Genomic DNA, 57,671 nt, shown 5'->3' with positions numbered 1-57,671 from the left:
GATTCCTGGGTACGCTGCGACAGGGTACGTACCTCGTCCGCTACCACAGCAAAACCACGACCTGCCTCACCGGCACGGGCCGCTTCAATTGCCGCGTTGAGTGCCAGTAGGTTAGTTTGCTCGGCGATACCGCGAATCACTTCCAGTACGGTATCGACGTTACGACTATCTTCCGCCAGACGGGAGATCACTTCACCGGCCTGGTTAATATCACGGGATAACATCTGAGCTTCGGTGATATTTCGTTTAATGATCTGCTGGCTTTGTTCAGACTCTTTAGCCGCCTGAACGGTCGATTCAGTCGCCTGAACCGTTTGACTGGTCACTTCATCAACGCTGGCCATTACCTGCAACATGGCACTGGCCAGCTGTTCCGCATCCTGCTTCTGCTGATGCAGGCTATCATCTACTGCAGCAGTAGAAGCAGCCATCTGTGAAGAAGAACTGGCCAGACGGTGGGCGGACTCACTGACGCCACGCATAATATCCTGAATAGAGGAAACAAACTGATTGAAGTAACGGGCCAGACTAACCAGCTCGATACTACCCTCTTCTTTCAGACGCTGCGTCAGATCACCTTGCCCCATGGATAGGTCTTTCATCGCTTGTACAGTCTTATTAATAGGCCCTGTGATACTGCGAATAAAGAACAGCATCAATACACACAACACAGCCAAAATAATTGCCCCATGAGTCATAGATAAGGCTTCGGAACGGCGTACATCAGCCTGTAAAGCATCCATATTCAGGCCTGTACCTAACACCCACTGCCAAGGCCCAAACTCTTCTGCGTAGCTGGTCTTAGGGTCCAGCTGCTCTTTGTTTTTGCTGTTAGGCCACTGGTAATCCACAAAGCCACCTCCTGCACGGGCCTCGCGGTATAGCTCTTGTACAAAAGGCTTACCCATAGGGTCTTTCAGCCCCATAATATTTTTTCCGATTAACGCTTTTACGCCACTGGCCAACTGCACGCCATCTTTATCACCGATAAAGATGTAGTTAAATTTTCCGGTGTCAAAACGCATGGCGGATACTGCGGCTAACGCCTGCTTTTGTGCTTCCGCTTCGCTCAATATACCTTGTTGACTCTGTTGATAATAATGCTCAACAATGCCCTGAGCACTTTGCACCAGCAGTACTACTCCTTTCTCATAACTCTCTCTCAGGTGGTCACGGGTTTTGGCCGCATCCAGCAAGGTATTGGTCACCAGGCCCAATGCAAATAAACCTAAAATCATCCATACCCGTGCAGCAATGGATATTTTTGAAAAACCGGTTGCCATATTGAATTCTCATTTAACGTCAACCTAAGCCAGTACGGCAGCGCTACTACGGTGCATCCACTGGCCTGATATAGAAAACAACCTCTAGCCCAGAGGGCCGGTGATACGCTGCTTGGCTAAAATAGCCTTATGCTGTTCATGCACTTGTTTCAGACGCTGAGTGACATCTTCTTTCTGCCCTTCAGCAGCACTCTCAACCTCAGCAATCAGCTCTTGCACTTCATGTAACAAAACTTGCGATTCGACATCCGACAATACTTCAGTTGGCTGCTGCTGAACGTTTTTTTTATGCTTCAAACGCTTGCTTGCCGCACGTTTAAATACACTCACCATAATTCACCTGCCTGCTTGATTTGTCTTGGTTAGGAGTAGTCAAAGTGATATACATTGACCCGGTTTAATGCACAATCCGGCAGATAAACCTTGCCCTCACGCACATGCAGCAGGTAAGGCATCCACAATTGACCTTTATTTTCATCAGCACCAAAACCAAAGAAACTATCGACAATCCTGCCATCGGTATCGAACACCTTAATGGCACGGTTCACCAGATCAGAAATAAAAAGATGGCCATTTTCATACTCGATACTGGTAGGCAGTAAGAAGTTGGCATTATCCACACCATAACCTTCCTGACCAAAGCTCCTGAGCCACTGTCCTTTACCATCAAATACCTGAATACGGTTGTTAAACTGGTCGGTAACGTAACACAGCCCCTGTTGATCCACCGCTACATCGGATGGTGTATGAAACTCACCGGGTAAGTCACCCAGCTCACCAAAAGTATCCACCAAACCAGCAATACCTCCGGCGGTTAAGCGCCAACGTGAAATGCGATTATTGCCTGAATCGGCAATCAAAATATCATTATTGGTAGGATCGATAGCGATGCCCTGGGGCTTATTCAGCTGCCAGGAAGCAGCCCCCTGCGAGCCAAAAACAGTATAAGGAATCAACTGACCTAACATAGGGCTGTATTGATAGACAGTCACAATGCTACTCAGAAAGTTACTGACAACCAGAAGAGGCACTGAATGATCCAGTTGACCCGGCAATGGCTCATCAGGTGTTAATGTCGCCACACCTAAAGAGCCCGGTAACATAGGAATACTGGCGGGGCGCAAGCTGTCTTCACCACTGTTTTCTGTCGCCTGCAGCTGATAATTACCCGCATCAACCATCCACAGCAGCTCATCAGGTTCTTTAAAACGCTCCCCCAGGAACATTCTCAGCCAGGTTTCCTGCCAACGCTGATACCATTCGGCCTGAAAGTTGATTCCCATACTGAGCCAGGAAGGTGCGCCGGATAACTGCATGGCCCTAATAATCTGCTCCTGCATCTCCTGCTGCTGATCCAGCATTTGCTCCAGATAATGAGTGCCTTTACAGCTACTTTGCACCGGATTACCGGGCGCAATATCACCCGTGACCGAAGTGACAAAATGCAGCTGCCCCGGATTATCCCTTTCATCACCCACAAAAGTCAGTACTTCGGTGGGGCGCGCATTATTGCGCTGTACGGATTTCAGGTTAATCTTATGTAACTGCAGATTAGCCAGGATAGGCTCGGTGATCAGCAGCTTGTGCAGATCGGGGTGATCTGTAATTTGAATCGGGGCAAAAAATCCTTCCAACTTCCCCTGCTTACGACCATTCATGGCGTAAACCGAGATTGCGTTAGCTTCACCACCCGGAATCAGAATTTTACCTTGCACGCAGGACACATCCCGGGCCAACTCCAAACCATCGATATAAGACTTTTTAGTCCCTGAGAATGGAACACCTCTGCCATCCCAGTCACAACGCACAACGGTGTTAAAGCCCGTATTTGCAATATATATATTACCCATTGAGTCCAGACTCAAGCCCTGGGGCCACAGCAGATGCAAAGGGTCTTCACTGCGACTACAGTCGATCTGATGAATACTTTTAACGAACCGCCCTTCATCGGTGAAAATCACCAGTCGACTCTGCCCGTCTTCACCTTCATAAAACTCATCAGCGACACATAACTTGTTTTGATAATAAACAATACCGTTTGGACCTTTCAGATCCACTTCCGGCTCATTACCAAAACAGGTGACGTGTGAAATATTCAGTGCTTCATCGTATTCCAGAATATGTACGCGATAATTACCGATATCCGTGACATAGATCCAGTTCTTCTGTGGATGAGCCAGCAAGCGGAATGGCATATTAAACTGATCCGGGCCGGAGCCAGTTGAACCATATGCACCTAAAATATGATCCAGATCCTGATCAAAAATCACCAGACGATTATGGGCCGTATCCGCTAACCAAATCCGCTTATAGCGATCAACACAGCTGCCTACTGGTGTGTTAAGTGAGATATTACCCGCACTACGAGCGGGTAACTCCGGCAACTCATCAACTGTTCTACCGATAAATGATTGAAAAGAAATTCCCATATGCCAATCCTTGTATCCTTATGGCTCATATAACTTGATATCGGATGATTCTTTAAGCTTTGCACCGCAACAACACAGCAATGTAGCAGCTAAAAGTTATCATTCAAGCACTTTTATTTTACGGCAATGTGTATTTCTTACACTATTCTGTCGCGAAACAGCCTTACGCGTACTTACATCAAGTACTTACTGCCCTGACAATATAATTCCAATCAAAAGAACAGAAAAACCTAATACAGAAAGAATATTATTAGAGAAACAGAACAATAGAATACTATTGCTAATAAATTCTTTTACTTTCCTAACGACAAAAAAAAGCCACCGTACAAGACGGTGGCTTTTCGATTCAGATTGAATCAGAGACTAAGAAGTAATCTTAGTTCTGTTCCATCTGCTGCTTGATCAGGTCACCAATAGTGGTTGGACCTGCAGCTTCAACTTCCTGTGAACGCACTTTAGCCAGAGCCGCTTTCTCGTCAGCAGCATCTTTCGCTTTCACAGACAGGCTGATTACGCGGTTCTTACGGTCAATGCTAACGATCTTAGCTTCAACTTCATCACCTTCGTTCAGCACGTTGCGTGCATCTTCAACCTTGTCGCGGCTGATTTCAGACGCTTTCAGGGTAGCAGTCACGTCGCCAGCCAGCTCGATAGTCGCTTCTTTAGCGTCTACAGCGATAACTTTACCAGTTACCAGAGTGCCTTTGTCGTTCTCAGCTACGTATTCCTGGAATGGATCGCTATCCAGCTGCTTGATACCCAGGGAGATACGCTCACGCTCTGGGTCGATAGACAGGATGATAGTTTCGATCTCGTCGCCTTTCTTGTACTTACGTACTGCTTCTTCGCCTGCTTCGTTCCAGGAGATGTCAGACAGGTGAACCAGACCGTCGATGCCGCCGTCCAGACCGATGAAGATACCGAAGTCAGTAATAGACTTGATAGAACCGGTAACTTTGTCGTTCTTGTTGAACTTGCCAGAGAACTCTTCCCATGGGTTTGGAGTGCACTGTTTGATACCCAGAGAAATACGACGACGCTCTTCGTCGATATCCAGTACCATAACTTCCACTTCGTCGCCCACTTGAACAACTTTAGATGGGTGGATGTTCTTGTTAGTCCAGTCCATTTCAGACACGTGTACCAGACCTTCAACACCTTCTTCCAGCTCTGCGAAGCAGCCGTAGTCAGTCAGGTTAGTTACACGAGCCTTAACTTTAGTACCTTCTGGGTAACGATTGATGATGTTCACCCATGGATCTTCACCCAGTTGCTTCAGACCCAGAGAAACACGGTTACGCTCACGGTCGAACTTCAGTACTTTAACCAGGATTTCGTCACCAACGTTTACGATCTCGCTTGGGTGCTTAATGCGCTTCCAAGCCATGTCAGTGATGTGCAGCAGGCCATCAACACCACCCAGATCAACGAATGCACCGTAGTCAGTCAGGTTCTTAACGATACCTTTAACTTCTTGACCTTCCTGCAGGTTAGCCAGCAGCTGCTCGCGCTCTGCAGAGTTTTCAGCTTCCAGAACCGAACGACGGGAAACAACAACGTTGTTACGCTTAGGATCCAGCTTGATTACGCGGAAGTCCAGCTCTTTACCTTCCAGGTGAGTGGTGTCACGTACAGGACGTACGTCAACCAGAGAACCAGGCAGGAACGCACGGATGTTATGTACGTCAACAGTGAAGCCACCTTTAACTTTACCGTTGATGATACCTTTAACAATTTCGTTCTCTTCGAAGGCTTTTTCCAGACCTTTCCAAGACTCAGCGCGTTTCGCTTTTTCACGAGACAGACGCGTCTCACCGAAACCGTCTTCAACAGCTTCCAGAGCTACTTGAACTTCGTCACCGATGCTCAGAGTAAACTCTTCACCTTCGTTAACAAACTGAGAGCGTGGGATAACGCCTTCAGATTTCAGGCCCGCGTGTACGGTTACCCAGTCACCATCGATATCAACTACAGTTGCAGCTACGATCGAACCTGGCTCCATGTTAACTTCTTGAAGGCTCTGTTCGAACAGTTCAGCAAAGCTTAATTCGCTCATTATTTTTCCTGTGTAATCATCAGTTAGGGATAACAAAACCGGCATCACAAAAGTGTGCACGATGGCTTTGCTTCTCCGCAGTCTCCGTATCACCAGTAAATACGGGCTTCATTCAAAATATGTACCGGGCAGCGTTAACACTGGTTCAGACAAGGATCGTTTATCAGATTAAGGACGATCATTCCCTATGACGCTCAGCCCGACACAGTACCGAAAAAAGAAAAAACACCATCAGACCAGAGAGCGTTCTCTAGCCAAATCGATGATGTGGTTTACCACTTCCGGGATCGACATATCGGTAGTATCCAGCGTGATTCCATCGTCTGCCGGCTTTAAAGGCGCCACAGCACGGTTCATATCACGCTCGTCGCGAGTTTGTATCTCGCTTAAAATGGCTTGGAATTTAACATCAATGCCTTTATCTTGCAACTGTTTTACTCTTCGATTAGCCCGTTCTTCGGCGCTGGCTGTCAGGTAGATCTTCAGCGGTGCTTCGGTAAATACCACAGTACCCATATCACGACCATCAGCGACCACACCCGGTGCCTGCTTAAAATCTCTCTGACGTTGCAACAGGGCATCACGTACAGCATTCAGAGCCGCCACTTTAGAAGCATTATTACCACAGCTTTCGGTACGAATTTCTTTGGAAACTTCTTCACCTTCCAACATAACACGTACCGGCTCATTCTCTTCGCCAGGCAGAAACGCCACATCCAGCTGACGCGCCACATCCGCTAATGCCGCTTCATCATCAAACGCCACGCCATGACGCTCAGCCGCCAATGCGGTCAGTCGATACAGGGCACCGCTATCCAGCAGATGCCAGCCCAAACGACCGGCAATAATTTGACTGATTGTTCCCTTACCGGCACCACCCGGCCCATCCAGTGTAATAACAGGAATCACAATAAAATCTCATCCAAGACAGAGCAAAACAAAAGTCTGTCGATATTTTTACAAGGCATCAAAACATGATGTCACATGTTCGGAAAACTTTTGTTTTGCTGCTTATTTTATAGTTTGAAGATTAGCGCCGATTAGGAAAAAGCCTTTGCCCACTATTTGGACAAAGGCTTTTATTGAATCTAATGCACTGCAATGAAACCGTTTCTTGGCAGTTTAACAGCCAAAACCTAGTCCCACTGTATAGAGGTTACTCTTCTTCCACACTCAGGCTGAAGCCCGCACCATTGGCCAGTTCAACAAAGCCTGGGAAAGAAGTCGCGACATTGGCGCAATCTTCGATAAAGATTTCGCCCTCGGCGCGCAGGGAAGCCACGGCAAAAGACATAGCGATACGGTGATCATCACGGCTATGCACAGAACCACCTTTGATGACGCCACCGACAATATCAATACCGTCTTCCACTACAGTGCAATCCACACCTAACGCCAGCAGACCATCGGCCATCACCTGGATACGGTCACTCTCTTTAACACGCAGCTCTTCTGCACCACGCAGACGGGTCGTGCCTTCAGCACAAGCAGCTGCCACAAACAGTACAGGGAATTCATCAATGGCCAGAGGCACCTGATCCAGAGGAATATCGATCCCCTTCAGCTGAGCAGAACGCACACGAATATCCGCAACCGGCTCACCACCCACTTCCGCTTCGTTTTCCAGCGTGATATCCGCACCCATCAGCTTCAGGATATTGATCACCCCTACGCGGGTCGGATTCAGGCCTACATGCTCAATTACAATCTCGGAATCCGGTGCGATAGAACCCGCCACCATAAAGAAGGCAGCAGAAGAGATATCCGACGGTACATCAATATCACTCGCTGTCAGCTTACCACCACCTTGCAAAGAAGCCTTGGCACCATCACGAGCCACAGGATAACCAAAGCCAGTCAACATACGCTCGGTATGATCACGGGTAGGAGCCGGTTCAGTGGTCTGAGTTACGCCGTCGGCATACAGGCCCGCCAGCAACACACAGGATTTCACCTGAGCACTGGCCATAGGCATCACATAGTCGATCCCCTTCAGCGGCTGACCGCCCTTGATCAGCATCGGCGGGCGACCGCCTTCAGCGGTTTCAACCACAGCCCCCATATCACGCAGCGGCTTAGCAACACGCTCCATAGGACGCTTGGTCAGAGAGGCATCACCGGTCAGCTCAACGTCAAAGTCCTGCCCCGCCATCAGACCTGCCAGCAGACGCATAGAAGTACCTGAGTTCCCCAGATACAGAGGACCAGCCGGTTTCTGTAAGCCGTGCAGACCAACACCATGCACCGTCACCTCACCCTGGTGCGGGCCTTCAATCACCACGCCCATATCGCGGAACGCCTGCAGCGTCGCCAGACTGTCCTCACCTTCCAGGAAGCCTTTAATATGAGTGGTACCTTCCGCCAGGGAGCCCAACATAATGGACCGATGAGAGATAGATTTATCACCCGGTACACGTAAACGACCAGAAAGAGCACCCGCCGGTGCCGCACGGTAATGAATTAATTTGTTTTCCATAGGGATATAAGCCGAGTTTTCCAGAATTCTTGAAAAATGTTCCCGCGCCGATTTGGCCCGGGTAAAGATGCGCAGCATGGCATCACTGTCTGATTGTTCGATCGCTGTTCTTAACGTTGCCAAACCCTCTTCAAACTGGGTCAGCGCATTAAGCACAGCATCTTTATTTGCCGTATAGATATCCCGCCACATAACGGGATCGCTGGCAGCAATACGGGTAAAGTCACGGAAACCACCCGCCGCATAACGGAAGATCTCCAGACTCTCATCCTGACGGGCCAGAGTATCCACCAGAGAAAACGCCAGCATATGGGGCAAGTGACTGGTCGCCGCCAACACTTCATCGTGGCGCGGAATATCCATACTCAGCACGTCTGCACCACATGCCTGCCACATCTGGGCAATGCAGCGCACCGCAGGGTCTGGGTTGTTGGCCGCTGGCGTAATAATCACCTTGTGATGCTGATACAAATCCACCAAGGCAGCGGCAACACCGCTTTTCTCGGAACCGGCAATCGGGTGACCCAGAACAAAGTTATCCGGCAGAGAGCCCCAAACCCGCTCAGCACCCGCCAGCACAGAGCCTTTACTGCTACCCACATCTGTGATCAGGGTATCGGGGCGCAGCAGAGGTTTAATCTGCTGCATCACAGATTCCATAGCGATCACAGGCACCGAGATCACGATCAGATCCGCCTGAGCGATCCAGTCCTCTGCCCAGGTTGAGCCCTGATCAATCATACCGATCTTAATCGCCAGATCGACCTCTTCCTGATCCCGGTCACAACCGATAATGGTACCGCCCAAACCCGCTTTTTTCAGCGCCAGAGCCAGGGAGCCACCAATGAGACCCAGACCGATAATCAGTGTGGTTTTAATAGCGGTAATTTCCTGACCACTAAAGTCACTTTCTACCGATAAAGACGGCTTGTCAGATTCACGCGCTTGATTAGAAAAATTACTGTTGCTCACCCGCTAACGCCCCCAGCACTTTTTCCAGCGCCTGAATAAATCGACGGTTTTCTTCCATCGTGCCAATGGAAACCCTTAGATGGTTGGGCATTTGATAAGGCGCTACTGGACGTACGATGACACCTTCATTCAGCAGAGCCTTATCGACAGGTGCCGCTGGCTGACCGACATCAACGGAGATAAAGTTACCCACCGATGGTATAAATTCCAGCCCCAGGCGCGCAAACTCAGTTTCCAGATAGCTCATACCTTCGGCATTCACTTCAACACTCTGTTGCAGGTAAGCCTCATCATTCAGTGCCGCAATCGCCGCTTCCTGGGCTGCAATATTGGCATTAAACGGCTGACGGATACGGTTCAGAATATCCGCCACCTGCGGGTTACTGACGCTATAACCGATACGCAGCCCCGCCAGGCCATAGGCCTTGGAGAAGGTACGGGTCACTACCAGGCTTGGATAGTCCTTCAGCAGTGTGATACCGTCCGGGAACTCATCCTCGACCACATACTCTGTATAAGCCTCATCCAGCACCACAATAATACGCTCAGGTACTTTATCCAGGAAAGCACGCAGCTCAGTTTCGGTCAGCCAGGTACCCGTTGGGTTATTCGGATTAGCAACAAAGATTACTCGGGTTTTATCGGTAATCGCTTCCGCCATCGCCTGCAGATCATGCCCCCAGTTCTTTGCCGGTACCGCAATATGCTGAGCACCTATAGCCTGAGTCACAATCGGATACACCGCAAAGGCATGCTGAGAGTACATGGAAGCACTATGCGCGGTCAGATAGGAGCGGGCAATCATCTCCAGTACATCGTTAGAACCGTTGCCCAACGTGATCTGATCCGTACCCACACCCAGTTTTTCGGCCAGAGCCGCTTTTAGACGAAAACCATTGCCATCGGGATATCGGGTCAGCTCAGTCAATACCGTATGAATCGCCGCTAATGCCTTTGGGCTTGGGCCCAGTGGGTTCTCATTGCTGGCCAGCTTTACGATATCGCTAATACCCAGCTCACGCTCCAGCTCTTCAACCGGCTTCCCTGGCTGATAAGGCTGCAGACCCTGAACACCTTTGTTGGCCAATTCAATGTAGTCACACGCCATAATGATTTCCGCCTTCTAATAATCTTATTTCAATGAGCCGTTATATTACGGCCTTACTATCTGTTAGCTCTCGTGGATAAAGCACTATACCTGCAAAGCCAGTGCTTGCGTCAACACAGCAAAACGGGAGGCTCTGCCTCCCGTTTTGTTGCTGTTATGAGCGTACCGCTAAACGGGAGTGATTACAGCACACCCTTTGGATAAGAACCCAGGATCTTAATATCAGAAACCCGTTGCCCAACCTCTTCCAGCGCCAGCTTCACACGGGCATCATCGGCATGACCGGCAAAGTCGATAAAGAAAACATAGTTCCACGCACCCACTTTTGATGGTCGTGTTTCTACGCGGGTCAGATCGATACCATGACGATGGAACGGCTCCAGCAAGTCATGCAGTGCGCCCGGTTGGTTACGGGTTGCTGCCATGATAGAGGTTTTATCCTCACCGCTACCCGGTACTTCCTGCGTACCAATAATCAGGAAACGGGTGGAGTTATCCGGCTGATCTTCGATCTTCTCAGCGATCTTTTCCAAGCCGTATTTTTTCGCAGCCATATCACCGGCAATCGCTGCCGAGTGCCATTCACTTTTCACCAGGCGGGCCGCTTCCGCATTACTGCTGACCGGAATACGCTCTGCAGTCGGGTAGTGCTGATCCAGCCACTTACGGCATTGAGCCAGTGATGATGGATGGGAGTAGATACGGGAGATCTTATCCTTACGGGTATTCTCACCCACCAGCAGATCCTGATGGATACGCAATACCACTTCACCGGAAATCTGCAGGGAAGAGTCAATAAAGCTATCCAGCGTATGACTGATCACGCCCTCAGTAGAGTTCTCAACCGGCACCACGCCGTAAGCCACGGCACCTGCTTCCACTTCACGGAAGACATCATCAATGGCCGCCATTGGTCTGGTCACTGCGGAGTTACCAAAGTGCTTCAGAGCCGCTTCCTGGGTAAAGGTCCCCTCAGGGCCCAGGAAGGCCACTTTAACCGGCTCTTCCAGTGCCAGACAGGCCGACATAATCTCACGGAACAAACGAGCCATCTCTTCATCAGGCAGGGGGCCGTCGTTACGTTCCATGACGCGACGCAGTACCTGGGCTTCTCGCTCAGGACGGTAGAACTGGATATCCCCGTTACCGGAGGCTTGTTTGACTTCCGCTACCTTTTGCGCGCACTGGGCACGTTGATTGATCAACTTTTGAATAGTCTGATCGATCTCATCAATCTGGTCTCTCAGGACCGCTAACTGTTCTGCTTCAGACATCTCTGTTACCCGTGACGTTGTTCAAAGTCAGCCATAAAGGCGATTAAGGCATCCACTGCTTGTTCAGGTACAGCGTTGTAGATACTGGCGCGCATGCCACCGACAGAGCGGTGACCGGCCAGATTCAGTAAACCGTTTTGCTCCGCTTCCTGCAGGAAGACCTTATCCAGCGCCGCATCGGCCAGGGTAAAAGGCACATTCATCTGTGAGCGATTCGCCACAGCAATAGGATTGCCATAGAAGCTGCTGTTATCAATCGCCGAGTAAAGCTTGTTCGCCTTACGGGTATTAATCTCAGCCATCTTCTCCAAGCCACCCACTTCATTTTTCAGCCAGTCAAATACCAGACCGGACAGATACCAGGCATAGGTCGGTGGCGTGTTGTACATGGAGTCATTATCCGCCGCGATGCGATAGTTCATCATGGAAGGGGTGATTTCCATCGCCTGATCCAGCAGATCATCACGGATAATCACCAGCGTCAGACCGGCAGGGCCGATATTTTTCTGAGCACCGGCGTAGATCACACCGTAATCACCGACGTTCAACGGCGCTGCCAGAATATCCGATGACATATCACATACCAGCGGCACATCACCCGCTTCAGGCAGATAATCAAACTGCAGACCACCAATGGTTTCATTGCTGGTAAAGTGCAGATAAGACGCATCGTCGGACAATACAATTTCATTCTGTGCAGGTACTGAGGTAAAGCTGTTACCTTCGGTGTCGGCAGCCAGATGAATAGGGTTATAACGCTTGGCTTCAGCAATCGCTTTTTTCGACCAGACACCTGTTTTCACATAGTTGCCTGTACCACCTTTACCCAGCAGATTCAGGGGCACCATCGCAAACTGACTGCTGGCACCGCCCTGCATAAAGAGCACCTTGTAGTTGTCAGGCACTTGCAACAGATCACGCAGATCCTGCTCTGCCTGCTCAGCAATCGCCACAAACGCTTCACTGCGGTGACTCATCTCCATCACGGATAAACCGCGACCCTGCCAATCCAGCATCTCTGCCTGAGCTTTTAGTAATACAGCTTCAGGTAAAGCTGCAGGTCCCGCGCAAAAATTGTATTTACGTGTCATCGATGTACTCACAAAAGAAGCACTGCTTCTTTATTGGTCCTCTGTTTCTCCGGCTGGAGTTCTCCAAGCCGGTTGCATAATCAATAAATAGCAAACAAAACAGGGGCCTAAGGCCCCTGTTTTTTATTATTTCCCAGGGTTTATTCTACCCTCGGATTATTCAGCCCCCTGTTCGGGTTCTGTACTGTCCGGCGTTTCATTTTGCGCCGGATTTTGTTCTGCGTCCACATTAGCCGGGGTATCACCCTCTGCAACCACATCACTGTCGTCTACTTCACCATCATCTTCCGGTTCATCTACACGTACTGCAGTCACCAGATGCTCACCCTCGGTCAGACGAATCAGGGTGACACCCTGGGTATTACGGCCAGAAACAGACACTTCCGCCACACGGGTACGCACCAGGGTGCCACCGTCGGTGATCAGCATCATTTCATCCTGAGACGCAACCTGAATAGCTGAAACCAACTGACCATTACGCTCACTGGTCTGCATGGCGATTACACCCTGACCACCACGGCCTTTCACCGGGAAAGCTTCCAGGCAGGTACGCTTACCGAAACCGTTTTCAGACGCGGTCAGAATATAGACCTGATCATCGATCGCTTCTGCACCTTCAATCGCTGCTACAGCAACGTTGTCAGAGTCAGTTTCACTGTCGTCATCCGCCACCACATTGGTTTGAGGGATAATCAGCGAGATCACTTCTGCGCCTTCCGGCAGTTTCATACCGCGCACACCACGGGCAGTACGTCCCATCGGACGGATATTCTCTTCGTCAAAGCGAATCATCTTACCAGCGCTGCTCAGTAGCATTACATGGTTCTCACCATTGGTTACTGCTGCACCAATCAGACGGTCCCCGTCTTCAATTTCCAGTGCAATCAGACCACTGCTACGGGGACGGGAGAACTGACTCAGGGAAGTCTTCTTCACCGTACCTTTGGCCGTTGCCATCAACACAAACGGCGCAGCGTTTTTCAGCGCAGCACTGTCTTTCACTTCTTCTGTGCCTTCGGCGTCATCAGCATCCGTATCAACCTTCTCATCCGGCTTAGGCATCGGCAGCAGGGCACTGATATGCTCACCTTCTTCCAATGGCAACAGGTTGACCATAGGACGACCACGGGAACCACGACCCGCCTGTGGCAATTCGTACACCTTCAGCCAGTAGACCTTGCCTCGGTTACTGAACAACAGAAGGGTATCGTGGGTTGATGCCACCAGCAGATGCTCGATCACATCTTCATCTTTCATGGCAGTGGCAGACTTACCACGGCCACCACGACGCTGGGCACGGTAATCGCTCAACGGCTGTGACTTGGCATAACCACTGCGGGAGATGGTCACCACCATATCCTCAACGTTGATCAGATCTTCCATGGTCAGATCCAGACGACTACTGATGATCTCGGTGCGACGCTCTTCGCCGTACTGTTCACGAATCGCCTGTAGCTCTTCACGAATCACTTGCAGCAGTTTTTCGGAGTCCGCCAGAATATTCGCCAGCTCCGCGATCTTAGCCAGGATCTCCTGGTACTCTTTCAGCAGCTTTTCGTGTTCCAGACCGGTCAGACGGTGAAGACGCAGTTCCAGAATCGCTTGAGCCTGAGCTGGAGACAGACGGTAAACGCCGTCGTTCAGGCCAAAACCTGCTTCCAGGTCATCCGGGCGACAGGAATCGGCACCGGCACGCTCCAGCATGGATACCACATTACCCGGCGTCCAGACACCCTCAATCAACTTCTCTTTCGCTTCAGCAGCAGAAGGCGACTGGCGGATCAGCTCAATCACAGGATCAATATTGGCCAGCGCAATAGCCAGACCTTCCAGGATATGGCCGCGCTCACGGGCTTTACGCAGTTCAAATACGGTTCTGCGCGTCACCACTTCACGACGGTGACGCAGGAAAGCTTCCAGCAGCTGCTTCAGGTTCAATACTTTCGGTTGGCCATTTTCCAGCGCAACAATATTGATACCAAATACACTTTCCAGCTGAGTCTGAGCGAACAGGTTATTGATCACCACCTCGCCGGACTCACCACGTTTCAGTTCAATAACCACACGCAAACCGTCCTTATCGGACTCATCGCGCAATTCAGAAATCCCTTCGATCTTCTTCTCTTTCACCAACTCAGCGATCTTTTCGATCACACGGGCTTTGTTCAGCTGATAAGGGATCTCGGTGATAATAATGGTTTCTTTGTTGGCCTTATCATCACGCTCAATATGGTGACGGGCACGCATATAGATGCGACCACGACCGGTACGATACGCCTGCAGGATACCCGCGCGACCATTAATAATACCGGCAGTTGGCAGATCAGGGCCGGGAATAAACTCCATCAGCTGATCAACGGTCAGGTCACCATCATCCAGCAGAGCCAGACAGCCATTGATGACTTCCGTCAGGTTATGAGGTGGAATATTCGTCGCCATACCGACCGCAATACCAGACGAGCCGTTTACCAGCAGGTTAGGTACACGGGTCGGCAACACTTCCGGGATCCGCTCTGTGCCGTCGTAGTTATCAACAAAATTAACGGTCTCTTTGTCCAGATCAGCCAGCATCTCGTGGGAGATACGGGCCATACGCACCTCGGTATAACGCATCGCTGCGGCGTTATCACCATCGATGGAACCAAAATTACCCTGGCCATCCACCAACATATGACGCATAGAAAACGGCTGGGCCATACGTACGATGGTATCGTACACCGCACTATCACCATGAGGGTGATATTTACCGATCACATCGCCGACAACACGGGCCGATTTTTTATATGGTTTATTCCAGTCATTACCCAGTTCATGCATGGCAAACAGTACACGGCGGTGTACAGGTTTCAGACCATCACGAACATCCGGCAGAGCACGTCCCACGATTACGCTCATGGCGTAATCCAGATAGGACTGCTTCAGCTCGTCTTCGATATTGACGGGCAGGATCTCTTTGGCAAATTCACCCATGAGTCACAGAATCCTTTTTCGGCAACACTGCGTTGCAACCCAGTGCGCAACACTCGTCTATAAAATTCACCCGATTATACTCTTATATGGCCCGTCACAGCAATTTAGCCTCACGCATCAATCAATTAGCGTGTTTCAGGCAAAAAAATCGCATTAAGAAGTCAGTGTAATGAAGAGCAAATGCCAAAAGATCCGCCTAATAGCAAAGTCATAAGGAAAAGCTTGGAAATAATCGAGCGGAGAATCAACACGGCAGAAACGCCTGCAACAAAAAAGCGCCGGAGCAACCGACGCTTTTAAAAACACATTATTAGAGATAACCAACAAAGATAAGCGCAGATCAGAACAACAACTCTTTTTTATCCCGTGATACACCCAACGCATTAGAGATCCACAACACTTTCTCATGCACTTCGGTCTGCACCGACAGAATCACATCTTCCGCCTGCTGGGCCTGCTGCTCCATCTCTTCCATAGATTGAATAAAGACGTCGACTTTGCCCACCTGATTACGGGCTACTTCTGCGCCTTGATGAGCAAAGTCAGCCGCTTTGGCCGAGTGCTCCTGAACGGTTTTGGACATATCCAGCAGATAGGTCGCCGCCTCTTTCTGTTCCTGTGCAGCATCCGAGATATCGGTCATATTGGTTTTCAGATCGGTAGACGCCGTTTTTAGCTGCTGCAGAATCGAACCAATCTTGGATACCGAACTTTGAGTTTCCATCGACAGATTACGCACCTCGTCAGCCACCACAGCAAAGCCTCGGCCATGCTCTCCGGCACGGGCCGACTCAATAGCGGCATTCAGTGCCAGCAAGTTAGTCTGCTCAGAGATGCCACTGATCACATCCAGAATACTGGTCACTTCATCTACCGCAACAACCAGCTCATCCAGAGACTTATGACCGTTCGTCAGGGTATCAATCGCTTGCTGACTGGCACGTTCAACATTACGTGCACTGGTCTGACTGCTCTCCATAAAGCTCGCCGTTTCGCGAGCGAAGCTTTCCACCTGACTGGAACTGGCATCCACATCCTTAGCCAAACGAGTCAGCTCATCGGTAAAGCCATGGGATTTGGAGATATAATCGCGAGTCTCATTGGCCGCTTTACTGATGGTATCAATATCTGACAGCACCACTTCAAGCGAGTCAGTAATCTGAGACAGCTGGGCATACTTCTCTTCTTTCTGCTTGCTCATAATCTCGATCAGGTGATTAAAGTTACGGGCGATCTGACCGGTTTCACTGTCAGCATTGCGCGCATCAATCTGCGTCATATTACCTTCGCTGACCAGCTTATCGATCGCTTCAGCCAGCTGTTTCAGCGAACGCACCACCACACGATTCAGGAACAGGTGCAGGATAAAGGCCACGACCACGATCAGCACGACATAACCGATAAAGATATTGGTCACCTGCGCCTCCAGCGCCGTCCGGTGCCGGATGACGTCAATCTGACCTGCTACAATGCTGCTTTCCAGATCGTCAATCAAACCATTCACGGCTTTACGACTGTTATTGCCGCTGGCGATATTGTTCAGGGTATTTTCCAACTCGCCTGGATAACGACGCACCAAACTCACCAAAGCTGAAGTGAGTTCATCGGCCTTATCGACCTTAGGCTTGACCTCCTCATCACTCCCCCAGCCCATCATAGCCTGCATATCGTCCACTTCTTCCTCAGCAAAAACACCCAGTTTTGGCAGCTGAGTCAAGGCTGATACTTTCTGTTCCAGATCACTGACCTGCTGCAGCAAAGAGTTACGATAACTGTCATTAGCGGTATCCATATATTGCTCACGCAGATATTTAATCTGCACCAGATCTAATGCCACCTCATGCAGCTGTTGCAGATATTGATAAGCCGCCTGGGGATTATTACTACGCCCCTCATTGGCATAATCACGAATAGTATCAAGACTATCTGCAATCTCTTTTTCAGCCTGTAACAGTAAACCTTTCTGGTTACCCGCCAGTTTTCCCGCACCACGGAATTTCCCAGTCAGACCATCCTGCAAAGCATCAAGAGGGCGTTTAATAGCCGTAGCCACATCGGTTGGTAACTGGGAAAGACTGTCAGAAGAAAGAATAGAAATTTTCTGTTCTGCGGAACTGAGTTCCAGTGCATTGCCGGTAGCCAGATAACTCTGAATAGTCCGCCGTAAATCAATAGACACCTCTTCCTTGAGCTGGCTATAAGCCTGTGTGGCGGAAAATGCGCTATTTAAGCGCTCCAATCCCCACAACAGAGTCGCAGCAAGAGAAACCGCAATCAACACCAGAACAACAGAGGTTGCGCGTGTGACCGTAGCAATTTTCATAGTTGAGTGAGCCTTTAAAATACCTACACAGCATGGAAACCGTGAGCGAAATAATTATTGATTTGCGGGGCACCTTGCCAAAGCAAAATGACACTTTCTTTTCATTAATATGACAAGAATGTTTCACCAACAACGAACTCGCCCCAAGAGCAGAATACTTCTACGGCACTCGATGTTTATCTTTTTGTTACTCTTTGTAAGCCCAGTAAAATAAAAGCACTTTACTGGATCACTCCGTTACTCTTCACTCAAAACACAGCTGACAAACAAACCTACAGAATGACTTTTATTTCAGAGCTTATTCACCAATTGCCGCTACAACTGGTCAGTCGGGATCCTTTGTTAGATAATATGCCACCCAATTGTTACGGATATTTGATGCATGTGGTTTAAAAACATTCAGGTGTTTAAATGCAGTTCACCTCTGGCACTGAACACTGAACAACTGCAGGAACAGCTTAACGAACATCGCTTTCAGCCTTGTAAGAGTATTGAAACCTATCGCCTGGGCTGGGTATTTCCTGCTGCCACGTCAGATCAACTGCTCCATGCCAGCAATAAAAAGATTCTGCTTTGCCTGCGTCGCCAGGAGAAAGTGATTCCAGCAGCCGTGGTCAATGAGATCCTGAAAGAACGGGTTGAAGAGCTGGAGCTGAAAGATCATCGCAAGGTAGGCCGTAAGGAAAAACTGAATATCAAAGAAGATATTCTGACCGAAATGACCCCTAAAGCCTTCGCCAAATCCAGCTATACCTGGGGTTATGTGGATCTGGCTAATCAATGGGTGATCGTTGATGCCGCCAGTAGCAAAAAAGCAGAAGAGTTTCTGGATCTGCTGCGTCAGACCATCGGCTCCCTACCCGTTATCCCTCTGAATACCGAAGTCACGCCGACGACACTGATGACCCATTGGCTAAACGATATCAGTAGTCGTCCGGCAGGCCTGGCACTGAACGGTCAATGCGAACTCAGATCCGATCTAGATGAAGGCAGTGTAATCCGTTGCAAGCAACAGGAGCTGGATGCGGAAGATGTCCTGGCTCACCTGCAAGCAGGCAAACAGGTCACCAAACTGGCTATCGATTGGCAGGAACGAGTGCAGTGTATTCTGAACGAAGATCTGAGCATCAAGCGCCTGCGTTTTGGTGATGATCTGTTGGAAGAAGCCCAGGACAGCTATGCCGACGAAGATCCGATGACCCGCCTGGATGCTGACTTCACCCTGATGACTTTGGAACTGCAACGCTTTCTACACGAACTGATTGAATGGCTCGGTGGTGAGCATCAAAGCCATTAATGTTCTTAAAAACCCATAGCCTTGAGCTAATACATAACCTTGAGCTAATACATAGCCCAGATGGCCCCAAGCAGACGCACTAGACATAAACCGGATAAGACACGAGATGACCACCACGGATACCGATCAGTTTCACGAGATTCGCCCTTATTACGATCACGAAGCCCATGACGTGATCCAGCGTATTATCAATCACCCCGAACTGATTGATGCGATTTGCCAGTTTCGTTTTCCTCAGGTCCATAAAAGCCTCGGCTTTATCCTGCGCCCTTTGATTCGCCGTAAACTGGCCAGCCAGTTTGCCAAAATCAATACTGTGCATGAGTTTCAGATGCAAGTTGCCGGTTATATGGCCCGTATGATCAAAACCACCACCGAGGGTTTTACTGTCTCAGGGTTGGACAAGCTTGATCCGAACAAGGCCTATCTGTTTGTCGCCAATCACAGGGATATCGCCATGGACCCTGCATTTGTGAATTATGCGCTGTATCTGAATGGCAATAACACCGTGCGTATCGCCATTGGTGATAATCTGCTGAAAAAACCATATGTCAGTGACCTGATGCGCCTGAATAAGAGCTTTATCGTCAATCGCTCAGCCAAAGGTCGTGAGATGATGAGAGCCATTACCGAACTGTCCGCTTATATCAATCACTCCCTGCTGGAAGATCAGCACTCCGTATGGATCGCCCAGAAAGAGGGCCGGGCAAAAGATGGTATCGACCGGACAGACCCGGCTATTATTAAGATGTTCTATATGAGTCGCAGAAAAAACACAGAAGGCCTGTCTTTTTCTGATGTGATCAACCAGCTGAATATTGTACCGGTCACCATCTCTTACGAATATGACCCCTGCGATGCACTGAAAGCAAAAGAGCTTCACAGCGTTGCAACAGAAGGCCGCTACAATAAGGCAGAGTTTGAAGATATCCAAAGCATCGTTAACGGTATCTCAGGTAATAAAGGGCAGGTTCATGTGCACTTTGATGAACCGCTTTCAGGTGACCTGGACAGTGCCGAAGAGGTAGCCCGTCAAATAGACCAGGCTATTCTGGATAACTACCAGTTCTTTGATGCCAACTGGATAGCACTGGAAATGCTGGGTGGCTATGAACATATCAGCGGCAAGCCACGGATTGATCCCGCTAAGCGCCAGGCCTTTGAACAACGTGTAAACGCACAACCAGAAGCATACCAAGCATATATCCTGCGCATGTATGCAAACCCTGTTCTGAATAGTCGTGGCCTGTTGAAAGATTAATCAGTAACCACAGCTCAGGCGATCACTTTGTAAAGAAAAGGATCGCCCAATAGCCATTCAATACAACCTGTTTGCGAGGGCACCATGCCACATCAGCATACCCGTGAAGCCCATAAAGTTACTCTCATCGGTGCCGCACTGGATACTCTGCTGGGGGTTGCCAAAATTATCGTGGGCTGGTTTAGCCAGTCCCACGCACTGATCGCTGACGGTATTCATTCCCTATCTGATCTGCTAACCGATGCTTTGGTGATCATAGCCACTCATTATGGCCGCCAGGCTCCCGATAAAGAGCACCCATACGGACATGCCCGCTTTGAGACTCTGGGCACACTGATACTCAGCAGTATTCTGATCGCCGTTGCCGGAGCAATCGCTTACGACAGTTTGTTGAGACTGCTTAACGCCGAAAATTTACAGATTCCGACTTGGCCAGCTCTGGTCGTCGCAGCCATATCTATTGTGAGTAAGGAGTGGATTTTCCGGTATACCCTTCATATCGCGAATAAGATGAAATCGGACCTTCTGAAGGCTAACGCCTGGCATAGCCGCAGTGATGCCTTGTCTTCTATTGTGGTATTTATCGGTATTGGTGGCAGTATGCTGGGCATTCAATGGCTTGATCAGATCGCAGCCTTCATCGTGGGCTTGATGATAGCCCATATCGGTTGGAAACTGATGAGTGATAGCCTGAAAGATCTGCTGGATACCGCACTGCCTGAAGAGGAAACCCGAAGTATCATTGAACTAGCCAGCCAGATTAAAGAGGTCAAAGGCGTACATAGCCTGCGCAGCCGCAAGATTGGAGCCCTGGTCTTTCTGGATATCCACCTGCAGGTAAATCCCACTATCAGCGTGTCTGAAGGGCATCAGATCGGTATGAAGGTGATCACCCTACTGCACCAACATGATCTGAGCTACGATATTACCTTTCATATTGATGCGGAAGACGACTCGCGCCGCAGTTATCATGATCACCCTGCGCTGCCGTTACGACAGGAGTTACTGCTGAATTTACAGCAAGCCTGGCAACCTCTGGGCTTTGTTCCAGACCCCTCACAGCTGGTATTGCACTATCTCAACCACAAAGTCGATATCGATCTTTACCTGAACTCGACGCTACCGGAAGACATTAACCAGACAGACTTAGTCCAGCCGCTTACTCAATACACATGGTTAGGAGAGCTTAGGCTATGGAAGCGCTATCACACTGATCCATAAGGTCAAAATACAAAGAAGTATCAAACCAGTATGAGTCCTATAGCAATAGGACAGAAAAGCCAATCCACAAAAAAAACATGGTTTTTAAGAAGATGTAAAAAAGCGTCAGAGCTGAAAAAAGTTCTATTTCATCAGCCATTTAGCTTATATAATTTTGACATAACACATATCTCCCGGCACAGGTCGCCATAAGCGAGCAGAAAAGTTGCAACGATCAATTGCAGCCGCCGAGGATCTGATAGAAAAACTACAACAATGAGTAAGTTTCTATAAGGAGGCGCCATGAGCACCGCTAACGAGATGAACCAAACGCGAATTATCAATGAACTGCGCCACTTCATCAAAAAGCTGCTGCAAGATCCGCAGATTGTTCCTGCTGCTTTAGAGGTCGCCCGTAAACACTACGGCACTCAGGATGCCGCCGTGGCAATGGCTCAGGAAATCAGCAGTTTAACCAGTGTGAAAATTCCAGATGACCCAGAAGACTTTTCTGATGCAGACCGCTTATTTCTGGAAGTATTAAAAGAAGTGATGGATGAAGAGCAGGCCTTATACTAATAAGTCCCATTGCTCACCAATAAAAGTAGAGTATTTACTCACTCTTATTAATACAGCATAAGAAAGCAAGGCGCGACAGCCTTGCTTTTTATTCAGCGAACAACACAAAACAACTAAAAAATAAAAACATACTCTCATCTACAAGCAACAATATTATTTTTTTACAAAGTAGTAATAATCCATTTCAGGTACAGACACACCGAGCTCAGCCAGAACGGCAGAAATCTGGCCTCTATGATGGGTACCGTGATTAAACACATGGATTAAAAGATCTGCAGCATTAATCCTGCCTTCTTCACCTGCCAAATTACGAAACTTTATATCTTGTGCCAATCGCCGTTCAGTCATTGCAGCACAGGTTCTGAACCAAAGATCACATTGATTGAGCAGTGCTGCCTCAAGCATCTTAGCATCGGTTTCAATTTCATGGCTGAGGTCACTAACAGGGTAAGGCTCTCCATTGATACGGGATAACCATAACTGGTCGACCAGCAACAAATGATTTAATGTACCGTGCACACTACCAAAGAATAGCCCTTCATTCGATCGATACTGTTCTTCCGAGAGCAAGGCAACAGAATCAAACAATTTTTCTGTTGCCCAACAATGATAACGTGATAGTTTCGCTAAATATTGCTGCATTTCTAACCCCTTAACACTCTAGATTATTCCTCAACATCTGCCGAATCCCAGGTAACTCCCTTGGCTATATCAACTGTAGGTGTAAATGTTCTCTTCACAGCCTTGTTGCCATCACTGGCCAAACCATCAACACTCTTCACTGCAATTATACCATTGGTCACTGTCACTGAAGCAATACGACCCACCTTTACTGTTGCTGATACGCCCTTACTGCCATTATCACAATCATCCAGCTTGCCTTCAGCCATATAGCAAACCGCAACCTCAGCTTTATATTTAGCCGCAAATGAATCCAGCTCAGCCAATTTAGCCTTACGGGTATAATCCTGATACTGGGGCACCGCCACAGCAGCAAGAATACCAACAATCGCGACAACAATCATAAGCTCGACAAGAGTAAAGCCTTTCTGATGCTGCGTGAGAATTGACTTCATTTTTTTCATTTCTATACTCCTTGAAATTGATTCATTTAACGAGCAGAAAAGCATGATTATTCTCAGGAATAAGCGTATTTTTTATTGAATATTGCTTCCTCAAAGAGTTTAGGCATGGACATTTCTTTTACAATCCATTTAAAGAAATACGCTACAAAAAATAACTAAAACCTGATCTCTGTCCCATAATGAATAGTATCAATTACCGGAACAAAGATTTTTCGACACGCATACACTCATCCTCTCCGACCAAGGTCCAAAGAGGATAGAAAAATCTATTTTGGTGTGCTTAATTAAGTAAGTACACAGTACTTTTTCCCGTATAAAGCCCGTATTTTCCGGCCGCTTCGGTCGGAAAATATCGGAATATTTATGTTTGGGTACTTATTAAAAACAATTTAACTGCCCAGGAAATTAAAAGCCTTTTATTATCAGTGTGTTAGCTTTTGGGAAGTTTTATTTACCTCTATAACACATGGATTATTGGTGCAACCGAAAAGCTTGCGGAGAAAACGTAACATATTGATTTTATTAGTCTGCCTCTCCTGAATAATTACAAAACATTAATGCTATTGCTGATAAGGATGGATCCGTGAATTTAGAGGGCATTGCACGACGGCTAACACAGGAAAAAGTGCTGGATACACAAACCGCATTAACATTGCAGGAAGAAGCCAGCCAACATAGGCAATCATTTTTACAATATGCAGCAAGCCGTAACAAAGTATCTAATAACGCTCTGGCACTGGCTGCAGCCAGAGAGTTTGGTATGCCATTTATTGACCTAACGGCATTTGACCGCAAACATCTCCCGAGAAACCTCGTCAAAGATAGCTCAATTCGACACCATATGGTGCTCCCCCTTTACCTCCGGGGTAACAAATTATTTCTGGCTATTGCGAACCCAACCAATCTAGCTGCCGTTGATGAAATTCAGTTCCAAACAAATTTAAATATAGAAGCGATCCTAGTGGCCTATGATCAACTGAAAGTGATGATTGACGCTTATCTGGAAGGCGATGAAGAAGCTTTAGCCAAGCTGGAAGAAGATGAGCTCAATAGCCTGAAAACCAGTGAAGAAGATAACAACACAACATTAGTAGCCGAAAGCACCTCAAATACCAACGACGCACCTATCGTTAAATTTGTGAATAAGATTCTACTGGACGCTATAAAGCTTGGCTCATCCGATATTCACCTTGAGCCCTATGAACGTAAATTTCGGATTCGCTATCGCACCGATGGCTTACTACATGAAGCACTTATCCCACCATTTAATCTTAGGCACCGTATTACCAGCCGTATCAAAGTAATGGCTCATTTGGACATCTCAGAACGCCGCATACCGCAGGATGGTAGTATAAAGCTGAAAGTATCTAAAAGCCGTACCATTGATTTCCGGGTCAATACCCTACCGACAATCTGGGGAGAAAAAGTAGTACTTAGGGTATTAGACTCCAGTGCCTCCCGGATCAACATTGATGAACTCGGTTTTATCGAAGCACAACAGAGTCACTACCAAAAAACGCTGCTTCAACCTCAGGGAATGATACTGGTAACGGGCCCTACGGGGAGTGGCAAAACGGTCACGCTCTATACCGGTTTAAATATTCTAAATACCCCAGAACGCAATATCTCATCTGCAGAAGACCCGGTAGAGATCAACCTTGAGGGTATCAATCAGGTTAATGTAAATACCAAAGTAGGGCTGGATTTTGCCACTGCACTCAGGGCCTTTTTACGTCAGGATCCAGATGTGGTGATGGTCGGCGAGATTCGTGACCTGGAAACTGCCGAGATTGCCATTAAAGCAGCCCAAACCGGTCACTTGGTATTATCCACTCTGCATACGAATAGTGCTGCTGAAACGCTGACCCGCTTGAGCAATATGGGTATACCCGCCTATAACATTGCGACCTCAGTCAATCTGATTATTGCGCAACGACTGGCCAGAAAGCTATGTCCAATCTGCAAAGTATCAATAGAGATCCCCATCGAAATGCTGCTCTCTGAAGGCCTATCAGAGCAGGAGATCAAACAAGCCACGTTATTTGATGCCGTCGGGTGCGAAGCGTGCCATCAAGGTTATAAAGGACGGGTCGGGATCTACGAAGTGATGCCAATTAGCACTGAAATATCACGGTTGATCATCAATCACGCCAACTCCATTGAGCTGGCAGAACAAGCACGTAAAGAAGGCTCTATCAGCCTACGCTATTCAGGCTTAATCAAGGCGCTAAATGGGATCACCAGCTTAACGGAAATCAACCGAGTAACTCAGGACTAAAAATGCAAGGAGCAGAAAATATGGCGACAAAACAGAACCTTAATAGGCAGCAGCTTCAATCCTTTCAATGGCAAGGTGTCGATAACAAAGGCAATAAACAAAGCGGTGAACTAAGTGCTCTCAGCCTGAATCTGGCCAAAGCTCAACTACGCCACCAAGGCATTACCCCTCACAAAGTACGCCGAAAATCCCGTCCCTTATTTGGTCTTGGTGAGAAACAAGCCACCAGCAAAGATATTATGCTATTTACCCGCCAATTATCGACTATGATTCGTGCAGGCATCCCTCTGATTCAATCCCTGAACATTGTCGCAGAAGGTTTGGAAAATCCTGCAATGCAAAGAATCGTTGTCACAATTCGCAACGAAGTGGCCGATGGCAATATGCTCAGCTCTGGACTGCGCAAACAAGGTAAGCATTTCGACAAACTGTTTTGCAACCTGATTGAAGCCGGAGAACAGGCCGGAGCATTAGAAACCATGCTGGATCGAGTTGCACTATATCAAGAAAAAACTGAGCGTTTACAGGCCAAGGTTAAAAAGGCATTGTATTATCCAATAGCGGTTTTAACTGTTGGTATAATCGTTACCCTGATCCTGCTACTTAAGGTAGTGCCTCAGTTTGAGTCCCTGTTCAAAGGCTTTAATGCAGAACTCCCCTGGATAACTCAAGTCGTTATCAATACTTCAGTTTTTGTCGAACACTATTGGTGGTCTATTATAATCGCACTGATGTCAGTTTCTCTTATACTGGTCAGCAGTTATAAAAAATCTGAAGATTTTGCCTATAAGCTTGATGCCCTGAGCCTTAAACTCCCCATCATTGGTAATATTCTAAAAAAATCCACTATCGCCCGTTTTAGCCGCACTCTATCAACCACCTTTTCTGCCGGTGTCCCTCTGGTTGAATCCATGACATCTTCGGCAGGCGCTGCCGATAATCGGGTTTACCGAAAAGTGATCTTTCAGGCCCGGGACAGCATAGCCACAGGCCAACAGCTGAACTTTGCTCTCAAAGCCAGCCATCGTTTTCCAGCAGTGGTCACTCAGATGGTTTTGATTGGTGAAGAGTCTGGCTCACTTGACTGCATGCTGGATAAGGTTGCCGATTTGTATGAACAGGAAGTCGATGATGCGGTGGAGAATATGACCACCTTGTTAGAGCCTATGGTAATCAGTTTCTTAGGTGTACTCGTCAGTGGTATGGTACTCGCCATGTATCTGCCAATGTTCAAAATGGGTAGTCTTTTTTAATTGAAAACCCAGTGTACTCAACCAATTAACACTGTCCCCATGCCTATTGAACAATCAGATCGGGACAAGATAAGAGACCTTCATGCGCGAAAATCTCAACCTGCTTTACCCATTTATTTTTCTCTTCGGCCTGTCGCTGGGCAGTTTTATAAATGTAGTCATTCACCGGCTACCCATTATACTGCAACGACAGTGGCAGGATGAGCTCTCTGCCTGGCAAAGCGAGAGCATGCTTTTCGCTGATAACAGCTTGCAGGCAAATACGTCCGCACAGCCTCAACTCAACCAAAAACATGTGCAGCAAACCGAACCTGAAGCGCTACCTGAAAGCTACAATGTTGCCTGGCCCGGATCTCATTGCCCCCATTGTCTGCATAAGATTGCTCCTTATGACAATATACCCTTGATCAGTTTTCTTCTGCTGAAAGGTCGTTGCCGCCACTGTAAAACAACCATCTCTTTGCGTTATCCCCTGATAGAACTCTTAGCAGGTTCACTGGCGCTGGTTAGTACTGTCCAGTTTGGCTTTACCTTGGAGGCTATCGTCTATTTCTCTGTCAGTCTCTGCCTGTTGGCTCTTCTAACGATAGATCTGAATACCCAACTACTGCCCGATACACTGACAATACCACTGCTCTGGGCAGGCTTACTTTTCCATAGCGTAACCAATAAGAGTCAGTTGGATCTTTATTTATGGGGAGCCGTGGCCGGTTATCTGGTGCTATGGAGTGTGTACTGGCTATTTAAACTACTGACTGGAAAAGAGGGTATGGGTTATGGTGACTTTAAGTTATTAGCGGCTATAGGCGCTTGGGCCGGATGGATTGCTTTACCTCCGATTATGCTAATCAGCGCTTTGTCAGGATTGGTTATGGCACTGCTACTCCGCCTGACTAAAAAATCACCTCCTGGCAGCGCTATCCCCTTTGGCCCCGCTTTAGCTATTGCCGGTTGGTTAGTGCTATATTTTCCCGACACGATACAGAGACTGATGCAGTCACTGTTTATTTAATGGCCTGGTTGTAGATAGACTGATATTTGACTATGACTCAAACAAAAAAAAAGCATCACTAATCATCGGACTGACCGGTGGTATCGGCTCAGGTAAAACTGCCGCATCTGATTACTTCACCAGTCTGGGCGTCCTCATTGTCGATGCTGATGTTGTCGCCAGAGAGATTGTTGAACCTCATAAACCGGTCTGGCAGCAGATCGTTAACCACTTTGGTTCAGAGGCCATCAATGAAGACCAAAGCCTGAACAGGCCCTGGCTACGTCAAACAGTGTTTCAGCAACCTGAAGAGCGCCAATGGCTGGAATCGGTCACTCACCCTGCTATTCGGGAAGAGATTATCCAGCAGCTACAACAGCCCACTGAGCACTACGCGATGCTGGTCTCTCCACTACTGTTTGAAAGTGGGCAATCCGATATGACCCAAAGAAATCTGTTGATTGATGTACCAGTCGAGCTACAGTTGAGTCGTACCTGTGCCCGAGACAATAATAACGAAGATCAGGTTAAAGCGATTATTGCTGCTCAAATGAGCCGGGAGGAACGCAGGGCACGAGCAGATGATATTATCGTCAATGATCAGGACCTATCAGCCCTGCAACACGCCTGTGATGATCTCCATAAAACATACCTGACTCTGGTATCATAACCAGATCACTGTTAGCCGAATTTAAAAGACCAAAACTATGACAGAGAAAATACTGACCGTAGACTGCCCAACCTGTAAAAAGAAGGTTCAGTGGAATCAGGATAATATCCATCGCCCCTTTTGCAGCGACCGCTGCCGCCTGATCGATTTAGGTGAATGGGCCAGTGAAAATCATAAAATTGCAGGTGAGTCGGCCTTTGATGAAGCCAGTAGCGATCTAATGGAACAGTATCCCAAAGATTACTAATACCATTCCCGATAAGTTTCTTGATATTAGAGTAGGTTGGATAAGCGAAGCGCCATCCGACACGGATTCCGATACCGGATGATTGTCGGAAGGCGCCTTGCGGCTTTTCCGACCTACAACAACTTATCTGGTTTGGTATAAGTCCAACTCTTTCCTCTTGAGAAAAAACCTTAAGTGGAAATAGTCAGAGAGAAAAGCGACCCGATATCATTATCTGCCGACTCTATCCAGAGGCCAATCCGATAATAAACAGCCGATAAAAAACCAGTGCTAAAAACACCGGTTTTTTATCGCTCCAGAATCAGGCCAGTCCAATTAGGAAAAAATATCAGGAGGCGCTATCTGGAAATTGATATCAGGCTTTTTCCTGGGGCCAGAAGGCACGAATACCCGCAACCCCCTGACCACCCAGACCTTTAGCCCGACGAATATCTGCACGCCCCAGACCACCCAATGCATAAACGGGTACAGGTAGCTTTTCGATCAGCTCATTAAATTTCTGCCAACCAATCGCCTCAACACCAGGGTGACTTTCCGTTTCCTGGACAGGACTTAATGTCACCAGATCGGCCTGCAGAGCCGCAGCCTCTTCCAGCTGTGATGTATTATGACACGCACATGATAGTAATTTCTGCTTACTGACCGGACGCTGGGAGTAATGAGACAGACGCTCAGTTGTCAGATGAATACCATCAGCATCCACTCGCTCCAGTACAGATGGATCAGCATTCAGGATCAAACGCGCACCCGCCTCTCGTGTCAGCTCTAATGCCTGTTGGGCACGCTGAACAAAGGCCTCTTCATCCAGTTCATGGGCTCTAAGCTGTACCAGTTGGACACCAGACTCCAGTGCCTTAGACAGCTTATTTATCCAGGCCTGCTCATCAGCCGCCTCGCCAGTGATCATATAGTAATCTGGCAAGCTTAACGCTTTCAGGATCGGCTTATTGGCTTCCGGAAAGCTGTACTGATTCAACTCCTCAGGTTTCACCCAGCGTACTGCCTGACCTTCACGACCATAGGCGTCACCAGTAAAATGCTCCACACTCCAGACATCCAACAGGACATGGCGCTCTGGATATTGGTGGTGCACACGAATCAAAGGGGAAGCAGATTGTGCATCAATGCCAATCTCTTCATTCAGTTCACGGAACAGTGCCTGACGCGCCGTTTCATAAGGGGCCAGTTTTCCACCGGGAAACTCCCATAAACCGCCCTGATCGACAGTGGCTGGACGACGGGCGATAAGGATTTCACCCTTTTCATTAGTGACTACCGCAGCGGCAACATGAAGCAGTTTAGGCATGCAAAAACACCTGACTCACAAACACAAATAAGCTCCCAGACAAAAATAGCTTGAACAGTCCACCGGTCAAATCATGGTAGATGAATGAATAAACTTCACTGATTTCTGCCTGGGTATACACAACACTAAGATCTAGATATAACGAAATAAGGCTTCGCGACTGATCTTAGCTCCGATAGTCCGCATTTATCGTGACGTAATCGTGTGACAGATCCGTTGTCCAGACAGTTTCACTTTCATCACCTGCAGAGAGCGTGATCAGAATACGGATATTTTCCTGAGCCATGACCGCAGCGCCCGCTTCTTCAGTGTACTCAGGGTTACGGCCACCATTAGTAACAATCTGCACATCACCCAGCCAGATATTAATCTTGCTGACATCCAGCTCAGCAATATTCGCGCGGCCTACCGCAGCCAAAATACGTCCCCAGTTGGCATCACTGGCAAACAGTGCGGTTTTAACCAAAGGTGAATGTGCAACGGTAAAAGCGATCTCCAACGCATCGTCTGCGCTGGCTGCTTGCTCAACACTAATCTCAACAAACTTGGTCGCACCCTCACCGTCTTTTACGATCTCATGTGCAAGTACACGCATTACATCATCCAGCGCTTGCTGGAAAGCCGTGACTGCGGCGGCGTCATCACGACTGATGGCTGCGGATTTGCCGGTGGCGATCAGCATACAAGCATCATTAGTGGAGGTATCGCTATCGACCGTAATACGGTTAAAGGAACGATTGGACCCTGCCGCCAGCATCTCCTGCAGCAGTTCTTTTTCAATAGTCGCATCAGTGGCAATAAAGCCCAGCATTGTCGCCATATTAGGCTTAATCATGCCCGAGCCTTTGGAGATACCACTGATAGAAACCGTTTGACCGTTAATCTCAACCTGAGCCACCGCACCTTTTGGACGAGTGTCTGTGGTTAAAATACCTTCAGCAGCACCCACCCAGTTATCCACAGCCAGATTAGCCACCGCCTGATCCAGTACCGCTTTGATCTTATCGACAGGCAGAGGCTCACCGATAACACCAGTGGAAAATGGCAAAATCTCTTCAGCCTGAGTACCTGTCGCCTGGGCCAGAGCCTGGCAACATTGCTGCGCAGCCTGATAACCCTGCTCACCTGTACCGGCATTCGCATTACCAGTGTTGATCAATAAGTAACGCGGTGATGTTTGTGCAATATGCTCTTTTGCCACAATAACAGGAGCAGCACAAAAAGCATTCTTAGTGAAAACACCAGCAATACTGGCATCTTCCGGGCACTCAATCACTACCACATCTTTTCGATTCGGTTTTTTGATGCCAGCACAGGCAACCCCTAAACGAACGCCTTCAATCACATTAAAAACAGGTAACTCAGATGGGCCAACCGCCATGATCAACTCCTTACAACACACCCGGACACAACGTCAAAACGGGCAGGAAAAATTCAGATTTACAAACTTTTAGGGCTTGATGCCACAAAACCGAAGATCCTAATAAAATAAGGCCTTAATCACCAGCACTGAAAAACACAGGCTGGTGTATTAAGGCCTAAGATCACACAGTGTGGTTTAGCTTAGCTTACCGTGACACTGTTTGTACTTCTTACCTGAACCACAAGGACAAGGTTCGTTACGGCCTACCTTACGACCTTCACGTACAAAAGGTTGACCATTTTCATCACTCTGGCCTTCCGCTTGTTCCTCTTCGGACATACCTGAGCTTTGTGCATGTTGATAGCTGTACTGCTGAGCGGCCTCCGCCTCACGACGACGACGCTCCATCTCCTCAACATCAGCTTCCTGCTGCACCTGTACATGACTCAGGATACGAATCACATCATGCTTGATGTTGGACAGCATGGACTGGAACAGCTCAAACGACTCGCGCTTATATTCCTGTTTCGGGTTCTTCTGAGCGTAACCACGCAGATGAATGCCCTGACGCAGATGATCCATCGCAGCCAGGTGTTCTTTCCAGCGCTGATCCAGTACCTGCAACAGCACCTGTTTCTCAAACTGGCGGATAGTTTCTTCACCCACATGCTCTTCTTTAGCACGGTAAACCTGAGTCAACTCTGCCAGAATCTTCTCACGCAGGGTTTCTTCATACAGCCCCTGATCTTCATCCAGCCATTGCTGAACAGGCAGACGCAGAGCGAACTCTGCTTCCAGATTCTGTTCCAGACCAGATATATTCCACTGCTCGGGCATGCTTTGCGGTGGAATATAAGTATCAATGGCATCGTTCAATACATCAGCGCGGATAGAATCGATCATATCCGCCAACGACTCGGCTTTCAGCACTTCATCACGCTGCTGATAAACTACGGTACGCTGATCGTTAGACACATCATCGTATTCCAGTAGCTGCTTACGAATATCGAAGTTACGCCCCTCAACCTTGCGCCGGGCCTTCTCAATCGCATTGCTCACCATGCGGTGTTCAATCGCTTCACCCTTCTCCATGCCCAGCGCCTGCATAAAGCCACGCACACGGTCAGAGGCAAACAGTCGCATCAGATCATCTTCCAGGGACAGGAAGAAACGGGTAGAACCCGGATCACCCTGACGGCCAGAACGACCACGTAGCTGGTTATCGATACGACGGGATTCGTGACGCTCGGAACCTACTACGTGCAGACCACCTGCTGCCAGTACCGCATCATGGCGTTCTTTCCACTCTGCTTTGATCTTGGCGATTTGCTCTTCGGTAGGATTATCCAGCGCTTCAACATCCGCTTCCCACTTACCGCCTAAAACGATATCGGTACCACGACCCGCCATATTGGTAGCAATGGTTACTGCCCCCGGACGGCCTGCCTGCGCAATCACACCTGCTTCACTGGCATGCTGTTTCGCATTCAGTACGTTGTGCTTAACACCGGCTTTCTTCAGCAAACCACTAACGTATTCCGAAGCCTCAATGGATGCAGTACCAACCAATACAGGGCGCCCCTGTTCGATCTCATACTTTACATCCTTGATCACCGCTTCAAATTTCTCTTCCATGGTCAGATAGACCAGGTCGTTACGATCTTCACGCTGAACCGGTTTGTTGGTTGGAATTACCACCACATCCAGTGCATAGATCTGGCGAAACTCAAATGCTTCCGTATCTGCCGTACCTGTCATACCTGACAGCTTGTCATACAAACGGAAATAGTTCTGGAAGGTGGTCGAAGCCATAGTCTGGCTTTCGTTCTGAATTGCTACACCTTCTTTTGCTTCCACCGCTTGATGCAGGCCTTCAGACCAACGGCGTCCCGGCATGGAACGACCTGTGTGCTCATCAACGATAACAATCTCGTTGTCTTGCACCAGATAATGTACATCACGCTGGAACAGGTTGTGAGCACGCAACCCCGCGTTAATATGATGCAGCAGGTTCAGATTAGACGGCGAATACAGACTCTCACCTTCCGGTAGCAAGCCCTCTTTGTTGAGCAAATCCTCAACAAACTGATGGCCTTCTTCTGTCAACTCAACAGTGCGCTGTTTTTCATCTTTGATAAAGTGGCCTGTGGTCGCGCCCTCTTCACCCTCTTCCCCTTGTTCTAACATAGGGATCAGACGATTCACTGTACGATACATATCGGTGTTATCTTCGACAGCACCAGAGATAATCAGTGGAGTCCGGGCTTCATCAATCAGAATGGAGTCCACCTCATCCACTACAGCAAAATTCAGTCCGCGCTGTACACGATCTTCAAGACTAAACGCCATATTGTCGCGCAGATAGTCAAAACCAAATTCATTATTGGTGCCGTAGGTGATATCACTGTTGTAAGCCGCACGTTTCTGCTCGGGCATCATGCCAGAGACAGTGACACCAACGGATAACCCCAGGAACTCATACAGAGGACGCATCCATTCAGCATCACGACGAGCCAGATAGTCGTTCACAGTAACAACGTGTACGCCTTTGCCTGTCAGAGCATTCAGATAAACTGCCAGAGTCGCTACCAAGGTTTTACCCTCACCGGTGCGCATCTCTGCAATTTTGCCACTGTTCAGGGCCATACCGCCGATTAACTGGACATCAAAATGACGCATGCCCATGACACGGCTACTGGCTTCGCGACATACCGCAAATGCTTCTGGCAACAGGCTATCCAGGGTCGCCCCTTCATTCAGTCGCTCACGGAACTCTGGTGTTTTAGCCTGCAGTTCCTGATCGGATAACGCCTTAATTTGATCTTCTAAGCCATTAACCTTGCGGACAATCTTCCTTAACCGTTTCAGTTCACGGTCGTTTTTACTACCGATTATTTTTTTTAATAGAGATGCAACCATGGTATTTCTTCAGCAATGAGAAACGCCTTTGCGGCGTTAAGGCTTGGAAAGTAAATAAAATTCTGCCCGCATAGTAACACGTACTGATGCGGGCAGAAATGATTCTATAGAGGGATTTCAGCGGCTAGCTCGGTAAATGAATTTTGATGGGTTCACCGCCCGGCCTTTATGCCTGACCTCATAGTGAACGTGAGGCCCGGTTGATCGCCCACTACTTCCCATCAGGGCCAGTGTTTGCCCCTTACCGACAATATCACCCGGTTTTACCAAAGCTTTTTTATTGTGAGCATAACGAGTGGTATAACCACCACCATGGTCTACTTCAACCAGCAGCCCATAGCCGTATCGCGGTCCTGCCCAAGTAACAACACCTGCAGCAACTGCGATAATATCAGAGCCATCTTTACCAGCGAAGTCGACACCTTCATGCCACGCTACACGACCAGTAAAGGGGTCTGTACGCTTGCCATACTTAGAAGAGAGCCACCCTTTGCGAATAGGGCGGCCAGCAATAAAGACATCATCCTGTATTTTTCGGTTACCCAGTAAAGCTTCTATTACTTCCAGTTGCTGTTCACGGTCATCAATAGTCCGTGCGAGTTCATCAATGGTGGTGATGAAGTCATCCAGCTCGACTTCAACCCCCAGTTCATTCGCTTCCGGGCCACCTACTGGCGGAGTGCGGTCAAAATCAAACTCGCCTTCATCCAGATCCGCAATATGAGTCAAGCGCTTACCCAGCGCATCCAGACGGACTAAGCGAGCTTGCAGCTCAGCCATACGGACGGTCAAGGCATCCAACTGATCCTGGGAATGTTTACGGATTTTTTCTACTTCAGCTTTCTGACTACGCATATCGTCTAGCAATTGACGCGTTGATTCTTCACTGAGCACCTGGGGCTCTTGATTCATCATATAATAAAGCGCGCCACCACCAAGCGTCAGAGGCATCACGATAAATATCGAGAGTAAAAATACGATCATAACTCCCGAAATTTTCAGGTGTTTTGATTCTGTATTTTTATTATTTACAATAACGATATTCATCAAGTTGACCTTAAATTATTTCCGTATATTAAATACTTATTTAACTTGACCATGGGCCAGGCACAGTATATGCGAACATCGCGCTCGACAAAACGGCTGAATGAGATAATTCACAAAGAAAACACCCTGTTATGCAAACTATTTCGTAAAAGCGCTTTCTTACGCCAGCTCAATGCTGAGATTAGTGTTTTTCTACCCACCAGCCTTCAAGATCAGTGCCAAGTTGCCAATATCTCCCGTACAGAATTAACTCTGCATGTACGGTCGGCTACCCTGCTAACCCGCTTACGACTGATCCAAAAGCCATTATTGAATCAGATAAACCAATATCACTCATGGGCTAATATCAGCAAATTAACCGTAAAAGTAAGGCCTGAACGAAAAAAAAACGCGACAATGGCAAGTCATCACTTACAACGCAATCAATTTATTGCCGACACCATAGAGGAAACGGCCAGTCATTGCCACGATAAGGGGCTGCAAGATGCTTTGCATAGTCTTGCTCGTCATATCACACATCCAGAAAGAGACGGGTAATAGAACAAAGACAGTGTATAAATAATAAAGCCTCCGACAGGAGGCTTTATTATTTATCCGATTGTGTTTTCAACACGCCATTGAACTCATGACCTGTAGCCAGTCAAATACTACACTGCGGCGGCAGGTTTCATATAAGAGATTGGGGAAGACTCTGCTTCTTCAAATGTAATCAACTCGTAGCACTCTGGATGCGCCAGCAGTTCACGCAACAGCTTGTTATTTAAGCCATGGCCAGATTTATAACCGCGGAACTCACCAATCAAGCCATGCCCCAGCAGATAAAAATCACCTATAGCATCCAAGACCTTGTGGCGTACAAACTCATCTTCATAGCGCAGACCGTCTTCATTCAGAATACTATACTCATCAACAACGATGGCATTATCCATACTGCCGCCCAACGCTAAATTCTTGGAACGCAGAAACTCTATATCCTGCATAAAGCCAAAGGTACGGGCACGGCTCACTTCTTTTACAAAAGAAGTGCTGGAAAAATCGATTGTGATATCCTGCTTTTGGTTACTGAACACCGGATGATCGAAATTAATACCAAAAGATACCTTGAAACCATCATAAGGCAGAAAACAAGCCTGCTTATCTCCCTCAGAAACTTCCAGTTTCTCTTTAATACGGATAAAACGCTTAGCCTTATCCTGCTCACAGATCCCTGCTGACTGAATCAGGAAAACAAAAGGTCCCGAGCTGCCGTCCATAATAGGTACTTCTGCTGCACTGACTTCAACATACAAGTTATCAATACCCAAACCCGCCAAAGCAGACAGCAAATGCTCGATGGTCCCTACTTTAACGGAGCCTCTGCTAATGGTAGTGGATAGAGTTGTCTCGCCGACATTAGTGGCCGTCGCTTTTATCTCCACGACCGGATCAAGATCCGTACGGCGGAAAACGATACCAGTATCAACAGCGGCTGGACGCAGGGTTAAATATACTTTCTCACCGGAGTGAAGGCCTACGCCTGTTGCACGAATGGTATTCTTTAGTGTCCGCTGTTTAATCATGCCTGCTTCTTTCGTCTTAGATGGATTACCCTAATATTAACAAAAACCCGCCCCTAACAGCTATCAGGTTCGAGCACCTTTTGTATAACTTACGCCGAAAACACTTATTTAATCAGCTTGGCGACGTAAAAATGCCGGGATATCCAGATAATCCATATCAGATTTACTTTCGGCTTGTTTTTTCATCGCTGCAGCTTCCTGAGCTTTGCGATTAATAGCAGGCTGACGGTCCAGCTTAGTATAGTCAGTCGGAGCTGAGCTGGAACCAGCCGCTGTAGCGGGCTGCCGGGCTTCAACCGGAACGGTATCTGGTGCAACAGCTGTAGCACGTGGCTCTGGTTTCTTTTCTTCTACAGGAACAACAACCTGCTCTTCAGGTCTCTCAGCACGCCCCATATCAGGTCCAAGGCCCGCTGCCACAACAGTCACTTTAACCTCATCGTTGTCATTCATCTCAGGATCAATGGAGGTACCGATTACGACAGTTGAACGTTCAGACGAGAACTCATCCAGCAGATCACCCACTGCGGTGAATTCACCGATAGAGAAATCAGAACCAGCAGAAATATTAACCAGAATGCCACGGGCATCACGCAGATCAATATCTTCCAACAGAGGACTGCGAATTGCTTTCTCCGTCGCTTCAAGTGCGCGATTCTCACCACTGGCAGAACCCGACCCCATCATTGCCATGCCTTTTTCAGACATCACCGTACGGACGTCTGCAAAGTCAACGTTAATCATACCAGGACGAGTGATCAGATCGGCAATACCCTGTACTGCGCCCAGCAGCACATCATTTGCTGCGCCAAACGCTTGGAGAAGACTGGTATTTTTACCAAGCGCGGTCAGCAGTTTTTCATTAGGGATGGTGATCAGAGAATCAACATGCTCAAACAGGGCTTTAATCCCTGCTTCTGCAATGGCCATACGCTTACGGCCTTCAAACGGAAACGGCTTAGTTACAACGGCAACGGTTAGAATACCCAGCTCACGAGCCACTTCAGCAATAACAGGTGCACCACCTGTGCCTGTACCACCGCCCATGCCTGCTGCGATAAATACCATATCAGAACCTGACAGAAGCTCTGCAATACGCTCACGATCTTCCAGTGCAGCCTGACGCCCCACTTCTGGGTTAGCACCAGCACCCAAACCTTTAGTCAGCTCACTACCCAGTTGCAGAATGCTTTTCGCTTCTACTTTTTTTAGCGCCTGGGCATCTGTGTTAGCCACAATAAAATCGACACCATCTACATTGTGTCGAAGCATGTGGGTAACCGCATTACCGCCACCGCCGCCGACACCGACAACTTTGATGACAGCATTGGCATTTGCTGCATTATCTAAAATTTCAAACATTATCCAGTCTCCTCAAACTCACAAAACGCAGCTCTGTCAGAAGTTACCCTTAAACCAGCTCTTGATTTTATCAATCACACCGGAATCGTCATCAACCTGATGAGGTGTATTATGACTTTTTACAGTCGTAACAGGTTGCTCTTCGACATAACGACCTGCTGTCGAAACCGCATCACTGTTTGCTAAACCGTATACCAAAAGACCTACACCTGTAGAGTATATAGGATTTCCAACCACATCGGATAATCCCTTAATATTACTTGGCGAAGCAATTCGCACCTGCATATGGAAGATCTCTTCCGCTAACTGGGGTACACCTTCCATTTTGGATGTACCACCGGTTAATACGACACCTGCTGGTATTAAATCTTCATAGCCGCTTCGGCGAATCTCATCACGCACCAAAGTGAACAGTTCATCATAACGAGGTTCAACCACTTCAGCCAGTCTCTGGCGAGACAATTCCTGAGGTTCACGATCCCCTACACTTGGCACCTGAAACACATGCTCTTCACTCGCTAACTGTGTCAGGGCACAAGCATATTTTATCTTAATTTCTTCAGCATTCTGAGTAGGAGTTCTCAAAGCCATCGCAATATCATTGGTCACCTGATCCCCTGCAATAGGAATGACCGCTGTATGCTTGATAGCGCCTTCAGTGAAAATGGCAATATCTGTCGTACCACCACCTATATCAACCAAACAGACGCCAAGATCCTTCTCATCCTCACTCAGCACAGCATAACTGGATGCTAATTGCTCTAAAATAATGCCATCGACAGCTAAATTGCAGCGGTTCACACACTTGGCAATATTCTGGATCGCGTTCACAGCAGCGGTTACCAAATGGACTTTTGCTTCCAGTCGTACCCCTGACATACCCAAAGGTTCTTTAATACCTTCATGATCATCAATGGCATACTCCTGTGGCAACAGATGAATAATTTTCTGATCCCCAGGGAAAGTAACAGCTTGTGCTGTTTCAATTACCCGATCAATATCTGACTGTGTCACTTCACGGTTAGTGGTACCCACTACACCATGAGAGTTCTGACTCTTAATATGACTACCCGCAATACCGACAAAAACCGAGTGAATATTACACCCGGCCATTAATTCAGCTTCTTCCACTGCACGTTTAATCGATTGCACTGTGGACTCAATATTGATCACCACCCCTTTTTTCAAACCTCGGGATGGGTGGGAACCGATACCGACAATCTCAATATCACCATCAGCCAAACGATGACCGACAATGGCAACCACTTTTGATGTTCCGATATCAAGCCCGACAACCATATTGTTATTTGTCATCTCTGTTGCCATAAGCCGGGCATACTCCTCAAAACAATGCCGATAAAAACTAAAGAAAAACCAAACCTTGCCGCTAGATTATAAATTCTCTTGCTGCCATTCAACAGCAAAACCGTTCGGATAGCGCATATCTATCAAACGGATTTGATGCCATCGATCGGCCAGATTTTTATACACCGACGTCAGGCGTGCAATTTTCTGTTCCCTGTGATCCTTACCAAGCAAAACCCAAGGTCCATCTTTAATATGCAATGACCATGCACCGTGGCTGGCCATAGAGAGTACATCGGGCTCTAACCCTTGCCCTGACAGCTCTTTATGAAGCTCACGATATAAACGCCAAACCCGCTTTTCGCTACCCACAGGGCCTGCTAACTTTGGCAAATCATCAAAGTCAGGCGATGATTTCGGGAAAAAGGGCACTAGATTAGAATCCAAAAGGCCATTTTGCAACCAATTTGCGATAGCTCTCTTCTCGGTTATCCTTAATTCTAACTGCTCCGGCCAGATCCGGCTGGCCTGAGCTGAGTGTACCCAGGGTAGTCGTTCTACCGATCTCTCTACTTCACCCAGATCAGCGGCCAGAAAACCTGGAGCCAATGTTTTGGCCAATACATATTGTAACGCTCGCGTATCCGTATGCTCCAGCTTGCCTTGCACTCTCACGTCACTAACCGGCCACTCGAGCAACGGCTGGACAAATTTGTACCCCCCCGCAAGAGCAACAAACAGAAGGGTTAATACAATGGGGTTCAACCAATCCAGCCTAATCAGACGTCTGCTCAACTTACATCAGCCTCTGACTTAGCCGTTGTGATAACGCTTTTGAGCGGCATCGATAATTGCCAAAATAAGTTCAGCAAAACTATAGCCTGCCGCTTTTGCGGCCATAGGCACCAGGCTATGATCAGTCATACCTGGCAAGGTATTGACTTCCAGCAACTGAGGTTTACCCTCTTGATCAACCATCACATCAACACGCCCCCAGTCGCGACAACCCACGGCATTAAAAGCTTCCAAAGCCAGAGTTTGTAAAGCCTCTTCTTCTGTTTGATTTAAACCACATGGCAATAGATAACGGGTGTCATTTACCAGGTATTTAGCTTCATAATCATAAAACTGATGATGGGTTTCCAGACCAATGACCGGCAGCGCCTTACCATCAAGAATCGAGATAGTGTACTCCCGCCCGGTCACCCACTCTTCAGCCATCACCTGACTATCCAGCTCAGCCGCTTTATCAATCGCTTCCTTCAGCTCTGAAAGCTGCTCAACTTTGGATAAACCAATACTGGAGCCTTCATGTACCGGTTTCACCATCATAGGTACTGAAAGTTGCTGCCAAATCACTTCCGGATCACTATCAGGCGTAATAATCTCATAAGCAGGTGTTGGTAATCCCAGGGTTTGCCAAATTTGTTTAGTTTTCAGCTTATCCATCGCCAGAGCTGAGCCCAGAACCCCACTACCGGTATAAGGGATTTCCAGACTATCTAACAGACCCTGAATGGTGCCATCTTCCCCGCCACGACCATGCAGCGCCAAAAAAGCAATATCAAACTGACTGTCCAGCAACTGCTCCAGCCAGTTATGTTGTACATCAATAGCGATGACATCTGTATTAACACTTTCCAGTGCCGCAATAACCGCCCGCCCACTTTTTAAAGAGACATCTCTTTCTGCGGAAGTACCGCCATATAACACAGCCACACGCATCTTATTGCTCTCCATCCTGCTTACCTAAGCCCTGGGCAGCTAAATCCACAGCTAAACCACCAATATCACCGGCACCTTGCAACAACAGAATATCACCATCCTGCAATACAGAACGCAGCACTTTTTTCAGTTCAGTTTTTTCTGGAATAAAGATAGGTTCAACCTGGCCACGCTCACGGATACTTCGACTTAATGCACGCCCATCGGCACCAGGAATCACTTCCTCTCCCGCCGCAAATACTTCCATCAAGAGTAACTTATCCACCCCAGATAAAACCTGGACAAAATCTTCATATAGATCACGGGTACGGCTAAAGCGGTGAGGCTGATACACCATCACCAGACGACGATCAGGCCAACCACAACGTACCGCCTGGATCGTTACTTCGACTTCTCGCGGGTGATGACCATAATCATCCACCAGCATAGCGCTACCCTTATCGTGTTCTAGCTGCCCCAGTATCTGGAAACGGCGCCCAACACCATCAAAACGCGCTAAACCATTGCAGATAGCCTGATCAGTCACACCTTCATCACTGGCCACCACAATAGTCGCCAAAGCATTCAAGGCGTTATGCTGACCCGGCATATTTAGCTTGATATTCAGATCAGCCATACCTTCAGGACGACGCGCTGTAAAACAAATTTGCTGACCATCCTGCTGGAAATTATCTACACGGTAGTCGGCATCTTCACTGAAACCGTAGGTGATGACAGGGCGACTGATCAGAGGCAATAACTCACGTACCACAGGATCATCGATGCAAACTACAGCCAGACCGTAGAAAGGCAGGTTGTGCAGAAAGTCGATAAAGGTCTGCTTCAGCTTACTGAAATCACCGCCATAGGTGGACATATGATCCGCATCGATATTAGTAACAATAGCGACCATCGGCTGTAAGTGCAGGAAGGAGGCATCGCTTTCATCTGCCTCGGCCACCAGATAACGACTCTCTCCCAAACGGGCATTGGCACCGGCACTGTTCAAACGACCACCGATAACAAAGGTCGGATCCAGCTCGTCTTCAGCCAGAACCGTCGCCATCAAACTGGTTGTCGTTGTTTTACCATGAGTTCCAGCCACAGCAATACCATGACGGAAACGCATCAGCTCAGCTAACATCTCAGCCCGGCGAACGATAGGGATGCGGTGCTCCAAAGCATAAGACACCTCAGGGTTATCGGTATTGATCGCGGTTGATACCACAACCACGTTAGCCCCAATCACATTGCCTTCTGTATGACCGATAAATACTTCAGCACCCAGAGCAGTCAAACGTTGTACAGCAGCCGAGTTCTTTAGATCTGAGCCAGAAATCTGATACCCCTGATTCAGCAGCACCTCAGCAATACCACACATACCTACGCCGCCAATACCCACAAAGTGAATACGACGAATGCGGCGCATCTCAGGCACCTGAAAACCTAATTTTTCTTCAGCCAAAACTACTCTCCAAACACTGCACAACAACCTCTTGGGTTGCTTGTGGCCGTGCAACTCTGCGGGCATTGCTACCCATCTGTATTATTCTTTGCGGCTCTCGGGACAGTTCGACCAACTGCTGAGCCAAAGTTTCCTGAGTCATCTCTTTTTGCGGCAATAAAATACCCGCCTCTTCATTCACCAAAAAACGCGCATTAGCCGTTTGATGATCATCGACAGCAGTCGGTAAGGGCACCAGAATGGAAGCTCGCCCTGCGGCTGCCAGCTCCGATACCGTTAACGCTCCGGCACGGCAAAGCACAACATCGGCCCATGCAAAGGCTTCATGCATATCATCGATAAACTCAATCACCTGAGCTTCACTACCAGCCTGGCGGTAGTACTCCTGAGTACTGTCCAATTTGCCCTTACCAGATTGATGACGCACTTCAGGCCTTAACTCTACTGGTATTTTTGCCAAAGCACCCGGCAAGCATTCATTAATCGCCTGAGCACCCAGGCTACCGCCCACTACCAATAGCTTAAATGGCGCTGTAATCGTCGACTTTGCCTCAATGGTAAACAGCGGCTCTCGTACTGGGTTGCCTGTCACCACTGCATCCACTTGTTGAAAAGCCCCAGGAAAGGCTGCGAAAGTGATACGGGCAAACTTACTTAACCAACGGTTGGTCATCCCCGCTACAGCATTTTGTTCATGAATAAACAGAGGAATACCCAGCAGCTTAGAGGCTAAACCACCAGGCCCACTGGCAAAACCACCCAGACCAACTACCAGATCGGGTTGATAACGCTTTAAGATGTTTCTGGCCTGTAATACAGTCTTAAGAATCAACCAAGGAGCAACCAGTTTACGCACTAGTCCCTTGCCGCGCAGCCCTACAACATCCACCTGATTCAGCTTAATTCCAGCCTCAGGAACCAATCGGTTTTCAATTCCCTGGTGCCCACCTAACCATTCAACGGTTAAGCCCTTACTCTGAAAGTCTTTTGCCAGGGACAACGCCGGAATCACATGACCACCAGTACCACCAGCCATTATCAGAACTTTCTTACCGGTTAGGTTTCTCTCTTGTGGGACAGCGTTATAACCACCAGCTGTAGTAGGGATATCCTTATTTGCGTCGACGGGCATAGTGCTCTCGCTTCTTTTCAATCTCGTTGGCTTTTTCTTCCAGGGTATAGCGGGCTTCCAGATCAACCCGTAACGCGATAGCCACCATAACACAACTAATCAATAAGCTACTGCCACCGTAACTCATAAAGGGTAGCGTCAGGCCTTTAGTGGGTAATAAACCGGTATTTACACCGATATTGATAAACACCTGAGCCGAAATAACCAGAGCCAGACCAAAACAGGTGTAGCAGTGGAACAGTAAACCGGTTTCACCGGCACGTTTGGCAATAGATACCATGCGATAAACCAGCACCCCATATATAAACAGAGTCAGCAGAGCACCTATTAGTCCCAGTTCTTCGGCCAGAATTGCAAACACAAAGTCAGTATGGGCCTCAGGCAGATAAAACAGCTTCTGAACACTATTGCCTAGTCCCAAGCCATTCCAACCACCGCGACCAAAAGCAATCAATGCCTGAGTCAACTGATAACCGGAATCAAACTGAGCGGCCCAAGGATCAAAATAGGTGGTCAGGCGCTTCAGACGGTAAGGCTGCATCAAAGCAATAGAGCCTGCCAAACCAACCGTTGCTATTAACAGCATCAGGAAGCGTTTCATGCCCACACCAGACAGAAACAGCACACCCAACATACTGCCCAGAATGACCACCGTTGCCCCGTAATCAGGCTCCATAATCAACAGCAGGCCCATAAAAACCATAACCGCCAATGGCTTAATAAAACCGGACCACTGCTCACGTACTTCATTCAGGCGACGCACCAGATACCCCGCCAAATAGACCATCATAAACAGCTTGGCCAACTCGGAGGCCTGCAGGTTAACAACCCCCAAAGAGATCCAACGGGAGCTACCATTCACCTCTTTACCGATCCCGGGCACCAACACTGCAATCAACAGCAAAAAGGCCAATAGAAGGAGTACGAAACTATTGTCATACCACCAACGCATGGGCACCAACATGATCATCAGGCCTAAACCCAACCCCATGATCAGATAAATACCATGACGTAAACTGAAAAAGAACGGATTGCCATAGCGGCTACCCGCCACTTCCATTGAAGCAGAGGTCACCATCAACCAGCCCAGGAACAACAGAAAGATCGCCGAAAACAGCAACCAACCATCCAAGCGCCGGGTCATCTCCCGGTTGACATAAGGCAGGTTTAACGCCGATGAGATTGGCGATAATTTCTCTGCCAGAGTCTGCTTCCAACTCGCTGAAAAATCAGGCTCATCATAATAAGGACGATTCGACTCATCATAGGCTGCCGTCAGCTCATCAATAGACGCTGAGGTATCACTAAAAGCGGGCCCGCCGTTATCGTACGACGCACCGGGCCTACGTTGAGCAGACTGAGACGAATGCAAGGAATCACTCTGATAGGAAGGATGCTCAGTGGACACCTGTCGACTCCTGCACGCCTTGCACATTTGGCAGGCTTGGCATCAATGCCTTTACGGCTTCGGCAAAAGCATGACCACGGGCGGCATAACCGGCAAACATATCAAAGCTGGCACAAGCAGGAGAAAGCAGCACCAGATCTCCTGGCCGCGCCAGTGTCTGTGCCGTTTTGACTGCACTGGCCATATCACCAGCTTTCTTCATCTCGATTGTATCGGGCAAAATATCCGCAATGTGTGGGCCATCACGACCAATCAGCACCACTGCACGGGCAAAGTCGAGTACAGGCTGAACCAGATCATCAAACACTGCACCTTTGCCATCCCCCCCCGCAATCAAAACAATTTTACCCTGAGCCTTACCATCAGCATCTATTGCCAAGCCTGGCCCCAGACCTTTTAGTGCAGCGACCGTTGCACCGACACTGGTGCCTTTTGAGTCATTGATATATTGCACCCCATCAATTTCAGCAACAGGCTGACAGCGATGAGGCAGACTTTCAAAACAAGTCAGAGCATCCAACATAGCATCCATGGGTAAACCGGCGCTTAAGCCCAGAGCCAGGGATGACAAGGCATTTTCCTGGCCGTGACGACCGGTCAATGTCATCTGATCAACAGGCAGTAGTATCTCTTCACCCAATGCCAGCACTGTGCCCCGATCTGTATCCCGAAGACCCAGCTGCCCTTCATCAGGACAATCCAAACCAAAAGTGATGCCATTAGGTATGCGTTGATGCACAGGTAAAGTCGCTTCATCTGCACGATTAACAACAGCATGCTGACAACCCACATAGATCCTTTGCTTTGCCAGGCCATACTCAACGATACCAGGATAACGATCCATGTGGTCTGGACTGACATTCAAAATAGTTGCGACTTTGGCATTTAAAGTATGGGTGGTTTCCAGTTGAAAAGAGGATAATTCCAGTACGTATAATGCTTTCTCATCCTGCTCCAGCAACTCCAGTACCGGCAAGCCGATATTACCGCCGACCCCTACGTTAATTCCTGCCTTCTCAGCCATAAAACCGACTAAAGAGGTAACCGTACTTTTAGCGTTGGAACCAGTAATAGCAATCACATCCGGCGCACTCAGGCCTTCGGAGCGTTTTCTATCAGCCAGTTCTCGGGCAAACAGCTCGACATCGCCCACTACAGAAACACCAAAGTGCATCGCTTCCGCTATAGCCGGTTCACTGATAGCAACCCCGGGGCTGACAACCAGTTCCTGAGCCTCTCTCAGAAGAGAACTATCAAGAGGCCCTAACCAGATCTCCAGCTCAGGAAATTCATCTTCCAACTGCTCCAACATAGGCGGCTTAAAGCGAGTATCAGCTACCGCAAAATCCACGCCTTTTTTTGCCAGATAACGAGCACAAGACAAACCTGTCTGACCTAAACCTATGATGACGGAGTGTGGCAAAACCTTATCCTCTTACTTATACTCTTGAGCCTATTTCAGGCTCATAACAGCCTACTGTTTTCGACAGTCTTTCTTCCTGAGCGACAACTGCGACAGGCTGCCCAGCAAGCGGAAACTGCGCCATTAGCGCAGTTTTAAAGTAGACAGCCCAATCAATACCAGAATGACCGTAATAATCCAGAAGCGAACAATCACCCGTGGCTCCGGCCAACCCTTTAGTTCAAAGTGATGATGTATTGGTGCCATACGAAAAATACGACGCCCAGTCAGCTTATAAGAGCCGACCTGTAAAATTACAGACACCGTTTCCATCACAAACACGCCGCCCATAATAAACAGCACGATCTCCTGACGCACAATCACGGCTACAACACCCAGCGCAGCACCCAGAGCCAAAGAACCCACATCGCCCATAAAAACCTGAGCAGGGTAGGTGTTAAACCACAGGAAGCCTAAACCCGCACCGGCAATCGTGGCACAGAACACCACCAACTCACCAGCACCTGCGATGTAAGGTATATTCAGATAGCTCGCAAACTGCAGGTGACCGGACAAGTAAGCAAACACACCCAGTGCCGACCCTACCAATACCGTTGGCAGAATTGCCAGACCATCCAAGCCGTCGGTCAGATTAACCGCATTACTGGTCCCCACAATCACAAAGTAGGTCAGAATGACAAAGAAGATGCCCATCTCCCAGGCAAAGTCTTTAAAGAAAGGGATAATCAACGAGGTCTCAGCCAGGCTTGGCGCAGTAGTAAACAGAAAAATTGCCGCTCCCGCACCGGTCACCGATTGCCAGAAATATTTCCATTTTGCAGGCAGACCTCGGGGGTTTTTCTCCACCACTTTGCGGTAGTCATCCACCCAGCCAATCGCAGCAAACAGCAAAGTGACCAGCAGTACCACCCACACATAGCGGTTACTCAGATCAGCCCATAACAGGGTACTGATCGCAATGGCGCTGATAATCAAAGCACCGCCCATGGTTGGCGTGCCATTTTTACTCAGATGGCTTTGGGGACCATCATTACGTACCGCCTGACCGATTTGAGCCTCAACCAGTTTGCGGATCATATAAGGGCCGAGAACCAGAGAAAATGCCAACGCGGTCAGCACCCCCAGAATAGCCCTTAACGTCAAATAACTGAATACACTGAATGGGCTGTAGTACTGGGCAAACCAGTCCGCAATAATCAGAAGCATGGGTCGATTTAATCCTAAATTATCGTTTTTATCGCTTAAGTTTGATCGCCTCCACTACAAGCTCCATAGCTGCTGCACGTGAGCCTTTAATTAATACCGTGCAATCCGCTTGTAGTTGCGTCATTAATTCTTCTATTAACCGCTCTCTGTCCCACCAATGGCTGCTACCAGCACCAAAAGCCAAAGAGGCTTGTTCACTGTCATCACCTAAAGTCAGCAAGCGATCAACACCGGCTCGTTTGGCATACAACCCCAGCTCATAGTGAGCCTCTGAGCTGCTATCGCCTAATTCACCAATATCACCCAGCACCAAAATCTGCTGACCGGGATAATCGGTCAGAGTATCTATCGCCACCCGAACTGAACCGGGGTTGGCATTGTAACTGTCGTTTAGCACAGTCGCACCCTTTAACCCGGTAACAGTCTGTAAGCGCCCGCTGACACCACAGAATGATTCTAACCCAGTCACAATCTGTTCCGCCTTAAGACCAATAGCAAAAGCCGCTGCCGCAGCTGCCAAGGCGTTAGAAACATTATGCCGTCCCGGCACCTGCAGATTAACCGTGACTTCACTACCGGAAAAACATAGCTCAAAGCTATAACCCAGATCGTTGCGGCGAATATTCCGGCTTGTAAGCCATTGAGTTCTCCCATTATCTGCTGCCATTAACAGCTCAAGCCGGCTTTTATTTTCACTCTCAGCACTGAACAGCATCACCTGACGCCCTCCAGCCTGCCGATACCATTGAGCAGCAAATGCATCATCGGCGTTAATCACCGCAATGCCACTATCACCCAGCGCCGTAATCAGCTCGCCTTTAGCCTGAGCGATATTATCCATAGAACCAAACTCACCCACATGGGCACCGGTGACATTCAGCACGATACCGACATGAGGTTGTGCCAGGGCTGCAGTATAGGCAATTTCACCCAGATGGTTTGCACCTAACTCAATCACGGCAGACTGATACTCCTCACTCAGACGCAGAAGGGTTAAGGGTACGCCAAACTCGTTATTCAGATTTCCTTGCGTGATCAAGGTGTTGCCTGTTTGCGTCAAAATCGCACCCAGCATCTCTTTAACCGTGGTTTTACCACTGTTACCTGTCACACCAATAACAGGTGAAGCAAAACGATCACGATTAAACTGACCGATTTGCCCCAGCGCCAGCTGAGTATCCGGCACCAGCCACTGCGGTAGACCACAGTCCTGTGACTCACTGACCACTAAACCCGCTGCACCTGCTTCAATAACCTGGGGAACAAACTGATGAGCATCAAAGCGCGCACCCTTAACAGCCAGAAACAGATCACCTGCTTCAACTTGGCGGGAATCTATCACCAGACGCTCAAATGCCAGATCACCGTTAATCAACTCACCGCCAAAACGCTGCTGTAACTCGGAAAAAGTAATAGCACGGATCACTTTGCTTCTCCCTGTGAGTTATTTTTTTGGGCTTGCTCTAAATACAACCGTTGAGCCTGTTTCGCTTGCTCAACATCATCAAAATCAAAACGTTCTGTGTCGATTTCCTGATAGGCTTCATGACCCTTCCCCGCCAGCAAAACCACATCATCAGCGTTAGCCAATAACAAGGTTTGTTGGATAGCCCGCTGACGATCCACTTCCACTAATACGGCAGGGTTGCTCAGCCCCCGGCAGGTATCAGCAATAATCTGCTGCGGATCTTCTGTGCGCGGATTATCACTGGTCACTACGACACAGTCCGCCAGTTTCTCAGCAGCCTGCGCCATCAGAGGGCGCTTACCTCTATCTCGATCGCCTCCACAACCAAAGACACACCACAGACGCCCTTGCAGATGCTCCCGCACAGCTCTCAGGGCATTGTCCAACGCATCTGGCGTATGAGCATAATCCACGACAACCTTAGGCGCTTGAAGCAGGCCACTATCCTGCGCCTGATCTACCTTTCGATCTTCTGCCTGAGCAGTAGTCACCAACTGCATGCGCCCCGGAACCGGTTTAAGCTGGCTCACGGACTGATAAAGCGCCTGAAGGTCAAAACCCAAACCGAGCAGGGTTAACAAAGCTGACAGTACATTGGCGATATTAAATTGCCCTAACAGAGGTAGATCTAATTGATGCTCCCCCCAGCGCCCTGCCAGTTGCAGCTGAAAACCTTCGGTTGTTGCAGTGATCTGCTGACAATAAAGATCTGCAGCGCTATTGGACAAACTGTAAGTCAAGCACTGCTCTGCACTGTGCTTTAGCATAATCTGCTCAGCAAAAGCATCATCAAGGTTGACTACAGCCAAGGGCAAACCTGGCTGCTGAAACAGTTTCAACTTAGCTTCACCATAGGCCTGCATAGAACCATGATAATCCAAATGATCACGACTGAGATTGGTAAACGCTGCGGCCGTAAACGGCACACCCGCGGTTCTCTGCTGGTCCAACGCATGAGAAGAGACTTCCATCGCCTGATGGTAAAAACCTTGCTGAAACAGCTGGTCCAATGTCTGATGTAAAGAGATCAGGTCGGGGGTGGTATGCGTTGCGGTTTTCAGGCTATCCAAGGCACCGATACCTACAGTGCCAATCACTGCGGTTTGCTTGTGCAGGCTTTCCAGCAGTTGCGCCAGATAGTGGCTAACCGACGTTTTACCATTGGTACCTGTAACGCCTATGAGGGTAAAACGCGGGTCATTAATATTGCTGGCTTCAAACAACCACTGTCCCAGGCGGCGGCGTAGATCTGTTAGCTCAACCACAACAGCCTGCTTATTATTTACCAGCCCATCATCGCCAACAGCGGGCTCAAACGAACACAGATCCTGATCAGACTCAACCAATACCAAGGCAGCACCTTGCTCAATAGCAGCAGGGATAAACCGACGTCCATCTAACTGACTGCCTTGCAGAGCAATAAACAGATCACCACTCTGCACCTGACGGGAGTCTAAACGCAGCTGTCCAGATAGATTATCTGGACAGAAGAAGTGCGGGAAAAGTGCTTGTAGAGCAGAACAGATACTCCGTAAGTAACGATCAGGCACAGGCTTACTGCTCCTCTTCTTCAATCTTATCAGGCGGCACATTCAGATAACGCAAAGCATTCCCCATAATGCGACCAAAAATAGGGGCAGCCACTTCACCGCCGTGATACTCCTGACCAGAAGGGCTATCGACCCATATTATGGTGACAATACGGGGATCACTCACCGGAGCAATACCGGCAAAAACAGCCATATATTCATAATCGTAGCCACCACTACTGCCGATCTTATGCACCGTACCTGTTTTACCCGCTACACGATAACCCGGAACTTTAGCACGAGTACCAGTGCCTCCCGGCAGAGTAACGGTTTCCATCATTTCAACAACGGCCTGAGCCATTTTTTCTGGCATCAGCTGCTCCGCTGGCAAAGCCTCAACACTTTTTAAAATACGCACCGGCTTTTTCAGACCTTTATTTGCAATCACCTGATAAGCCTGTGCCAATTGCAACGACGTTACTGAAAGACCATACCCGTAAGCCATCGTCGCAATACGAGCTTTCTCCCTTGCCCGCGGAATGACCAGAGTACCTACACCTTCACCAGGAAAACCTGAACCCGTGCTCTGCCCCAAACCCAACTGCTGCAGGAAATTAGCAACCGTGTCTTCTGCCATTGACAAAGCAATACGTGCAACCCCCACGTTACTGGACTTAGTAATAATACCTGTCATGCTAAGGTCACCGTAGTTACGAAAATCACGGATGGTTTGAGAACCCAAACGCATATACCCCGGCGCCGTATTAATCACATCATCAGCTTTATAATTACCACTGGCAATCGCTGCCGCAATGGTCAAAGGTTTAACAGTAGAACCCGGCTCAAACAGATCGATCAACGCACGATTCTTAGTCGCGGCCACATCCAACTGAGATCTGTCGTTGGGATTAAACGAAGGCTGGTTGACCATTGCCAATACTTCACCCGTCTTGGCATCCAACATCACAACCGCACCTGTTTTGGCGTTATGCTGATCCACTGCAGCCTTTAATTCACGATAGGCCATAAACTGCAATTTCAAATCAATAGTCAGTTCAAGGTTTTTACCGTGCTCCGGCTGCTGAATCATCTGCAGATCCCGAAAAACCAAACCACGCCGATCCTTCAAAATCTTCTTTTTACCGATCTCACCGGTAAGAAATTCATCAAACGCCAGCTCCAGACCTTCCTGGCCGATATCATCAATATTGGTAAAACCGACAATGTGGGCAGCCATTTCGTGGGCAGGATAGTAGCGCTTATATTCATGCTTGGCATAAACCCCTTTGAGCTTAAGATCAAACACCTCTTCTGCATCTGCCGGAATCATATGGCGCTTTAGATAGATAAAACCTTTGGCATTCTCTTGCGCCCACATCAGCTTACTTTTCAAGCTCGAATAGGGAATCGACAGTTTTTCTGCCAATTTACGAACTTGTGCATCAGTAGCATTAAAACGCTTGGGGTTGGCCCAAACGGTGGTCACAGGCGTACTGACCGCGAGAGGCTCACCGTTACGATCCAGAATCATGCCTCGATACGCAGGAATCTCATCAATACGCACACTGCGGTTATCACCCTGCTCCTGCAGGAACTCTCGGTCAGCAATATGCAACTGAATCATACGCCCCGCGAGCATCAAGGCAGCAATAGCAAGAACAATAAGGGCAATAGGATAACGAAAGCCTATAATGGCCGAACTAGGCTGCTCTCGCATTGGTGATTGTCCACTCATCGCAGGACCTGCATCTGTTCAGGGGTGACAGCCTGCATTTGAAGGGACTCACGAGCCAACTGTTCAATACGGTTAGGTGAAGCCAGGGTACTGCGCTCCAGCAGCAGCTGCCCCCACTCAACTTCATATTCGGTCTGCTGCTGCTCAAGGGCGCGCAACTCAGCATAGGCTAAACGGTTCTCATAGGCAGCAAAAACAACCCAGAGTGAAGATAACAATGTCACCACTGTTAAAAAAAGAAATAACCAGCCGGAACGGGGAATATGCCTGGGCAGCAGATGCAAAAGCTCACTTTTTGCTTTTGCCACCAAAGAAGGTTTAGGCTCCACATGACGGCGGGTTGCCCCCTTAGAATGTCCCTCTTGGCTCATACTGCGCTCTGTGTTTACCTGTCTGTTATACCCATTGATCAGAACCTACACAGATATTGGTATAACCTGCAAGCTCTGACCTAACCACCTGCGATATTAAACTTTTTCCGCCACACGCATAACCGCACTGCGTGAACGTGGATTAGCATCCACTTCCTGCCTGGAAGGCTTAATCGCTTTACCCACCAGTTTGAGACGGATATTCAACTGATCCTGAGTAAAAGGCACGCCAGGTGGCAAATGGGTATCCCCCTTGGCCATATCACGCATAAAGCGTTTAACGATACGATCTTCCAGGGAGTGGAAGCTGATTATCACTAAGCGGCCACCAGGCTTTAGCAGATCCAGCGCTTTATTCAGTGCAATTTCAAGGTCTTCCAGTTCACGATTGATATGAATACGAATACCTTGGAAAGCGCGGGTCGCCGGATGCTTACCTTTCTCCCATGCTGGATTAGCTTCTTTGATGATATGAGCCAAACGACCGGTGCGGGTAATCGGCTCCTGTTGACGCTCTGCGATAATAGCTCGGGCCATACGGCGGGCAAAACGCTCTTCACCGTAATCTTTCAGCACACGAATGATCTCACTTTCACTGGCACTGTTAACCCAGTCTGCTGCTGACTCACCGGCATCCGGGTTCATACGCATATCCAGCGGACCATCATTCATAAAGCTAAAGCCACGTTCAGCGTCATCCAACTGAGGGGATGATACACCCAGATCCAGCAGAATACCGTCCAGCTGACCGGCAACACCTTCGGACTCACTGTAGACTTCCATATCGGCAAAAGAGCCCTGAAAGATCTTAAAGCGACTTTCATTCTGTTCCAGAAGACGGGCTTCCGCCAATGCCAGAGGGTCTTTATCTACACCATACAGACGACCATCAGCATCCAGCTGTTCAAGAATGGCGCGGGAGTGGCCGCCCCGACCAAAAGTGCCGTCAACGTATAAGCCAGACGGAGACTGAACCAAAGCCTCAACGGCCTCGTTCAATAATACGGTCAGGTGCTGAAAAGCTTCTGTCATGATGAGTTCTGATCTGAGTTGGGTTTAAAGCCGGACCTAACCCAGCCACACAGCCCTGAAGGCCGTGTGACTGAGATAAGCAAAAATGATGTGGAGTTGGCCGATAAGCCGGGTTCTGTCGAGGACAGTCATTCCTCTAGGATCTGCGTCACCACAGACCTCAAGCAACCTACCCGAACCCAGTGCGGGCCGCACCTTTGGGTTCCTATTTGGTCTTGCTCCGAGTGGGGTTTACCATGCCACGAACTGTTACCAGTCGCGCGGTGCGCTCTTACCGCACCCTTTCACCCTTACCTGTACTCCCCAAAAGGAGCCATCGGCGGTCTACTCTCTGCTGCACTTTCCGTAGGCTCGCGCCCCCCAGGCATTACCTGGCACCCTGCCCTATGGAGCCCGGACTTTCCTCCCCCTCTATAAAATAGAGGCAGCGACTGCCTGGCCAACTCCAAGCGGGCTAGGATATAAGGATAAGGGTATTCAGACAACTAATTTTTGTCTTGTTTTGCAACCATGCTTTTACAATAGCAAAGGCATAACAAATCTACTTTTGCACCTGAAGGGCAAGCGCCTGCTGATACAGCGCATTTTTCTTTAACCCCGTAATCTTTGCTGTCAGTGCCGCCGCCTGTTTTACCGGCAACTCTTCCAACAACACGTTAAGCACATGCTCTGCAGCGATAGCTTGCTCTTCGTCATCAGATTCCACTTTAGCACCGGCCAACACCAGTACAAACTCCCCCTTGCGCTGATTAGCATCCTGCTCAACCATAGTAATCACCTCTTCCAGTGAGCCGGATAAAAAAGTTTCAAAGGTTTTAGTCAGCTCACGGGCCAGAGTGATCTCACGTGCACCACCCAGTACTTCAGCCATATCTTTCAGGCTATCCAGCACACGGTGAGGAGACTCATAAAACACCAGAGTACGGCTTTCCCGCTCTAACGCTTTCAGCTGTTTTTTACGCCCACTGCTTTTCGCCGGTAAAAACCCCTCAAAACAGAAACGATCCGTAGGCAAGCCTGCTGCTGACAAAGCAGCCACCATGGCACAGGCACCAGGCACAGGAACAACAGGAAAACCAGCCTTACGCACTGCTTGCACCACAACAAAACCAGGATCTGAGATCAGCGGTGTACCTGCGTCGGACACTAATGCAATGGACTTACCCGCCGATAACTCAGCCAACACTTTTTCCACCCGTTGATGCTCGTTATGGTCATGCACGGAAAACAAAGGCTTATTAATGACAAAATGCATCAACAGCTGTTTTGTATGGCGGGTATCCTCAGCCGCCACCAGATCCACAGAACGCAGAACTTTCAGAGCACGCTCGGAAATATCAGCAAGATTACCAATCGGCGTGGCAACCACGTACAATACAGCCTCGGACATTCTATAAACCTGTGTTATTTAGTTTGAAACGTTAATCAAAAAGAGTTTGACTATGCCTGGACATATCCTGCCGCTTAACCTGCTCGCTCGCCGCTTGAAACCGCACACCCGTCTGCTATTAACAGGTTCATTGGTTGCCATGCTCAGTGCATGCGGCACAACAGCTCCCAGGCAAACGACAGGAGAGCTGCCGCACCAGCAAAGCTCTACACGCTCGATTAGCGCAGATGAGCTTCTCGCTCTTGCAGAAAACAGCCACTTCGAACAAGCTCAAATCTACCGCTTTAAAGCTGCAGAGATTTTAGCACAGGAAAGCAAGTCAGAAGCAGCTTTACGCCTGCTGAACAAAATTCAGGCCGACCGACTGCCTCTTGAACTTCAAAAGCGCTTTGTCTTTCTATCCTCTCGACTCAGCCTGGAAGCAGGTGAAAGTTGGCAAGCACTGCTAACGCTGAATAACACAGGCATATTCATATACGATCGCCTCAGTCCGACAGAACAACTGATTTTGACCCAGTACCGCGCTCAGGCCTACAGCATGCAAGGTAACTACGAACTGAGCGCCAGAGAATACCTCACTTTATCTCAACAGCAGATCGGTAAAAACCAACAACAAGCTTATGAAGGCCTTTGGCAGAATATACTCAATATCAGCCTGGATGACCTGCGCCTTCTACTGGCCGATGAAACCAATTTTGAGATGCGTGGCTGGCTTGATCTGGCCAGAATGCGTAAAGAAGCGGCCGCCAACCTGGATCAATTTGCCCTTGAGCTCAGCCGCTGGCAGAGCGAATGGTATGATCACCCTGCAGCCCTGAGTCTTCCTAAAGATATGGCACTCCTGGATGAAATCAGCCGCAACCCCGTACAACATATCGCCGTTTTTCTCCCTCAATCAGGCAACCTTTCCCGTGCAGGACTTGCCATTCGGGAAGGCCTGATGGCTGCCAGCCTGGACGCCAAAGCCCAGGGAGCCAAAACCTCTCAACTTAGCTTCTATGATAGCAACACCATGAGCCTGGATGAGATGTATCGTAAGGCGAAAGCCGCTGGTGCCGAAGTCGTTGTAGGCCCACTAACCAAAGACAAAGTCAGTGCCTTGCAACAAAGAAGCCGACTACCCTTGCCAACCCTGGCATTAAATTACGGCACCCAAAACCAGAATAACAATAAGCAGTTATTCCAGTTTGCAATCTCCCCGGAAGATGAAGCCAATCAAGCCGCCAAAATCTCCTGGCAGGATGGCCACAAATCCGCACTAACCTTGACAGCAAACAGCGACTGGGGCAGCCGGGCGCTCAGCGCCTTTGACAAACAATGGCAACAACAAGGCGGCAAAGTCGTAGGCGGCACCCGCTATAGCAGCGAAAGTAATCTGGCCATCAGCATCAAAGAGATGCTTGAGGTGGACAAGAGCGAAGCACGCTTAAAACGTATGCGTACAATATTAGGCACCAATCTGGAGTTTGAACCTCGTCGCCGCAAAGACGTGGATATGCTTTTCATGGCAGCCACACCTGCGATTGCCCGCCAGGTCAAACCCGCATTAGCCTTTTATTACGCCAGCGATCTACCGGTTTACGCCACGTCACACCTGTACAACGGCAAGACAAACCAAACCCGTGATATTGATCTAAACGGCATTAATTTCTGTGATATCCCTTGGTTTTTAGAAGAGAGTTCAGGTCTGAAATTCACCATCGACAACTCCTGGCCAATTGATACCGAGCGTTACGGCCGCTTGTACGCCATGGGTGTTGATGCACTACAGCTGGCCGGTCGCCTATTACTATTGGAAGCAATCCCTGGCAGCAAAGTCTATGGCGCGACAGGCGCGCTGTCCCTGCGCGAAGATCGCAGCATTGAGCGCCAATTGCAGTGGGCCACCTTTATTGAGGGCCAACCCGTACTACGCCATCACCTCAGCACACCCAGCAGCTAGTACGACTTAAATCAATTAACAGAGATAAGCCATGACAAGGACATCCTATCAAACCGGCATGGAAGCCGAGGATCTCGCTTTAAACTACCTGCAACAACAGGGCTTACAACTGATCGCCCGAAACGTACGCTTTAAGGGCGGCGAGCTGGATCTGATCATGCA

45 protein-coding genes and 1 other RNA gene (2 of these 46 running past the window's edge) are annotated in these 57,671 nt (G+C 48.6%); 12 read left to right on the top strand and 34 right to left on the bottom strand.

Annotation, left to right across the window (positions count from 1 at the left end):
* From H579_RS0120860 to H579_RS0120810, 11 genes are all read right to left on the bottom strand, one after another.
* A protein-coding gene (locus tag H579_RS0120860) for a methyl-accepting chemotaxis protein (protein ID WP_028302267.1) crosses the window boundary here: on the bottom strand, positions 1 to 1,283 show its 5' portion. The gene continues 361 nt to the left of window position 1, outside the view; 1,283 of the gene's 1,644 nt are visible here — the first part of the coding sequence; its start codon is at positions 1,281 to 1,283; its stop codon lies off the left edge, out of view.
* Between the two features lie 84 nt (positions 1,284 to 1,367).
* The gene (locus H579_RS0120855; protein ID WP_169449728.1) at positions 1,368 to 1,613 is read right to left on the bottom strand and encodes a hypothetical protein; all 246 of its coding nucleotides are present in this window, start codon (positions 1,611 to 1,613) and stop codon (positions 1,368 to 1,370) included.
* Positions 1,614 to 1,645: 32 nt separating this feature from the next.
* Positions 1,646 to 3,712, bottom strand: coding sequence for an NHL repeat-containing protein (locus tag H579_RS0120850; protein WP_028302265.1), 2,067 nt, complete (start codon positions 3,710 to 3,712; stop codon positions 1,646 to 1,648).
* A 376-nt stretch (positions 3,713 to 4,088) separates the two neighbouring features.
* Positions 4,089 to 5,768, bottom strand: coding sequence for a 30S ribosomal protein S1 (gene rpsA, locus H579_RS0120845; RefSeq protein ID WP_028302264.1), 1,680 nt, complete (start codon positions 5,766 to 5,768; stop codon positions 4,089 to 4,091).
* Between the two features lie 231 nt (positions 5,769 to 5,999).
* Positions 6,000 to 6,677: a (d)CMP kinase gene (gene cmk / locus H579_RS0120840; protein ID WP_281167080.1), complete on the bottom strand. Its 678-nt coding sequence runs from the start codon at positions 6,675 to 6,677 to the stop codon at positions 6,000 to 6,002.
* A gap of 247 nt (positions 6,678 to 6,924) precedes the next feature.
* The gene (locus tag H579_RS0120835) at positions 6,925 to 9,132 is read right to left on the bottom strand and encodes a bifunctional prephenate dehydrogenase/3-phosphoshikimate 1-carboxyvinyltransferase (protein WP_028302262.1); all 2,208 of its coding nucleotides are present in this window, start codon (positions 9,130 to 9,132) and stop codon (positions 6,925 to 6,927) included.
* Between the two features lie 70 nt (positions 9,133 to 9,202).
* Positions 9,203 to 10,324: a histidinol-phosphate transaminase gene (hisC, locus tag H579_RS0120830; RefSeq protein ID WP_028302261.1), complete on the bottom strand. Its 1,122-nt coding sequence runs from the start codon at positions 10,322 to 10,324 to the stop codon at positions 9,203 to 9,205.
* Positions 10,325 to 10,506: 182 nt separating this feature from the next.
* Positions 10,507 to 11,598, bottom strand: a complete 1,092-nt coding sequence (gene pheA, locus H579_RS0120825; RefSeq protein ID WP_028302260.1) for a prephenate dehydratase — start codon at positions 11,596 to 11,598, stop codon at positions 10,507 to 10,509.
* A gap of 5 nt (positions 11,599 to 11,603) precedes the next feature.
* Positions 11,604 to 12,689 (bottom strand): 3-phosphoserine/phosphohydroxythreonine transaminase, encoded by a 1,086-nt coding sequence (gene serC, locus H579_RS0120820; protein WP_028302259.1) that lies wholly within the window; start codon positions 12,687 to 12,689, stop codon positions 11,604 to 11,606.
* Positions 12,690 to 12,845: 156 nt separating this feature from the next.
* Positions 12,846 to 15,659, bottom strand: a complete 2,814-nt coding sequence (gene gyrA, locus H579_RS0120815) for a DNA gyrase subunit A (RefSeq protein WP_028302258.1) — start codon at positions 15,657 to 15,659, stop codon at positions 12,846 to 12,848.
* 340 nt (positions 15,660 to 15,999) lie between these two features.
* Positions 16,000 to 17,982, bottom strand: a complete 1,983-nt coding sequence (locus H579_RS0120810) for a methyl-accepting chemotaxis protein (RefSeq protein ID WP_028302257.1) — start codon at positions 17,980 to 17,982, stop codon at positions 16,000 to 16,002.
* 382 nt (positions 17,983 to 18,364) lie between these two features.
* Between H579_RS0120810 and rdgC the strand changes: the two genes are divergently transcribed.
* From rdgC to H579_RS0120790, 4 genes are all read left to right on the top strand, one after another.
* On the top strand, positions 18,365 to 19,279 hold the full coding sequence (rdgC, locus tag H579_RS0120805; RefSeq protein ID WP_028302256.1) for a recombination-associated protein RdgC: 915 nt from the start codon (positions 18,365 to 18,367) through the stop codon (positions 19,277 to 19,279).
* A gap of 106 nt (positions 19,280 to 19,385) precedes the next feature.
* Positions 19,386 to 20,540: a 1-acyl-sn-glycerol-3-phosphate acyltransferase gene (locus H579_RS0120800; RefSeq protein ID WP_036567039.1), complete on the top strand. Its 1,155-nt coding sequence runs from the start codon at positions 19,386 to 19,388 to the stop codon at positions 20,538 to 20,540.
* Between the two features lie 84 nt (positions 20,541 to 20,624).
* Entirely contained in the window at positions 20,625 to 21,761 is a 1,137-nt protein-coding gene (locus H579_RS0120795; protein WP_028302254.1) for a cation diffusion facilitator family transporter, read from the top strand.
* Positions 21,762 to 22,043: 282 nt separating this feature from the next.
* Positions 22,044 to 22,319 carry a hypothetical protein gene (locus H579_RS0120790; RefSeq protein ID WP_028302253.1) on the top strand — a complete coding sequence of 92 codons (276 nt, stop codon included), beginning with the start codon at positions 22,044 to 22,046 and terminating at the stop codon, positions 22,317 to 22,319.
* Between the two features lie 153 nt (positions 22,320 to 22,472).
* Here H579_RS0120790 and H579_RS0120785 read toward each other — a convergent pair whose 3' ends face one another.
* The gene (locus H579_RS0120785; protein WP_028302252.1) at positions 22,473 to 22,961 is read right to left on the bottom strand and encodes a DinB family protein; all 489 of its coding nucleotides are present in this window, start codon (positions 22,959 to 22,961) and stop codon (positions 22,473 to 22,475) included.
* A 23-nt stretch (positions 22,962 to 22,984) separates the two neighbouring features.
* A complete protein-coding gene (locus H579_RS29955) occupies positions 22,985 to 23,404 on the bottom strand; it encodes a prepilin-type N-terminal cleavage/methylation domain-containing protein (RefSeq protein WP_028302251.1) in 420 nt (139 codons plus the stop codon).
* Positions 23,405 to 23,987: 583 nt separating this feature from the next.
* On the opposite strand from H579_RS29955, the gene pilB reads away from it, so the two are divergent.
* The 5 genes from pilB (at position 23,988) to yacG (ending at position 28,843) form a co-directional block, all read left to right on the top strand.
* A complete protein-coding gene (gene pilB / locus H579_RS0120775) occupies positions 23,988 to 25,682 on the top strand; it encodes a type IV-A pilus assembly ATPase PilB (protein WP_211224770.1) in 1,695 nt (564 codons plus the stop codon).
* Positions 25,683 to 25,702: 20 nt separating this feature from the next.
* The gene (locus H579_RS0120770; RefSeq protein ID WP_028302249.1) at positions 25,703 to 26,935 is read left to right on the top strand and encodes a type II secretion system F family protein; all 1,233 of its coding nucleotides are present in this window, start codon (positions 25,703 to 25,705) and stop codon (positions 26,933 to 26,935) included.
* An 82-nt stretch (positions 26,936 to 27,017) separates the two neighbouring features.
* Complete coding sequence (locus tag H579_RS0120765) at positions 27,018 to 27,947, top strand: prepilin peptidase (protein ID WP_028302248.1); 930 nt, start codon at positions 27,018 to 27,020, stop codon at positions 27,945 to 27,947.
* A 4-nt stretch (positions 27,948 to 27,951) separates the two neighbouring features.
* Complete coding sequence (coaE, locus tag H579_RS0120760) at positions 27,952 to 28,596, top strand: dephospho-CoA kinase (RefSeq protein WP_342662807.1); 645 nt, start codon at positions 27,952 to 27,954, stop codon at positions 28,594 to 28,596.
* Between the two features lie 37 nt (positions 28,597 to 28,633).
* Entirely contained in the window at positions 28,634 to 28,843 is a 210-nt protein-coding gene (gene yacG / locus H579_RS0120755) for a DNA gyrase inhibitor YacG (protein WP_028302246.1), read from the top strand.
* A gap of 355 nt (positions 28,844 to 29,198) precedes the next feature.
* Here yacG and H579_RS0120750 read toward each other — a convergent pair whose 3' ends face one another.
* From H579_RS0120750 to H579_RS0120735, 4 genes are all read right to left on the bottom strand, one after another.
* On the bottom strand, positions 29,199 to 30,149 hold the full coding sequence (locus H579_RS0120750; RefSeq protein WP_028302245.1) for a Nudix family hydrolase: 951 nt from the start codon (positions 30,147 to 30,149) through the stop codon (positions 29,199 to 29,201).
* Between the two features lie 166 nt (positions 30,150 to 30,315).
* Entirely contained in the window at positions 30,316 to 31,530 is a 1,215-nt protein-coding gene (argJ, locus tag H579_RS0120745) for a bifunctional glutamate N-acetyltransferase/amino-acid acetyltransferase ArgJ (RefSeq protein ID WP_028302244.1), read from the bottom strand.
* 177 nt (positions 31,531 to 31,707) lie between these two features.
* A complete protein-coding gene (gene secA, locus H579_RS0120740; protein ID WP_028302243.1) occupies positions 31,708 to 34,431 on the bottom strand; it encodes a preprotein translocase subunit SecA in 2,724 nt (907 codons plus the stop codon).
* 117 nt (positions 34,432 to 34,548) lie between these two features.
* Positions 34,549 to 35,478 (bottom strand): M23 family metallopeptidase, encoded by a 930-nt coding sequence (locus H579_RS0120735; protein WP_028302242.1) that lies wholly within the window; start codon positions 35,476 to 35,478, stop codon positions 34,549 to 34,551.
* 51 nt (positions 35,479 to 35,529) lie between these two features.
* Here H579_RS0120735 and H579_RS30180 point away from each other — a divergent pair, with 51 nt between their 5' ends.
* Positions 35,530 to 36,015: a DciA family protein gene (locus tag H579_RS30180; RefSeq protein WP_084624266.1), complete on the top strand. Its 486-nt coding sequence runs from the start codon at positions 35,530 to 35,532 to the stop codon at positions 36,013 to 36,015.
* A gap of 110 nt (positions 36,016 to 36,125) precedes the next feature.
* On the opposite strand, the gene lpxC is transcribed toward H579_RS30180, so the two are convergent.
* From lpxC to rsmI, 17 genes are all read right to left on the bottom strand, one after another.
* The gene (gene lpxC / locus H579_RS0120725; RefSeq protein ID WP_028302240.1) at positions 36,126 to 37,037 is read right to left on the bottom strand and encodes a UDP-3-O-acyl-N-acetylglucosamine deacetylase; all 912 of its coding nucleotides are present in this window, start codon (positions 37,035 to 37,037) and stop codon (positions 36,126 to 36,128) included.
* Positions 37,038 to 37,145: 108 nt separating this feature from the next.
* Positions 37,146 to 38,399 carry a cell division protein FtsZ gene (gene ftsZ / locus H579_RS0120720; RefSeq protein WP_028302239.1) on the bottom strand — a complete coding sequence of 418 codons (1,254 nt, stop codon included), beginning with the start codon at positions 38,397 to 38,399 and terminating at the stop codon, positions 37,146 to 37,148.
* 36 nt (positions 38,400 to 38,435) lie between these two features.
* Positions 38,436 to 39,713, bottom strand: a complete 1,278-nt coding sequence (gene ftsA / locus H579_RS0120715) for a cell division protein FtsA (RefSeq protein WP_036567096.1) — start codon at positions 39,711 to 39,713, stop codon at positions 38,436 to 38,438.
* A 78-nt stretch (positions 39,714 to 39,791) separates the two neighbouring features.
* Positions 39,792 to 40,499 (bottom strand): cell division protein FtsQ/DivIB, encoded by a 708-nt coding sequence (locus H579_RS0120710; protein ID WP_028302237.1) that lies wholly within the window; start codon positions 40,497 to 40,499, stop codon positions 39,792 to 39,794.
* 18 nt (positions 40,500 to 40,517) lie between these two features.
* Positions 40,518 to 41,444, bottom strand: a complete 927-nt coding sequence (locus tag H579_RS0120705) for a D-alanine--D-alanine ligase (protein ID WP_028302236.1) — start codon at positions 41,442 to 41,444, stop codon at positions 40,518 to 40,520.
* The gene (gene murC / locus H579_RS0120700; RefSeq protein ID WP_051228134.1) at positions 41,431 to 42,837 is read right to left on the bottom strand and encodes a UDP-N-acetylmuramate--L-alanine ligase; all 1,407 of its coding nucleotides are present in this window, start codon (positions 42,835 to 42,837) and stop codon (positions 41,431 to 41,433) included. Before murC ends, H579_RS0120705 begins: the two co-directional genes overlap by 14 nt.
* A 28-nt stretch (positions 42,838 to 42,865) precedes the next feature.
* A complete protein-coding gene (murG, locus tag H579_RS0120695; RefSeq protein WP_084624264.1) occupies positions 42,866 to 44,005 on the bottom strand; it encodes an undecaprenyldiphospho-muramoylpentapeptide beta-N-acetylglucosaminyltransferase in 1,140 nt (379 codons plus the stop codon).
* Entirely contained in the window at positions 43,986 to 45,413 is a 1,428-nt protein-coding gene (gene ftsW, locus H579_RS0120690; RefSeq protein WP_245583327.1) for a putative lipid II flippase FtsW, read from the bottom strand. Before ftsW ends, murG begins: the two co-directional genes overlap by 20 nt.
* Positions 45,403 to 46,836, bottom strand: coding sequence for a UDP-N-acetylmuramoyl-L-alanine--D-glutamate ligase (gene murD / locus H579_RS26900; protein WP_051228122.1), 1,434 nt, complete (start codon positions 46,834 to 46,836; stop codon positions 45,403 to 45,405). The genes ftsW and murD overlap by 11 nt, the downstream gene beginning before the upstream one ends.
* A gap of 123 nt (positions 46,837 to 46,959) precedes the next feature.
* Entirely contained in the window at positions 46,960 to 48,042 is a 1,083-nt protein-coding gene (gene mraY / locus H579_RS0120680) for a phospho-N-acetylmuramoyl-pentapeptide-transferase (RefSeq protein ID WP_028302232.1), read from the bottom strand.
* Positions 48,043 to 48,070: 28 nt separating this feature from the next.
* Positions 48,071 to 49,468 (bottom strand): UDP-N-acetylmuramoyl-tripeptide--D-alanyl-D-alanine ligase, encoded by a 1,398-nt coding sequence (locus H579_RS0120675; RefSeq protein ID WP_028302231.1) that lies wholly within the window; start codon positions 49,466 to 49,468, stop codon positions 48,071 to 48,073.
* Entirely contained in the window at positions 49,465 to 51,060 is a 1,596-nt protein-coding gene (locus H579_RS26895; protein WP_051228119.1) for a UDP-N-acetylmuramoyl-L-alanyl-D-glutamate--2,6-diaminopimelate ligase, read from the bottom strand. The genes H579_RS0120675 and H579_RS26895 overlap by 4 nt, the downstream gene beginning before the upstream one ends.
* Before the next feature lie 4 nt (positions 51,061 to 51,064).
* A complete protein-coding gene (locus tag H579_RS0120665; protein WP_028302230.1) occupies positions 51,065 to 52,774 on the bottom strand; it encodes a peptidoglycan D,D-transpeptidase FtsI family protein in 1,710 nt (569 codons plus the stop codon).
* Positions 52,771 to 53,145 carry a cell division protein FtsL gene (gene ftsL / locus H579_RS0120660; protein ID WP_051228116.1) on the bottom strand — a complete coding sequence of 125 codons (375 nt, stop codon included), beginning with the start codon at positions 53,143 to 53,145 and terminating at the stop codon, positions 52,771 to 52,773. The genes H579_RS0120665 and ftsL overlap by 4 nt, the downstream gene beginning before the upstream one ends.
* A gap of 96 nt (positions 53,146 to 53,241) precedes the next feature.
* On the bottom strand, positions 53,242 to 54,177 hold the full coding sequence (rsmH, locus tag H579_RS0120655) for a 16S rRNA (cytosine(1402)-N(4))-methyltransferase RsmH (protein ID WP_028302228.1): 936 nt from the start codon (positions 54,175 to 54,177) through the stop codon (positions 53,242 to 53,244).
* An 88-nt stretch (positions 54,178 to 54,265) separates the two neighbouring features.
* An RNA gene (rnpB, locus tag H579_RS28205) (RNase P RNA component class A) lies at positions 54,266 to 54,624 on the bottom strand.
* Between the two features lie 94 nt (positions 54,625 to 54,718).
* Positions 54,719 to 55,567 carry a 16S rRNA (cytidine(1402)-2'-O)-methyltransferase gene (gene rsmI, locus H579_RS0120650; RefSeq protein WP_028302227.1) on the bottom strand — a complete coding sequence of 283 codons (849 nt, stop codon included), beginning with the start codon at positions 55,565 to 55,567 and terminating at the stop codon, positions 54,719 to 54,721.
* Positions 55,568 to 55,619: 52 nt separating this feature from the next.
* Between rsmI and H579_RS0120645 the strand changes: the two genes are divergently transcribed.
* Together H579_RS0120645 and H579_RS0120640 are read left to right on the top strand one after the other, a co-directional pair.
* Positions 55,620 to 57,509, top strand: coding sequence for a penicillin-binding protein activator (locus H579_RS0120645; RefSeq protein WP_028302226.1), 1,890 nt, complete (start codon positions 55,620 to 55,622; stop codon positions 57,507 to 57,509).
* Positions 57,510 to 57,540: 31 nt separating this feature from the next.
* Positions 57,541 to 57,671: the start of a YraN family protein gene (locus H579_RS0120640; RefSeq protein ID WP_028302225.1), read on the top strand. It continues 235 nt past the right edge of the window; only the first 131 of its 366 coding nucleotides appear in the window; the start codon lies at positions 57,541 to 57,543; the stop codon falls past the right edge of the window.

Origin of the sequence: Oceanospirillum beijerinckii DSM 7166 (assembly GCF_000422425.1) — a bacterium.
GTDB lineage: Bacteria > Pseudomonadota > Gammaproteobacteria > Pseudomonadales > Halomonadaceae > Oceanospirillum > Oceanospirillum beijerinckii.
The sequence above is the reverse complement of the archived record's forward strand: the minus strand, read 5'-3'. Positions and strand labels throughout refer to the sequence as shown.

Bases quoted from the DNA above. Each gene is read 5' to 3' on its own strand.
- H579_RS0120850 (WP_028302265.1), bottom strand. From the start codon at position 3,712: ATGGGAATTTCTTTTCAATCATTTATCGGTAGAACAGTTGATGAGTTG.
- rpsA (WP_028302264.1), bottom strand. From the start codon at position 5,768: ATGAGCGAATTAAGCTTTGCTGAACTGTTCGAACAGAGCCTTCAAGAA.
- hisC (WP_028302261.1), bottom strand. From the start codon at position 10,324: ATGGCGTGTGACTACATTGAATTGGCCAACAAAGGTGTTCAGGGTCTG.
- pheA (WP_028302260.1), bottom strand. From the start codon at position 11,598: ATGTCTGAAGCAGAACAGTTAGCGGTCCTGAGAGACCAGATTGATGAG.
- serC (WP_028302259.1), bottom strand. From the start codon at position 12,689: ATGACACGTAAATACAATTTTTGCGCGGGACCTGCAGCTTTACCTGAA.
- gyrA (WP_028302258.1), bottom strand. From the start codon at position 15,659: ATGGGTGAATTTGCCAAAGAGATCCTGCCCGTCAATATCGAAGACGAG.
- H579_RS0120810 (WP_028302257.1), bottom strand. From the start codon at position 17,982: ATGAAAATTGCTACGGTCACACGCGCAACCTCTGTTGTTCTGGTGTTG.
- rdgC (WP_028302256.1), top strand. From the start codon at position 18,365: ATGTGGTTTAAAAACATTCAGGTGTTTAAATGCAGTTCACCTCTGGCA.
- H579_RS0120800 (WP_036567039.1), top strand. From the start codon at position 19,386: ATGACCACCACGGATACCGATCAGTTTCACGAGATTCGCCCTTATTAC.
- H579_RS0120795 (WP_028302254.1), top strand. From the start codon at position 20,625: ATGCCACATCAGCATACCCGTGAAGCCCATAAAGTTACTCTCATCGGT.
- H579_RS0120790 (WP_028302253.1), top strand. From the start codon at position 22,044: ATGAGCACCGCTAACGAGATGAACCAAACGCGAATTATCAATGAACTG.
- H579_RS0120785 (WP_028302252.1), bottom strand. From the start codon at position 22,961: ATGCAGCAATATTTAGCGAAACTATCACGTTATCATTGTTGGGCAACA.
- H579_RS29955 (WP_028302251.1), bottom strand. From the start codon at position 23,404: ATGAAAAAAATGAAGTCAATTCTCACGCAGCATCAGAAAGGCTTTACT.
- H579_RS0120770 (WP_028302249.1), top strand. From the start codon at position 25,703: ATGGCGACAAAACAGAACCTTAATAGGCAGCAGCTTCAATCCTTTCAA.
- H579_RS0120765 (WP_028302248.1), top strand. From the start codon at position 27,018: ATGCGCGAAAATCTCAACCTGCTTTACCCATTTATTTTTCTCTTCGGC.
- yacG (WP_028302246.1), top strand. From the start codon at position 28,634: ATGACAGAGAAAATACTGACCGTAGACTGCCCAACCTGTAAAAAGAAG.
- H579_RS0120750 (WP_028302245.1), bottom strand. From the start codon at position 30,149: ATGCCTAAACTGCTTCATGTTGCCGCTGCGGTAGTCACTAATGAAAAG.
- argJ (WP_028302244.1), bottom strand. From the start codon at position 31,530: ATGGCGGTTGGCCCATCTGAGTTACCTGTTTTTAATGTGATTGAAGGC.
- secA (WP_028302243.1), bottom strand. From the start codon at position 34,431: ATGGTTGCATCTCTATTAAAAAAAATAATCGGTAGTAAAAACGACCGT.
- H579_RS0120735 (WP_028302242.1), bottom strand. From the start codon at position 35,478: ATGAATATCGTTATTGTAAATAATAAAAATACAGAATCAAAACACCTG.
- H579_RS30180 (WP_084624266.1), top strand. From the start codon at position 35,530: ATGGGCCAGGCACAGTATATGCGAACATCGCGCTCGACAAAACGGCTG.
- lpxC (WP_028302240.1), bottom strand. From the start codon at position 37,037: ATGATTAAACAGCGGACACTAAAGAATACCATTCGTGCAACAGGCGTA.
- ftsZ (WP_028302239.1), bottom strand. From the start codon at position 38,399: ATGTTTGAAATTTTAGATAATGCAGCAAATGCCAATGCTGTCATCAAA.
- ftsA (WP_036567096.1), bottom strand. From the start codon at position 39,713: ATGACAAATAACAATATGGTTGTCGGGCTTGATATCGGAACATCAAAA.
- H579_RS0120705 (WP_028302236.1), bottom strand. From the start codon at position 41,444: ATGGAGAGCAATAAGATGCGTGTGGCTGTGTTATATGGCGGTACTTCC.
- murC (WP_051228134.1), bottom strand. From the start codon at position 42,837: ATGCGCCGCATTCGTCGTATTCACTTTGTGGGTATTGGCGGCGTAGGT.
- murG (WP_084624264.1), bottom strand. From the start codon at position 44,005: ATGCCCGTCGACGCAAATAAGGATATCCCTACTACAGCTGGTGGTTAT.
- mraY (WP_028302232.1), bottom strand. From the start codon at position 48,042: ATGCTTCTGATTATTGCGGACTGGTTTGCCCAGTACTACAGCCCATTC.
- H579_RS0120665 (WP_028302230.1), bottom strand. From the start codon at position 52,774: ATGAGTGGACAATCACCAATGCGAGAGCAGCCTAGTTCGGCCATTATA.
- ftsL (WP_051228116.1), bottom strand. From the start codon at position 53,145: ATGAGCCAAGAGGGACATTCTAAGGGGGCAACCCGCCGTCATGTGGAG.
- rsmH (WP_028302228.1), bottom strand. From the start codon at position 54,177: ATGACAGAAGCTTTTCAGCACCTGACCGTATTATTGAACGAGGCCGTT.
- rsmI (WP_028302227.1), bottom strand. From the start codon at position 55,567: ATGTCCGAGGCTGTATTGTACGTGGTTGCCACGCCGATTGGTAATCTT.
- H579_RS0120645 (WP_028302226.1), top strand. From the start codon at position 55,620: ATGCCTGGACATATCCTGCCGCTTAACCTGCTCGCTCGCCGCTTGAAA.